52 protein-coding genes and 4 pseudogenes (1 of these 56 only partly in view) are annotated in these 55665 nt (G+C 73.4%); 27 read left to right on the plus strand and 29 right to left on the minus strand.

Going from position 1 to position 55665, the window contains the following annotated elements; all coding sequences use genetic code 11:
• The 3 genes from ACFVYK_RS02125 to ACFVYK_RS02135 form a co-directional block, all read right to left on the minus strand.
• The coding region (locus tag ACFVYK_RS02125) for a DUF4139 domain-containing protein (protein WP_389767515.1) at positions 1-1051 on the minus strand (1051 nt) is incomplete at its 3' end.
• Positions 1052-1154: 103 nt separating this feature from the next.
• Entirely contained in the window at positions 1155-1688 is a 534-nt protein-coding gene (locus tag ACFVYK_RS02130; protein ID WP_389767823.1) for a TetR/AcrR family transcriptional regulator, read from the minus strand.
• 22 nt (positions 1689-1710) lie between these two features.
• On the minus strand, positions 1711-2547 hold the full coding sequence (locus tag ACFVYK_RS02135; protein ID WP_389767517.1) for an alpha/beta hydrolase: 837 nt from the start codon (positions 2545-2547) through the stop codon (positions 1711-1713).
• 586 nt (positions 2548-3133) lie between these two features.
• Here ACFVYK_RS02135 and ACFVYK_RS02140 point away from each other — a divergent pair.
• The 5 genes from ACFVYK_RS02140 (at position 3134) to ACFVYK_RS02160 (ending at position 7406) form a co-directional block, all read left to right on the plus strand.
• Positions 3134-3496 carry a MerR family transcriptional regulator gene (locus tag ACFVYK_RS02140; protein ID WP_389767519.1) on the plus strand — a complete coding sequence of 121 codons (363 nt, stop codon included), beginning with the start codon at positions 3134-3136 and terminating at the stop codon, positions 3494-3496.
• Positions 3497-3630: 134 nt separating this feature from the next.
• A complete protein-coding gene (locus ACFVYK_RS02145; RefSeq protein WP_389767521.1) occupies positions 3631-4056 on the plus strand; it encodes an SRPBCC family protein in 426 nt (141 codons plus the stop codon).
• 196 nt (positions 4057-4252) lie between these two features.
• Complete coding sequence (locus ACFVYK_RS02150) at positions 4253-5905, plus strand: PP2C family protein-serine/threonine phosphatase (RefSeq protein ID WP_389767523.1); 1653 nt, start codon at positions 4253-4255, stop codon at positions 5903-5905.
• Positions 5905-6990, plus strand: a complete 1086-nt coding sequence (locus ACFVYK_RS02155; protein WP_389767525.1) for a B12-binding domain-containing protein — start codon at positions 5905-5907, stop codon at positions 6988-6990. The genes ACFVYK_RS02150 and ACFVYK_RS02155 overlap by 1 nt, the downstream gene beginning before the upstream one ends.
• The gene (locus tag ACFVYK_RS02160; RefSeq protein ID WP_389767527.1) at positions 6987-7406 is read left to right on the plus strand and encodes an STAS domain-containing protein; all 420 of its coding nucleotides are present in this window, start codon (positions 6987-6989) and stop codon (positions 7404-7406) included. The genes ACFVYK_RS02155 and ACFVYK_RS02160 overlap by 4 nt, the downstream gene beginning before the upstream one ends.
• Positions 7407-7733: 327 nt before the next feature.
• Here ACFVYK_RS02160 and ACFVYK_RS02165 read toward each other — a convergent pair whose 3' ends face one another.
• The 9 genes and pseudogenes from ACFVYK_RS02165 to ACFVYK_RS02205 form a co-directional block, all read right to left on the minus strand.
• Positions 7734-8123, minus strand: a complete 390-nt coding sequence (locus ACFVYK_RS02165; RefSeq protein ID WP_389767529.1) for a VOC family protein — start codon at positions 8121-8123, stop codon at positions 7734-7736.
• Positions 8120-8413 carry an ArsR/SmtB family transcription factor gene (locus ACFVYK_RS02170; protein WP_389767531.1) on the minus strand — a complete coding sequence of 98 codons (294 nt, stop codon included), beginning with the start codon at positions 8411-8413 and terminating at the stop codon, positions 8120-8122. The genes ACFVYK_RS02165 and ACFVYK_RS02170 overlap by 4 nt, the downstream gene beginning before the upstream one ends.
• 71 nt (positions 8414-8484) lie before the next feature.
• Positions 8485-8598: pseudogene (locus tag ACFVYK_RS02175) on the minus strand (SAM-dependent methyltransferase); the annotation flags it as partial.
• Positions 8599-8717: 119 nt separating this feature from the next.
• The gene (locus ACFVYK_RS02180; protein ID WP_389767533.1) at positions 8718-10136 is read right to left on the minus strand and encodes a DEAD/DEAH box helicase; all 1419 of its coding nucleotides are present in this window, start codon (positions 10134-10136) and stop codon (positions 8718-8720) included.
• Between the two features lie 155 nt (positions 10137-10291).
• Positions 10292-11206, minus strand: coding sequence for an AAA family ATPase (locus ACFVYK_RS02185; RefSeq protein ID WP_389767535.1), 915 nt, complete (start codon positions 11204-11206; stop codon positions 10292-10294).
• Positions 11197-12417, minus strand: coding sequence for an RNA ligase (locus ACFVYK_RS02190; RefSeq protein WP_389767537.1), 1221 nt, complete (start codon positions 12415-12417; stop codon positions 11197-11199). Before ACFVYK_RS02190 ends, ACFVYK_RS02185 begins: the two co-directional genes overlap by 10 nt.
• Before the next feature lie 117 nt (positions 12418-12534).
• Positions 12535-13071: a hypothetical protein gene (locus tag ACFVYK_RS02195; protein WP_389767539.1), complete on the minus strand. Its 537-nt coding sequence runs from the start codon at positions 13069-13071 to the stop codon at positions 12535-12537.
• Between the two features lie 130 nt (positions 13072-13201).
• Complete coding sequence (locus ACFVYK_RS02200; protein ID WP_389767541.1) at positions 13202-14158, minus strand: hypothetical protein; 957 nt, start codon at positions 14156-14158, stop codon at positions 13202-13204.
• A 140-nt stretch (positions 14159-14298) separates the two neighbouring features.
• Positions 14299-15480, minus strand: coding sequence for an MFS transporter (locus ACFVYK_RS02205; protein ID WP_389767543.1), 1182 nt, complete (start codon positions 15478-15480; stop codon positions 14299-14301).
• 99 nt (positions 15481-15579) lie between these two features.
• Here ACFVYK_RS02205 and ACFVYK_RS02210 point away from each other — a divergent pair, with 99 nt between their 5' ends.
• A complete protein-coding gene (locus ACFVYK_RS02210; RefSeq protein WP_389767544.1) occupies positions 15580-16665 on the plus strand; it encodes a DUF5937 family protein in 1086 nt (361 codons plus the stop codon).
• A gap of 164 nt (positions 16666-16829) precedes the next feature.
• On the opposite strand, the gene ACFVYK_RS02215 is transcribed toward ACFVYK_RS02210, so the two are convergent.
• From ACFVYK_RS02215 to ACFVYK_RS02230, 4 genes are all read right to left on the minus strand, one after another.
• Entirely contained in the window at positions 16830-17945 is a 1116-nt protein-coding gene (locus tag ACFVYK_RS02215; protein ID WP_389767546.1) for an ABC transporter permease, read from the minus strand.
• A 79-nt stretch (positions 17946-18024) separates the two neighbouring features.
• Positions 18025-18162, minus strand: coding sequence for a hypothetical protein (locus ACFVYK_RS02220; RefSeq protein ID WP_389767548.1), 138 nt, complete (start codon positions 18160-18162; stop codon positions 18025-18027).
• A 145-nt stretch (positions 18163-18307) separates the two neighbouring features.
• The gene (locus tag ACFVYK_RS02225) at positions 18308-18586 is read right to left on the minus strand and encodes a GlsB/YeaQ/YmgE family stress response membrane protein (protein WP_389767550.1); all 279 of its coding nucleotides are present in this window, start codon (positions 18584-18586) and stop codon (positions 18308-18310) included.
• 112 nt (positions 18587-18698) lie between these two features.
• The gene (locus tag ACFVYK_RS02230; protein ID WP_389767552.1) at positions 18699-19799 is read right to left on the minus strand and encodes an AI-2E family transporter; all 1101 of its coding nucleotides are present in this window, start codon (positions 19797-19799) and stop codon (positions 18699-18701) included.
• 239 nt (positions 19800-20038) lie between these two features.
• Between ACFVYK_RS02230 and ACFVYK_RS02235 the strand changes: the two genes are divergently transcribed.
• Complete coding sequence (locus ACFVYK_RS02235; protein WP_389767554.1) at positions 20039-20494, plus strand: hypothetical protein; 456 nt, start codon at positions 20039-20041, stop codon at positions 20492-20494.
• Between the two features lie 60 nt (positions 20495-20554).
• Here the strand turns inward: ACFVYK_RS02235 and ACFVYK_RS02240 are convergent, their stop codons facing one another.
• Positions 20555-21316, minus strand: a complete 762-nt coding sequence (locus tag ACFVYK_RS02240) for an alpha/beta fold hydrolase (RefSeq protein ID WP_389767556.1) — start codon at positions 21314-21316, stop codon at positions 20555-20557.
• A gap of 63 nt (positions 21317-21379) precedes the next feature.
• Between ACFVYK_RS02240 and ACFVYK_RS02245 the strand changes: the two genes are divergently transcribed.
• Positions 21380-21835: a MarR family winged helix-turn-helix transcriptional regulator gene (locus ACFVYK_RS02245; protein WP_389767558.1), complete on the plus strand. Its 456-nt coding sequence runs from the start codon at positions 21380-21382 to the stop codon at positions 21833-21835.
• A gap of 184 nt (positions 21836-22019) precedes the next feature.
• Entirely contained in the window at positions 22020-23210 is a 1191-nt protein-coding gene (locus ACFVYK_RS02250; RefSeq protein ID WP_389767560.1) for a PP2C family protein-serine/threonine phosphatase, read from the plus strand.
• Positions 23211-23249: 39 nt separating this feature from the next.
• On the opposite strand, the gene ACFVYK_RS02255 is transcribed toward ACFVYK_RS02250, so the two are convergent.
• Positions 23250-23615 carry an STAS domain-containing protein gene (locus tag ACFVYK_RS02255; protein ID WP_389767562.1) on the minus strand — a complete coding sequence of 122 codons (366 nt, stop codon included), beginning with the start codon at positions 23613-23615 and terminating at the stop codon, positions 23250-23252.
• Between the two features lie 167 nt (positions 23616-23782).
• Here ACFVYK_RS02255 and ACFVYK_RS02260 point away from each other — a divergent pair, with 167 nt between their 5' ends.
• The gene (locus tag ACFVYK_RS02260) at positions 23783-24262 is read left to right on the plus strand and encodes an ATP-binding protein (RefSeq protein ID WP_389767564.1); all 480 of its coding nucleotides are present in this window, start codon (positions 23783-23785) and stop codon (positions 24260-24262) included.
• Positions 24263-24328: 66 nt separating this feature from the next.
• Here ACFVYK_RS02260 and ACFVYK_RS02265 read toward each other — a convergent pair whose 3' ends face one another.
• Positions 24329-24871, minus strand: a complete 543-nt coding sequence (locus ACFVYK_RS02265; protein ID WP_389767566.1) for a phosphatase PAP2 family protein — start codon at positions 24869-24871, stop codon at positions 24329-24331.
• A gap of 128 nt (positions 24872-24999) precedes the next feature.
• Positions 25000-25842: pseudogene (locus ACFVYK_RS02270) on the minus strand (helix-turn-helix transcriptional regulator).
• Between the two features lie 136 nt (positions 25843-25978).
• Here ACFVYK_RS02270 and ACFVYK_RS02275 point away from each other — a divergent pair.
• The 5 genes and pseudogenes from ACFVYK_RS02275 (at position 25979) to ACFVYK_RS02295 (ending at position 28934) form a co-directional block, all read left to right on the plus strand.
• Positions 25979-26392, plus strand: coding sequence for a cupin domain-containing protein (locus ACFVYK_RS02275; protein WP_389767568.1), 414 nt, complete (start codon positions 25979-25981; stop codon positions 26390-26392).
• Positions 26393-26600: 208 nt separating this feature from the next.
• Positions 26601-26912 (plus strand): annotated as a pseudogene (locus ACFVYK_RS02280) (GNAT family N-acetyltransferase); the annotation flags it as partial.
• A 217-nt stretch (positions 26913-27129) separates the two neighbouring features.
• On the plus strand, positions 27130-27870 hold the full coding sequence (locus ACFVYK_RS02285; protein ID WP_389767570.1) for a hypothetical protein: 741 nt from the start codon (positions 27130-27132) through the stop codon (positions 27868-27870).
• A gap of 3 nt (positions 27871-27873) precedes the next feature.
• Positions 27874-28290 carry a phage holin family protein gene (locus ACFVYK_RS02290; protein WP_389767571.1) on the plus strand — a complete coding sequence of 139 codons (417 nt, stop codon included), beginning with the start codon at positions 27874-27876 and terminating at the stop codon, positions 28288-28290.
• On the plus strand, positions 28266-28934 hold the full coding sequence (locus tag ACFVYK_RS02295; RefSeq protein ID WP_389767573.1) for a DUF3618 domain-containing protein: 669 nt from the start codon (positions 28266-28268) through the stop codon (positions 28932-28934). Before ACFVYK_RS02290 ends, ACFVYK_RS02295 begins: the two co-directional genes overlap by 25 nt.
• A 568-nt stretch (positions 28935-29502) precedes the next feature.
• On the opposite strand, the gene ACFVYK_RS02300 is transcribed toward ACFVYK_RS02295, so the two are convergent.
• The 3 genes from ACFVYK_RS02300 to ACFVYK_RS02310 all read right to left on the minus strand — a co-directional run bounded on the left by ACFVYK_RS02300 (position 29503) and on the right by ACFVYK_RS02310 (position 31830).
• The gene (locus ACFVYK_RS02300; RefSeq protein WP_389767574.1) at positions 29503-29643 is read right to left on the minus strand and encodes a hypothetical protein; all 141 of its coding nucleotides are present in this window, start codon (positions 29641-29643) and stop codon (positions 29503-29505) included.
• Positions 29640-31352 (minus strand): cytochrome c oxidase subunit I, encoded by a 1713-nt coding sequence (ctaD, locus tag ACFVYK_RS02305; RefSeq protein WP_389767576.1) that lies wholly within the window; start codon positions 31350-31352, stop codon positions 29640-29642. The genes ACFVYK_RS02300 and ctaD overlap by 4 nt, the downstream gene beginning before the upstream one ends.
• A gap of 286 nt (positions 31353-31638) precedes the next feature.
• The gene (locus ACFVYK_RS02310) at positions 31639-31830 is read right to left on the minus strand and encodes a hypothetical protein (RefSeq protein WP_389767578.1); all 192 of its coding nucleotides are present in this window, start codon (positions 31828-31830) and stop codon (positions 31639-31641) included.
• Between the two features lie 1257 nt (positions 31831-33087).
• On the opposite strand from ACFVYK_RS02310, the gene ACFVYK_RS02315 reads away from it, so the two are divergent.
• The 9 genes from ACFVYK_RS02315 (at position 33088) to ACFVYK_RS02355 (ending at position 42320) form a co-directional block, all read left to right on the plus strand.
• Positions 33088-33858, plus strand: a complete 771-nt coding sequence (locus ACFVYK_RS02315; RefSeq protein WP_389767825.1) for a YcnI family protein — start codon at positions 33088-33090, stop codon at positions 33856-33858.
• Positions 33859-34565: 707 nt separating this feature from the next.
• A complete protein-coding gene (locus ACFVYK_RS02320) occupies positions 34566-34718 on the plus strand; it encodes a hypothetical protein (protein ID WP_389767580.1) in 153 nt (50 codons plus the stop codon).
• A 67-nt stretch (positions 34719-34785) separates the two neighbouring features.
• Positions 34786-36369 carry an FMN-binding glutamate synthase family protein gene (locus ACFVYK_RS02325; RefSeq protein WP_389767582.1) on the plus strand — a complete coding sequence of 528 codons (1584 nt, stop codon included), beginning with the start codon at positions 34786-34788 and terminating at the stop codon, positions 36367-36369.
• Positions 36370-36382: 13 nt separating this feature from the next.
• Positions 36383-38140 carry a thiamine pyrophosphate-dependent enzyme gene (locus ACFVYK_RS02330; RefSeq protein ID WP_389767584.1) on the plus strand — a complete coding sequence of 586 codons (1758 nt, stop codon included), beginning with the start codon at positions 36383-36385 and terminating at the stop codon, positions 38138-38140.
• A 175-nt stretch (positions 38141-38315) separates the two neighbouring features.
• Positions 38316-39161, plus strand: a complete 846-nt coding sequence (locus ACFVYK_RS02335; RefSeq protein WP_389767586.1) for an RNA polymerase sigma factor SigF — start codon at positions 38316-38318, stop codon at positions 39159-39161.
• 273 nt (positions 39162-39434) lie between these two features.
• Entirely contained in the window at positions 39435-40010 is a 576-nt protein-coding gene (locus ACFVYK_RS02340) for a TerD family protein (protein ID WP_389767588.1), read from the plus strand.
• 399 nt (positions 40011-40409) lie between these two features.
• On the plus strand, positions 40410-41036 hold the full coding sequence (locus tag ACFVYK_RS02345; RefSeq protein WP_389767590.1) for a DsbA family protein: 627 nt from the start codon (positions 40410-40412) through the stop codon (positions 41034-41036).
• Positions 41037-41100: 64 nt separating this feature from the next.
• Positions 41101-41907: an MBL fold metallo-hydrolase gene (locus ACFVYK_RS02350; protein WP_389767592.1), complete on the plus strand. Its 807-nt coding sequence runs from the start codon at positions 41101-41103 to the stop codon at positions 41905-41907.
• A 2-nt stretch (positions 41908-41909) separates the two neighbouring features.
• Entirely contained in the window at positions 41910-42320 is a 411-nt protein-coding gene (locus ACFVYK_RS02355; protein ID WP_389767593.1) for a nuclear transport factor 2 family protein, read from the plus strand.
• Between the two features lie 211 nt (positions 42321-42531).
• Here the strand turns inward: ACFVYK_RS02355 and ACFVYK_RS02360 are convergent, their stop codons facing one another.
• Both ACFVYK_RS02360 and ACFVYK_RS02365 read right to left on the minus strand, forming a co-directional pair.
• The gene (locus ACFVYK_RS02360) at positions 42532-44058 is read right to left on the minus strand and encodes a glycoside hydrolase family 43 protein (RefSeq protein ID WP_389767595.1); all 1527 of its coding nucleotides are present in this window, start codon (positions 44056-44058) and stop codon (positions 42532-42534) included.
• Between the two features lie 48 nt (positions 44059-44106).
• Entirely contained in the window at positions 44107-46245 is a 2139-nt protein-coding gene (locus tag ACFVYK_RS02365; protein WP_389767597.1) for a glycoside hydrolase family 36 protein, read from the minus strand.
• A gap of 452 nt (positions 46246-46697) precedes the next feature.
• Between ACFVYK_RS02365 and ACFVYK_RS02370 the strand changes: the two are divergent.
• Positions 46698-46904: pseudogene (locus tag ACFVYK_RS02370) on the plus strand (arabinofuranosidase catalytic domain-containing protein); the annotation flags it as partial.
• Between the two features lie 160 nt (positions 46905-47064).
• Here the strand turns inward: ACFVYK_RS02370 and ACFVYK_RS02375 are convergent.
• The 3 genes from ACFVYK_RS02375 to ACFVYK_RS02385 form a co-directional block, all read right to left on the minus strand.
• The gene (locus tag ACFVYK_RS02375) at positions 47065-47835 is read right to left on the minus strand and encodes a hypothetical protein (protein ID WP_389767599.1); all 771 of its coding nucleotides are present in this window, start codon (positions 47833-47835) and stop codon (positions 47065-47067) included.
• Positions 47836-47911: 76 nt separating this feature from the next.
• Complete coding sequence (locus ACFVYK_RS02380) at positions 47912-50665, minus strand: LuxR C-terminal-related transcriptional regulator (RefSeq protein WP_389767601.1); 2754 nt, start codon at positions 50663-50665, stop codon at positions 47912-47914.
• 285 nt (positions 50666-50950) lie between these two features.
• Positions 50951-51940 (minus strand): aldo/keto reductase, encoded by a 990-nt coding sequence (locus ACFVYK_RS02385; RefSeq protein ID WP_389767603.1) that lies wholly within the window; start codon positions 51938-51940, stop codon positions 50951-50953.
• Between the two features lie 430 nt (positions 51941-52370).
• Here ACFVYK_RS02385 and ACFVYK_RS02390 point away from each other — a divergent pair, with 430 nt between their 5' ends.
• Both ACFVYK_RS02390 and ACFVYK_RS02395 read left to right on the plus strand, forming a co-directional pair.
• A complete protein-coding gene (locus tag ACFVYK_RS02390) occupies positions 52371-54287 on the plus strand; it encodes an SMI1/KNR4 family protein (protein ID WP_389767605.1) in 1917 nt (638 codons plus the stop codon).
• A gap of 231 nt (positions 54288-54518) precedes the next feature.
• Positions 54519-55016 carry a GNAT family N-acetyltransferase gene (locus ACFVYK_RS02395; protein WP_389767607.1) on the plus strand — a complete coding sequence of 166 codons (498 nt, stop codon included), beginning with the start codon at positions 54519-54521 and terminating at the stop codon, positions 55014-55016.
• A 68-nt stretch (positions 55017-55084) separates the two neighbouring features.
• Here the strand turns inward: ACFVYK_RS02395 and ACFVYK_RS02400 are convergent, their stop codons facing one another.
• A protein-coding gene (locus tag ACFVYK_RS02400; RefSeq protein WP_389767609.1) for a TetR/AcrR family transcriptional regulator crosses the window boundary here: on the minus strand, positions 55085-55665 show its 3' portion. The gene runs 10 nt beyond the window's last position; only the last 581 of its 591 coding nucleotides appear in the window; its start codon lies beyond the right edge, outside the window — the gene reads right to left on this strand; it ends in the stop codon at positions 55085-55087.

Raw genomic sequence — 55665 nt, forward strand, 5'->3', positions numbered from 1 at the left:
GCACGGAGGGGGGAGCGCCGTAGCCGGCCGGGGCCGCCGCCGCGACCGGCCGGTCGTGACCGGCCGCCACCGCGCCGCCGGGCCCGTCGGCGCGGTGCGGACGGGGGCCCGCCGCGTCGTATCCGGCGAACAGGTCGGCCAGGCCCGCCGGCGGCTCGCGCCAGTCGGACGGAGCGGGGGAGGGCTGCCGGCGTCCGATGCGCAGGGAGCGAAGCCGGGGCAGATCGGTACGGCGTCGCAGGTCGGCGGTGGCCAGGGCTACCCGCACGCCGGTCCAGTCCTCGCCGGTGCGCTGGGCGACGGAGGCCCTGAGCACCAGGGCGCCCTCGCCGTCGCCCTGACGGTGGGTGAGGCGGTAGGCCGGCGCCCAGACAGCGCCCGGCACCGCGTACTCGACCTCCACCTCGACCTCTGCCGCTGCGTCGGCGTCCGGCTCCGGCGCGCCGACGGCGGCCGCGAAGGTCAGGACCGCCGAGACCGTCGTCCGCACCTGCGCGTGCGGTGCGTCGGAGGAGGCGTGGTCGAGCCGGTCGGAGGCGACCAGGAAGGCGTGCTCGGCGCGCTCCAGCGCCTCCTCCAGCTCGACGAGACGGGCGTGCAGCCCGGTCAGCCGCTCGTCGACGAACTCGGCGAGCGCCAGCCACGCGTCGACCGGGGTGCGGCGGTGCGGATCGTCCCGCTTACGGGCCGGCGGGACCGGGCGCAGCGCCCTGACCTCCTCGATCAGACCCAGCTGCCGGTCCCGGCGGCCCTGCGCAGCCTCCCATTCGTCCCGCAGCCGCTCCACCTCGCGTCGCAACGCGTCGGGCACGTCGGCGCCGAGCGGCTCGGCCTCGATCTCGACGCGCGCCTCGACGACGCGTACCGGGCCGGCGCCCGTGACGCGGGCCCGCAGGGATCCCGGGTCGAGCGAGCGCGGCAGTCCCGTCACCCGAACCCGGCCGTCCGGCGGCACGCCGCCACGGGCCAGACGGCGGCAGACCGCCCCCTGTGCGTACACCACGACCGCGTCGAGGGCCGATCCCCACCGCTGTTGTGTCTGCGCCGTCATGTGCTCCGTCCCCCGTCGCGCCGGTTGGAGGTGAAGCCTACTTGCGGGCCGTGGGCCGCGCGCAGGCGGAACGCGGCACAGGGCGGTCGGCGGTGAAAGCGCGTCAGCCGGAGCGCAGGCCCCGGTCGGCGAAGGCGATCAGCCACTCGAAGCTCTCGTCGACGTCGGCGCTCCACTGGAAGCCGTTGGCCGCCTGCAGGGTGGCGAAGCCGTGGCAGAGACTGCGGAGCATGCGCAGGGCGTGGTCCAGGTCGGACCGGGCGATGTCGTAGCCGCGCAGGACCGCCGTGAACGCGTCGAGCAGCCGTCGGCCCTCGGCGGCCAGCGGGTCGTCCGGTCCGGACGGCTCCACGCCGATCGTGGCCGCGTACCGGCCGGGATGCTCCAGGACGAAGGCGCGGAAGGCGCGCGCCGCGGTCCCCAGGGCGTCCCGGCCCGCGCGTCCCTGGACCGCGAGGCCGACGGTGTCGGCGGCCTCGCGCAACGCCAGGACCGCGATGCGGCGGTTGAGGTCCTCCTGGCCGCCCACGTGCTTGTACAGCGAGGGGGTGCGCACGCCGACCCGCTCGGCCAGCAGCCCCATCGTCAGCCGGTCGAGGCCCACCTCGTCGGCCAGGGCGGCTCCGGCCGCGACCACGGCGGCCGGGTCCAGTCCGGCCCTAGGCACGGACGGCGTCCGATCGCAGGAAGGCCAGGATCAGGGACGCCACCTGGTCGGGGAACTGGTGGTGCGGGTAGTGCCCCGCGCCCTCGATCATGTGGAGGCGGCCGAGGCCGGAGGGCAGGTCGTCGGCGATCGCCGAGGCTTCGGCGTGCGGGTCGGCCCAGTCGGGGTCGAGCGTGCCCATCACGACCAGGACCGGGCTGCGGACCGCGCCGAGCTGCGCGCCGGCGTCGGTCGGGGCGCTGCGGCCCATGCCCTGCAGGGCCTTCATCCGGCCCGGTTCGCGCAGCATGGATTCGATGCGGCCGAGGTGCTCGGCCCAGTCTGCCGGCTTCACGCCCGGGTAGGCCACGTCGAGATACGAGCGCCAGAGTCGCACGCTGCCGAACAGGCCTGCGCCGAGCAGGGGCAGCATGCCCCGGCGGAAGCGCTTCACCCGCAGGTCGCCGAGGCGCGGCGACTGCTTGCGGGTGAAGGGCGCCAACATGACGACCGCGGTGATCAGCGACGGCTCCTGCGCGGCGGCGATGGTGGCGGCGCCGCCGGACACGGAGTGGCCGACGAGGACGGCCGGACCGCCCAGGTGGCGCACGACGGCGAGCAGGTCGCCGGCGATGGCGGTGCGGCTCCAGCTCGGCCAGTCGGCGCTCGACTCGCCGCAGCCGCGCAGATCGACGGAGGCGACCCGGTAGCCCGCCGCGAGGAGCGGGGGGACGACCGCGCGGTAGGCCTCGCGGCTGTTGCCGATGCCGTGTGCGAGGACGATCAGCGGCCCGGCCCCCGCCACCTCGTAAGCGATCGTGCCGCCGTCGACGGCAAGGTACTCGGTCATGGCGTCCCCCAACTGTTTGGCTAATGTCGTTAGCCATAAGCTAATGCTATTAGCTGGGGCTGTCAATGGTGAAGCCCGGCAGGGTGACGGCCGGATTCGGCGGGTTCCATGGGTTCGCCGGCGGTCGTGTCCCGGCGGGGGGACGGGTGAGGAGAAAATCTGCAGTGGCCGAAGTAGACATGGCCTCGCGGCAGCGTTAGAGTTTTTGCCGTATTCGAAAAATCGAAGGAAGAGGCGCGGCCGGACGAAACCCGCCGCGCACGCACGTCCAGCAGGAAGCGGCCCCACCGCGCGGGCCGTGAGCAGTACCCGCGGTATCCAGCAGTGCAACCCAGCAGCCGAAGGTAAGGAGCAGACGCCATCAGGATCGCCCGGGCGAGGAGGCAGTCCGCCCGGGTACCGCAGGCCCCGACAGGAAGGTGGTCCCCGGTCACGCATCCGCGATCCCCGCAGCCACACCCTCCGGGGTGGAAGCTGCGGAACACAATACCGGCGCAGTCGGCCGGCAGATGGTGGTGAAAGCTCGGGGCCCGAGTGCCGGCACGGCACCCGGGCCCCCTGACGCGTCTTTTGGAAGAAGAGGTCTATGCCCCCTCGCAGTACCCGCTCCGTCGCCCCCATCGACGACGACGACTACCCCGCCTACACCATGGGCCGGGCCGCCGAGATGCTCGGCACCACCCCCGCCTTCCTCCGCGCCCTCGGCGAACACCGCTTGATCACCCCCCTGCGCTCCGAAGGCGGCCACCGCCGCTACTCCCGTTACCAGCTGCGCGTCGCGGGCCGGGCCCGCGAACTCGTCGACCAGGGCACGCCCATCGAGGCCGCCTGCCGCATCGTCATCCTCGAGGACCAGCTCGAGGAGGCCCAGCGCATCAACGACCAACTGCGCGCCCAGGACGGCCCGGCACACCCGACGACCTCGACGCCGACCACCGCCTCGCCCTGATCCGCCGGCCCACCCCGGTCGCGGCCGCGCCGCGGGCCCTCCTCCCGCCGTGTGCGCCGCGTCGGCGCGGGTAGCCGCTTCGCACACTGCGAGCTTCGGGGATCGGCCCCGAACAGACCGGGAAAAGGTGGCCCATGTCCGATTCCCTTGTGGAGACCGTCGATGTCGAAGCCCCCGTCAGCGTCGCCTGGGAGCTGTGGAGCGATGTCACCCGGTGGCCGTCGTTCCTGACCCATGTGCGTCTGGTGGAGCGCTTGGACGGCCGCCGCTTCGCCTGGCAGCTGCAACTGCCCGGCGCCGACAAGAACTTCGTGGCCGAGCTGACCGAGGTCGTCCCCGAGGACCGCATCGCCTGGCACACCGTGGAGGGCGTCGAGCACGCGGGCGTGGTCACCTTCCACCGGCTCGGCGACACCACCAGCCGCGTGACGGTGCAGATCGAGTACGACCCCAAGGGGTTCGTCGAGCACCTCGGAGCGCTCACCAACCTCGATTCGGTACTGGCCGACTACGACCTCGGCGAGTTCCAGAAACTGGCCGAGGCGACCGCGGCGTCCTGACCCGGAACCGCGCCGGGTCCCCGGGCCTCCGGCCGCCGGCTGCCGCGCGCGGAGCCGTCGGCCCGGGTCCGTGCGGGGGAGTCGTGTGGATCCCGGCCGGACGTTGCACGGGGCCGGTGGATGAGGGATGGTTGTCGGACGGCAATTTTTCCGAGCGGCAGAGAGGTGGTGGGGTGCGCCATGCGTTCCCCGGCTTGTGATTCCTTTTCCGGGAACCTCTGAGAGCCCGCGTGACGGTGGCGTCGGCACGGCATGGAGCGACGCCCCCTGGCCCGCCGTCGTCGTGGACGACGGCGGAGGCGTCGTCGAAACGAACGACGCGGCCCGAGCCCTGTTCGCCGAGCTGGCCGCGGGCGACGTCACCGAGGGCGGTCTGCCCCACTGGCTCGCACAGGCGCACGACCGCCTCGGATCGGCCGACCCGCACGTCGTCTCGGGCGCGGTGGCACACCGCACCTTCGCGGCGCACCCCTCGCCCGGAGCGGGCGGCACCGTGCTGTGGTGGCTGGTCGAGGACACCGACCTGCGTTCGGCCGAGCAGGCGCTGCGCAGCGAACGGGAACGCACGGCGCTGCTCGCCGACATCTCCAGCGCCCTGCTGTCGTCGCTGAACGTGGACCGTTGCACGGAGGTGACCGCGCGGATGGCCGCTGATCATCTGGCCGACGCGGCGGTCATCGTCGGCCCCTCCCAGGGGCGCCGTCACTCCCTGACGTACGCGCAACCCGAAGGCGCGGTCACTCAGACCGCGGCGCACGTCGACGCCGGAGCGGTCCCCGGACTCGCGGAGGCGTTGCAGGGTTTCCCGCCGGTCCCCACGCGCTGGATCCACCCCGACGACCTTCCCGACTGGGTGATCCCGCCCGGATTCGACGGTCCGATCGGGTCGGTGATGGTCACCCCGCTGCCCGGACACGGGGTCCCGGCCGGCGTGCTGATCCTGCTCCGCTCCAGCACGCACCGCGCGTTCACGGAGGGCGAGGAGGTCTTCGCCCGGCTGTTCGCGGCGCGGGCCGGCGCGGCCCTGTCGGCGGCCCGCCTGTACGCCGAGCAGGCGTCGATCACGGCCACGCTGCTGCGGGAGCTGCTCCCGCCGCGGCTGGAGCGGGTCCACGGCGTGGAGTACGCGGGGGCGTTCCGGGCGGCGCAGGACCACGAACGCGTCGGCGGCGACTTCTACGACGTCCACCCCGGCGCCGACGGCTCGCAGGAGACGTTCGTCGTCCTGGGCGACGTGGCCGGCAAGGGCCTGGAAGCCGCCGTCATGACCGGGAAGATCCGCACGGTGCTGCAGGCGCTGCTGCCGCTGTCCGACGACCATCTGCAGGTCCTCGCCCTGCTCAACGACGCCCTGCTCCACGCCCCTCACACGCGGTTCGCCACGCTCGTGCTGGCCTCCGCCCGCCGCCGGTCGGGACAGGTGGAGCTGCGGCTGACCAGCGCGGGACATCTGCCGCCGCTGATCATCCGCGGCGACGGCCGGGTGGAGGAAGCCGACACCGCCGGAACGCTGGTGGGGGCGCTGCCCCGCATCACCGCCCGCAGCACGGACGTCGTCCTCGCGCCGGGGGAGACGTGTCTGCTGTACACGGACGGGATCACCGAGGCGCGCGGCGGTCCGCTGGGCGACCAGTTCTACGGGGAGGCACGGCTGCAGGAGGCGCTGCGCGAGTGCGCGCGGATGCCGGCCAAGGCGGTCGTGGAACGCGTGCAGATGCTGGCGGCCCAGTGGCTCGGCGAGGGTCGTCACGACGACCTGGCGACCCTGGCGATCACCAACCCCGTCCGCGGCCACGGCGCGCTGCGCGTCGTCGACGGGTGCGAGGACCGGCGCCGACGGGAGCGCTGATGGCGGAGGAGCCGGCCGGCTCCGGCCTGGAGGGGCTGCCGGACCGATTGTGGGACGCCGTGATCGCCAGGGACGAGTCGGCGGCGGTGCGGACGGTGTGCGCGGCGGCCGACGCAGGAGCCGACGAGGAGGCGCTGCTGCTGGACGTCGTCGCCCGGGTGCAGCATCGCGTGGGGGCCGAGTGGGCCGCCGCCCGCATCAACGTGGCCGAGGAACACGCGGCCGGCGCCATCATCGACCGGGTCGTCGCCGCGCTCGCCCACCGCCGCGCCACGGCCTGCGCGCCCGGCGAGCGAGGGCGGATCACGGTGGCGTGCGTGGAGGGCGAGTGGCACCACCTCCCCGCCCGGCTGCTGGCCGAGGTCCTCACCCGGCGCGGCTGGCAGGTCGACTTCCTCGGCGCCCACACCCCCACCCCGCATCTGATCGCCCACGTCCACGGGACCAACCCGGCCGCCGTGCTGCTGTCCGCGTCGATCCCCACCCATCTGCCCGCCGCGCACAAGGCGGTGACCGCCGTGCAGTCCCTGGGGATCCCCGTCATGGTCGGCGGCGCCGCCTTCGGCCCGGGCGGCCGCTACGCACGCCTCATCCAGGCCGACGCCTGGGCCGCCGACGCCCGCGCCGCGGCGGACCGCCTCGCCGAGGGCCTCACCGCGCCCCCGACGAGCCGACGGCACCAGATCGACGACCTTCCCCACCTGGCCGACCAGGAGTACACCCTCGTCAAGAACAGCCGCACCACGCTGGTCCGGCAGGGACTGGCCGCACTGGACGGGCGCTCGCCGGCGACGCGCTCCTACGACGCCGCCCAGCGCGAACGCACGGCCGAAGACCTCGCCCGCATCGTGGACTTCCTGGCCACCGCCCTCTACGTCGACGACGCCGCCCTGTTCGTCACGTTCGTCACCTGGACCGCCGACCTCCTCGCCGCCCGCGGCGTCGCGGCGCTTAGTCTGGGCCTCGGGCTGAGCGTCCTCACCGAGCGGTTGCACGACTTCCCCCGCGCCCTCGCCCTGCTCGGCGCGGCGAGCGACGCCCTGCCCGTGCCGCCCGTCCGTCCCGCCCCAGGAAGCACCGCATGACCCCCTACCAGCCGACCGAGTTCGCCGTGACGGTACGCGCCGCCGACGCCCGCACGCTGCGGGTGGCCGTGTGCGGCGACCTCGACTTCGAGACCACCGACGCGTTCGCTCTCGCGATGTACGACACGCTGCACGTGCACGCCGAGGAACACGGTCCGACGCTGCGCGACCTGCACCTGGACTGGGCGGAGTTGAACGCCTTCGACTCCAGCGGACTGTCCGCCCTGCTCGGCCTGCGCCGCCGTGCGCACGCCGCCGGCATCAGCCTGCACCTGCACCACCAGCCGGACTTCCTGACCCGCATGCTCCAGGTCACCGGCATCGCCGACTACCTGACACAGCGCGCCCACCCCGACGGCCGGGCGTCGGCGCCGTCCGCGGCGACCGGCCAGCGGGAGTCCGCCCCGGTGTCCTGAAGGACGGCCGACGGAAAACGCGTGGACGACAGCGTCAGGAGGACCGGCGCACGTCAGTCCTTGCTGCCGGAGCCCGGACCGTCGGACGCGGCGACGACCGGGTCGGCGGACGCCTGGCGGTGCGACGGCCACGGGGACGGTGCAGCGGTGCGATCGGCGACGGATGCCGGCATGCCTCCCGCAGTTCCCCGATCGGCGGGTCCTGAACGGCCAACCGCGCGCCCGTCCGCCGCCGCGGCCATCCCGGCGGTCGCCACGCGCCCCGTGCGCGGCGGGCCGTCGCCCCGCGTGATCTGCTTCGAGCCGGCCCGTACCGCCCGGGTCGGGTCAGTCGCTGTGCACGAGCTGGATCAGGTTGCCGCAGGTGTCGTCCAGGACCGCGGTGGTGACCGGGCCCATCTCCACCGGCTCCTGGGTGAAGCGCACCCCGAGCCCGCGCAGCCGGTCGAACTCCGCGCGCACGTCGTCCACGGCGAAGGAGGTGGCGGGGATGCCGTCCTCGACCAGCGCCGCCTTGTACGGGCGTACCGCGGGGTGGCCGGAGGGTTCGAGCAGCAGTTCGGTGCCCTCGGGGTCCTCGGGAGACACCACGGTCAGCCAGCGGTGTTCGCCGCCGAGCGGGACGTCGTGCTTCTTCACGAAGCCGAGCACGTCCGTGTAGAAGCGCAGGGCGGTGTCCTGGTCGTCGACGAAGACGCTGGAAAGGTGGATTCTCATGGGGTGCTCTCCCGTGGAAGGGATCTGAGCCACCGGGTCGCGATGCGCTCGAGGGGCTCGGTGTTCAGGTCGTGGAACTTGTAGCGGCCCTCGCGCCGGGAGACGACCAGGCCCGCCGCTTCGAGGACGGCCAGGTGCTGGCTGATCGCCTGGCGGGACAGCCCGAGACCGTGTCGGGTGACCAGTCGCGCGCAGATCTCGAACAGCGTCTGGCCGTCCCGCTCCACCAGCTCGTCGAGGATGCGCCGGCGGGTGGGGTCGGCCAGCGCCTTGAAGACGTCCTCCGCCATGTTGCCCATGGTAGGCAAGTCGTCACTTGCCTATCAATCGTGGCGCGTGGAGAACCGCGGGACGGCCGTCCTCACGGGCCCTGCGCGGGCCGGCGTCCCCAGGCGGTCAGCATGCCGGCCGACAGCGCGGCGCATTCGTCGGAGTCCAGGTACCGGCCCGCCGCGTCGACGTCGCCGTACAGGCCGTCGCCGGACGGGCCCCGTCATCAGCTGACCCCGCGTCCGGGCACGGCCCGCCGGCTCCACGCCGGAGGACCGTGCCGCCGGGCCCGCCGGCCCCGGCGGACGGGGCGGCCGTCCGGTGTCAGCGGCCCTTGCGCACCCGGGCCGCGGCCCGGGCCTCCGCCGTCCTGCGGGCCTCGGCGGCCTTGCGGGACTCCTTGGCGGGGCGGCCCGACCGGGCGCCGAGGCCGCGGAAGGGCGCGTTGCCGCCCGCGGTCTTCGGCCCGGTCGGCGGGCGCTTCGCCCCGGTGATGGCGGTCAGCTGCTCCTCGCCGGAGCGCACCTGGGTGACCGTGGGCCGGATCCCGGCCTCGGACATCATCCGGTTCACGTCGCGGCGCTGGTCCGGCGTGACCAGGGTGACCACGCGCCCGGACTCCCCGGCGCGCGCCGTGCGTCCGCCGCGGTGCAGGTAGTCCTTGGCGTCGGCCGGCGGGTCGACGTTGACGACGAGGTCGAGCGCGTCGATGTGAATGCCCCGCGCCGCGACGTTCGTGGCGACCAGCACGGTGATCTCGCCCTCCTTGAAACGGGCGAGCGTGTGAGTGCGCTGCGGCTGCGACTTCCCGCTGTGCAGGGCGGCGGCCCGGACGCCGCTGCCCCGCAGGTGTCGGGTGAACTGGTCCACGCCGGCCTTGGTGTCCAGGAACATCAGGACCCGGCCGTCCCGCGCGGCGATCTCGGTCGCGGTGGCGTACTTGTCGGCGGCGTGCACGTTCAGGACGTGGTGGTCCATCGTGGCGACCGAGCCCGCGATCCGGTCGACCGAGACGACGACCGGGTCGTGCAGGTGCTCGCGCACCAGCTGCTCGACGCCCCGGTCCAGCGTCGCCGAGAACAGCAGCCGCTGCCCGTCCGGACGGACCTGGCCGAGGATGTCCGAGACCTGCGGCAGGAACCCCAGATCGCACATCTGGTCGGCCTCGTCCAGCACCGTGATCCGCACCTGGTTCAGATGGCAGTCGCGGCGGGACACCAGGTCGGTCAGCCGGCCCGGCGTGGCGATGACGACCTCGGCCCCGGCCCGCAACTGCGCCTGCTGCCGGTTGATGGACAGCCCGCCCACCACCGTCGCCAGCCGCACGTTCAGCGTCTGCGCGTAGGGCGCCAGCGCGTCGCCGACCTGTTGCGCGAGCTCCCGGGTCGGCACCAGCACCAGGGCTAGCGGCCGCTTCGCCTCCGCTCGCCGGCCCGCCGTGCGCACCAGCAGCGCGAGGCCGAAGGCGAGCGTCTTGCCGGAGCCGGTCCGCGCCCGCCCGAGGACGTCACGGCCGGTCAGCGCGTTGGGAAGGGTGGCCGCCTGGACGGGAAAGGGCTCCGTCACGCCCTGCCCGTTCATCGTCTCCACCAGCGCCGGGGGCAGCCCGAGCGCGTCGAAGGACGCGGCCGGCGGCAGGCCGGGGGACACCGTCTGCGGCGTCGACAGATCATCCTGCGGAGCCGTCGCCCGCGAAAGCCTGCCGGATCGCGGGAGTCCGGGCTCGGGCGACTGCGCGTTCATGGGGAACCCTCCTGGTCTGACGCCCGGAACGCGCCGGGGCCCGTACCCCTCGGTACGGGCCCCGGCGGTGTCGAAGCGTGTCCCCAGGTTACCAGCGGCCGGCGCGCGGGCGCCCGGGCGGCGGGCGTCGGAGCGCCCGGGCCGCGCCGCGCCGGTCAGAAGCTGCCGTAGTTGACCTGCCAGGTCGGCAGGCCCATCCGGCGCCACACGGCGACGACGCGGTCGCGGTCGTCGAGGGAGACCCGCACCGCGAAGCGGTGACGCACATGACGGTCGAAGAGCTCCGCCTTCACCACGTCGTCACGGCGGCCGTCCCCGGCGGCCCGCATCCACAGCTCGTCGTAGGGGACCTCGTGCGCCCGCAGCCACGCCTCCGTCCGGTCCCGGTGCTCCTCCCCCCGGCCGGAGAGCAGGACCACGACGTCGCCGTCGGCGCTGCGGAAGGAGCGCAACGCCCCGCGCACCGACTCGTTGAGCAGGTCCTCCCCGCAACGCGTGAAGTCGAAGGGGCCCCGCTCTCCCCTGAGGGCGAGCGTGCCGTCGATGTCGCACATGACCGCCGCGGGAAGCGCCGGGTCGGCGACGTACGGCTCGACGGGAGGCTCGTCGTTCAGCCACTCGGCGGTGAGCCGCCAGCCGCCCCGCCTGGCCTTGGCGTGCTTGTCGGCGAGGATCCGGACGATCTCCTCGCCGACCGCTTTCTCCCGCCCGGCGTCGCGCCGCACGCACTCCTCCACCGGGACGTCGGTGAAGTCGTGCACCACGAAGACGGCCTGTCCCGCCACCGCGGCCTTGAGCCGCTTCGGTATGTGCGGCGTCAGGTGCGTGTTGTCCACCACGACGTCGAAACCGTCGGCGACGGCCGCCCGCACCGCCGCGTCCTGGATCGCCAGCACGGTCTGCTCATGCGCGTGCGACCGGCCTCGCTCGGGGGCGGGGACGTCGAGCATCGTCCGCAGATCGTCGAGGTTGACCCGGCGCATCCGGCCCTCGGACGCCGCCTGCATCCTGCGCGCGGCGGTCGTCTTCCCCGAGGCCGGCAGCCCCGTCATGACGTGTACTACGGGCACGGTCGGTTCTCCTCGTCGGTCGTGAACGGGTCGGACGTCTCCGGCCGGACCGAACGGTAGGTCACGAGCTCGGTCGGACGTCCGTCCAGGCGCAGGAACATGGCGGGGCGCAGGGCCGAATCGGGCAGCGCCCGCACGGCGCGGGCGAAGGCCCCCCGATCGCCTGCGAGCGGCTCCAGGGACCGGAACGCCTCGTCGATCGCCCGTTCGCGGTCGGCCACCCGCTGCTCGATGCCCGCGACGACGCCGCGCACCCACGCGTCGAACTCGTCGGGCACCTGCTCCAGCAGCGCGTCCAGGGGGCGTCCGCCGGCCCCCTCGACGTCGTCGGCCGAGCAGCCGAGGGCCTGGGCCACCTGCATGGCGGGCAGGCCCGCGAAGCGCTGGACGCCGTGACCGCGCCAGATGTCCCGCTCGCTCACGCCGGTGAGGACCTTGTGCAGCCGGACGTACTCGGCGAGTTTCACCTTGGCCCGCACGCCCGAGGCGAAGCGCAGCACGAACCCCTCGGCCTCGGTGCCGGCGGCCGCCCCGCCGCCGGGCAGCCGGTTGGCCTCGGCCAGCGCCAGCAGCTCGGGCAGCGGCACGGCGGGCCACACGGTGACGACGGAACCGATGCCGCGCCAGTGCGTCGCGGCGTCGGCCAGGGCCACTTCCGCGCCGTCCCTGGCGAACGCGGCCAGCAGCACCAGGTCGCGCCGCTCGCCGTAGTCGACGACGATCCGGTTCTGCGGGTAGACGATCTCGGCGAGGTAGGTCACGCCGGGCACGAGCGCGGAGGTGTCCTTGCCGTCGAGCAGTCGCTGCGCCCAGGCGGCCTGCGCGCTGATGAACGAGCCCTTGGACGCCACGTGCCACCGGCCGGCGTAGTGGAAGACCACGGCCAGGCTGCCGTCGACCTTGTCGTACACCTCGAACGGCTCGTCGGGGAGGCCGGGGGCGTAGGGCTGACCGGCCTCGTGCTCACCGACGTTGAAGAACTTCGGCAGCGGCAGCGCGACGATCTCCCCGGTGCCGTCGTCGGCCACCAGACCGCGGCAGCGCGTGGTCACCCGGTTCCACACCCGCTCGTACTGCGACGTGCGCGTGTAGGAGTAGAGCGACAGCGGTAGCTCCGGGTGCGCTTTGCGCGTGACGTGTCCCGCGTCGAGCGCCGCCGCCAACTCCTGCGGCGGCAGCAGCTCATGAAGAGTCAGGTAGGCCTGGCTCATGGTGTTCCTCCCCTTGCCGGTCCCTGATTGTCACGTGCCGGCAGGGCGGGGCGACACCGGTTTTGTCTCGGGCGGCGGGGGAGAGGCGCAGGTCACGACGGGGTCGACGGCGGGCCGTCAGGGGCTGCTCGGGCCGGCCGCGACCACGGCCTGCGCCGCCGCCCGCCGCAGCGCGCGCTGGGTGACCCGGCGGTTCTTCCCGCCGGCCAGGCACGCCACGGCACGGCCCACCCACTCGGGGTCGCCGAGGAGATGCGGCTTCCCGTCCTCGGTGAGCTGCCGCAGCAGGAACTCCAGCCGGAGGGCGTCCACCGCCCGGTACGGGCGCTCATGCTGGTCGAAGCGCAGCTGACGGTCCTCGTACGGGTCGCGCAGCGTCATGCGCATCCAGCCGCCGTCGCGCGTGGCGACCGTTCCCTTCAGCGTGTAGACGCCCCTGCTGTTGGTGTTCCAGGAGTGTTTGCCCCAGGTGATCCAGATGCCGGTCATGATCCGGGACCACGGGACCAACGGTCCCTCGGCGTCCGGCCCACACTGGTGGAGCCCCTCCGGGCGGAACTCGACCCAGTGGGCGCCCGGTCGCGCGGCGTCCCCGATTCCCCAATGGCCGCCGGTCAGTTGCAACGGTCCCAGCGTCGTACGGTCGTCCACCATGCGGTCATTGAATCATGTGTTCGATGAACCGCGGCCCTGTCCCCACCGCCGCTCGGCCGCCGTCCGTTTCCAGGAGCAGGCCTGCGACATCGTCGACGCCCCACGTGACCGGTCCGAGGACGTCGACGTCCTAGCCGAAGTCGTTGACCTGGTCGTTCGTGACCGGTGCGGTGGCTCGCCACTGCGCGGGAGTCAGCAGGCGGGACCGCGCGGCCAGACGACGCAGGGCGGCCACGGCGCCGTCGCCGAACAGCGCTCCGCTGTAGCCGACGTACGCCACGACGCCGGGCGTCGGCTCCCAGACCAACGCGCCGTTGCCGCCGACGGCGGACGTCACGACCGCGGGCTTGCCGTGCACGGTCCCGGCCGACCGTACGCGGGCGGCGAACAACTGGTCTTCGAGGCCGCCGCAGCGGGCGACTCCGGTGAAGGTGAGGCCGCCTGACAGACCGTCGGATTCGCCGGTCGCCCTGGAGCTGTAACGGGCTTCGAGCAGGTAGGTCGGGCGTGAGGTTCCCTGGGACGCGACGGAGAGCCCCGGCGGCGGATCGACGGCGGGGCGGCCCGACACGACGGCGGTGCCCGCGGCGACAGCGATCAGTCGGGAGGGCGCCAGATCTCCGCGGACGCGTGCGTACGAACCCCCGACCGGCCAGGTGATCTCCCGCCCGCGGGCCCGTCCCGTGACGTCGCCGACCCGGACCGGGCGCCCGTCCGTCGCCGGGGCCACGGGAAAGGTGACCACGGCGCCGTGCCGTCCCAGGGACCCGTCCGCGCCGCGTACGACCACGGTCCAGGGGCCCGCCCGCGCTGTGCGGTCACGCTTGACCAGGGTGGCGTTCCGCGGCAGCGGCAACCCCGTGATCACCAGGCCGGGGGTCTGACCCGCCCCGACGGCGGCGTCGGGGCCGTCGGGAAAGGCGCTGCCGGAAGGCGACGCCGGTGACGAGTGTCCGGTTGCCGCGCGGTCCCGCTCGTCGGACCCGCTCGCGGTCAGGATGCCTGCCGCCAGCGCCGCGGACAGGGCCACGGCCGCGGCGACGACGATCAGTCGCCGTGGCGGTCGGTCCGGACCGCTGCTGAGCACGTCCCCATGCGGGCAGTCTGCCCCACGAAACGGTCCACCACGAGACCCGAACACGGCCTTTCCGCAGCGTGGTTGTTCCCGGCGGCGCGGGCGTCCCGTTGTTCCCGCACCCGTGCGGCGCATCGGGCGCCGACGGCATTTCAGCGGGCGACGGCGGAGGCGGAGAGCAGCGTCGCGGCGGCGAGGCCGCCCCAGAGCGCGGCGGACCCGTGGGGAGCGAGGGCCGTGATGACGGCCGGAGAGACGGCGAGACCGAAGCCGGTGGAGAGCTGGAACCGCGCGAGTGCGCGGCCCAGGGCGCGGGGCGGGGCGAGGGCGCTGACCAGCGCGGTGGCGCTGCCCGCGTAGACGATCTCGCCGATGGTGCAGAGCACGGACACCGCGGCCACGGCGGGGGCGGCCCAACCGCCCCCCAGCGAGGCGGCGACGAGGAACCCGAGGTACGAGGCGGCGAGGACCACGCCGGACAAGGCCAGCACGGTGCGCCGGGGGAAGCGGGAGAGCGCGACGGTGATCGGCACCTGGAGGGTGACCACCAGCACCGTGTTGGCCACGAAGATGCCCGCCGACCAGGCCGGGGACGCGTGCAACTGCGTCACCAGGACCAACGGCAGGGCGATCTCGGGGACGTTGAGGCAGAAGACGTACACGACGTTCGCTGCGAGGAGCGCGCCCATGCCGGTCGCCGGCCGGCCGTCCTCTCCGGGGGCCGGATGCGCGGCCGGGTCCGCGTGCACACGCACCGACCGGGCCAGAGCCGCCGCGAGGAGATAGCTCAGTCCCGTGACCGCGGCCAGCACCCGCAACGCCGGAGCGCCGCCCGCCAGGCAGGCGGTGGCGACGAGCGCCCCGACGCCCAGGCCGGCGTTGCGCAGGGCGCGGCTCGCCGCGAGCGCTGCGTCCCGTTCCCGGCCGTGGGAGACCGTGGCCACCAGCGCGGCGTGCGCGGCCGGCCAGGCCTGGTTGCCGATGCCGAGGAAGAGCGCCGCCGCCGTGAACAGCCGGGCGTCTCCCGCCGGGGCCGCCAGCAGGAGCCCCGTGCCCGCCACCCGCACCAGCATCGACGCCGCCACGGCCGTGCTGCGCGCGCCCCGGTCCAGCCACCGGCCGACCGCGGGCATGCACACCAGGCCCGCGGCGACGCCCACGGTCATCGCGGTCCCGGTCAGCGGCGCGGACAGGCGCAGCACGGTCACTCCGTACAGCAGCAGGAAGGGCCGCAGCAGGCCGGTGCCGAGCGCGTCCACGGCCAGGGCGACGGCGTAGCGGGGGCCTCCGAAGGCGCGGACGAGGGAGCCGGGCCGGATCTTGGTGGTGGACATGGAGACCACCGTGCGTGCGACCGCCCGGCGGGGCCCGTCGGTTGACGGACACCGTCAATCGGCACCGCGGCCCGCCACCCGGCCAGGAATGATGAGGGGATGACTCTGCGCATCGACATCACCGGCCTGCCGGCCGACCGGCTGCGGTTCGCCGCGTCCCCGTTGGCCGAACTGACCGCGATGCTGCATGTGCTGGCCGCCCCCGCACACCACCCGCAACTCGCCGGCTGGGCTGCGGACGTCCGGGGCGCGCTGCGACCGGAGCTGGCCGAGCGGCTGCGCGAGGCGGAGTTCCTCTGGCGTTCCTCGTGCGCCGACTTCCTGGTCCCGGCCCGCCCCCGGGCCACGCTCGCCCAGGAACTGGACGACGTCGACCGGCTCGACGACGAGACCTATGTGACCGCCGCCCTCGTGACCACCTGCGGTGGCAGTCGGGTCCGCCTCGCCGCCTCCTCGCCCCTCACCGACCCGGCCGCGCGCGAGCGGGCCATGGATCTGGCCCAGGCTCGCGGCGCGCTCCAGGAGGCGTTCGCCGAACGGCTGCTCGCGGACCCGCCCGCGGTGCGGGCGCGGGTGCGCGACACGCTGGAACAGTGCGCCGAGGCGTTCTTCGACACGGCGTGGGCGGGCGTCACGGCGCGCATCGCCTCGGACGCGCGTCTCAAGACCGACCTGCTGGCGCGTCAGGGCGTCGCCGCGGCGCTCGCCTCGGTCTCCGGCGCCCTGACGCTCGCGCCGGACGGGCACTGCATCGTCGTGGACAAGCTCCAGGACAAGGCGACCGCGGCCGACGGCGCCGGGGTCACCTTCATCCCCAGCGTCTACGGCCGCCCGCACCTCGTCGTGGTGCACGCCTCGGGCTGGCAGCCGGTGGTGCAGTACCCCGTGGCCGAGCCGAACCCGCCCGAGCCGGTGTCACTGGAGACGGTCGGGCTGCGGCTGGACGCGCTCGCCCATCCGGTACGGCTGCGCCTCCTGCGCACCCTCGCGCGCGGCCCGCACACCACGCGCGAGCTGGCCCACACCTGGGAGTTGACGCCCCCGGAGGTCTCCCGCCACCTCGCCGTCCTGCGGCGCGCCGAACTGCTGACGGCCCGACGGCAAGGCCGCTACGTCCGCTACGCCCTCAACCTGCCCGCGATGACGGCCCTGGGCACGGACCTGCTGTCCGCCGTGCTGCGCTGAGCACACGCCGTCCCCATGCCGTCAGCCGCCGACCGGCGTGCTGGGCAGGAAAGCCGGCGATGTCCCGGGGTTCCCTTCCCCGGTGGCAGCCGCCGGCAGCCGTCGACGACCGGTCCACCGGGGTGTCGAGGTGACGGTGCGCCCGGTCGCACGCCGGGCGTCGGTCAGCTCGTCGGGAGGGTCTGCTGCGCCGGCGCCTCGGGTTCCGTGGCGGGGGCGGCACGGCGTCGGAGTTCGTTGCGCCAGGAGGCGGCCCAGGCGAGCGCCGCGCCGCCCACGGCGTACGCGCCGAGCACCCAGAGCGCGGCCGTGACGGCGTGGCCCGAGAAGTAGACCGTGTTGCGCACCAGCGTCGTGCCGGCCCCCGGGGGCAGGATCTGTCCGATCGCGCTCCAGAACGAGGGGAGCAGCGGCGCCGGGTAGACGCCGCCGGAACTCGGGTTGCCCAGCACCACGAAGAGCAGGATGACCAGGCCGGTGCCCAGCAGACCCAGCAGGGTCTGCAGGGCGAGCGCGGTCGCCGCCGAGGCCAGGACGACCAGGGCGCCGATGCCGCTCAGGGCCCAGAAGTGACCGTCGAGCGCGTCGAACACCGGTCCCACGACGGCCGCTCCGGCGATGCCCGACACGGCCGCGTAGAGCGCGAGCACCCCCAGGCGGATCAGCGTGCGCTGCCGGTTGGCGGGGCGGGACCCGGCCGCCATGCCCATGATCGTCGCGGTCAGGTAGCCGCCGATCACCCAGCCCAGCACGAGGTAGAAGGACGTCATGCCGCGTCCGTCCCCGGGGTTGGGGGGCCGGATGTCGGTGACGGTGATCCGCCTCTTCTGTGCCGTCTCTATCTTCTGGGCGATCTGTGCGGCGGTCTGTGACACCGACGGCCCGCCGGCCGAAGCGACCAGGAGGGTGTCCTCGGCGCCGGTGGCGTCGAAGAGGAAGGCGGCGTCCGCCTTCCGCGTGAGGACCCACCTGCGGGCGGCCTCGGCACTGGGCGCCGCCGTCGCGTCGACCGGATCGCCGGAGAGGGCGTCGAGTTGGGCGACGATCTTCGCGGACGCCTGCTGCGGTGCGACGACCGCCACCGGTATCCGGTGCGGCGTGGGTGAGTGGAAGGCCCCGACGTAGGACACGACGAAGGCGAGCTGGACGAGCAGGCCACCGAGGACGAGCCCGAAGGCCCGTAGCGTGACCGCGTCCTTGAACTCGGCTGCGAAACCGGACGACTTGTCGTCGCTCCCGGATGACGGCACGCCCGTGGAAGGGCTGGAGGGTGCGTTCACGGGCGAATGATCGCACAGACAGATGAATGGCCCGCTCCGCTTCGCCTGGCGCCCGGGGGGCGCTCGGCCGAAGCGCCGTTCATCGCCTGTTCCGGCGGTGCGCGCCCCAGGCCAGTACGCCGAAGGCCACCAGGACGATCAGGACCTGGACCCAGCTGGGCACGAAATCGGGCGCCCGCCCGCCGGCCGCCGTCATCGTCGGAGCTTCGATGGCCATGTGATTCCTTCCTCCGGGGCTGCGTTTCGGGCTGTCCGCGTCGTGTGCGCGCCGGTTCGCGGGCGGGGCCGTTCACGGCGGCGGCTCCCGCCCTGCGAACAGGGGGGAGCCGTCCAGATGCCCGAAAGCGTGCGCCGACGGAGCGTCACGCGTGGCGGTGCGAGTGCCGGTTGCCGGTGACGAGGCGGTAGATGGCGAGCAGGATGAAGGATCCGATGATCGCGGCGATCCAGGTGGAGAGGTCGAAGAACCCGTCGATGGAGTCGACGCCGAAGATCACCTTGCCGAGCCAGCCGCCGAGCAGGCCGCCCGCGATGCCGATGAGCATGGTGATGATGATGCCGCCCGGGTCCTTGCCCGGCATCAGGGCCTTGGCGATGGCGCCGGCGAGCAGGCCGATGATGATCCACGCGATGATGCCCATGTTGCGTCTCCGCTTCGTCTTGTAAGAACGGTGTTAGCTCTCGTGTGCACCGTCAGCGGCCGTACAAACGTCTTTTTGTTGAGTCCGTGACCGGACGACGGAAGATCTGTGCTCATCGCGACGCGTCGCCAGGCCCGCGCAGCGCCTGGTTCACGGACCAGGCCACCGCCACCAGCGGCACGGCGACCACGGCGCCGACGACCCCGGCCGCGACCGCCCCGCCGACGACGGCGAGGGCTACCACCAGCGGGTGCAGGCGGACCGCCCAGCTCATCACGATGGGGTGCAGAAGGTGGCCCTCGATCTGACCGATGACCACGATCAGGGCCACGACCACCAGGGCGATGAACAGCCCCTTCGACGCGAGGGCGACCACGGCCGCGACCGCCAGCGCGATCGGCGAGCCGATCAGCGGGATGAAGGCGGCCAGGAACTCCAGCAACGCCAACGGCACGGCGAGCGGGACTCCGAGACCGAACAGCGCGACGCCCACGAGGACCGCGTTGGTCGCCGCCACCAGCAGGATCCCGTGCGTGTACCCGGTGAAGGTCCGCCAGGCGGCCCGGCCCGCGACCGTGAAGTGCCGGCGCGCCCCGGCGGGGAGCTGGTCGCACAGCCACTGCCACTGCCGGTCGCCGGAGTGGATGAAGAAGACCGAGCAGAACAGGGCCAGGGCGAGCACGGTCAGCACCTCGACCAGTCGGGTCGCTCCGCTGAGCGCCGTGCTGATGAGGGTGGAGCGGTGGCTCGACACGAGGTCCCCGATCCGGGACTGGAGATCGTCGAACGCGTGCGACGGGAGGCGGAAGGGAGGCCCTTCGAGCTGACGCTCGATCCGGTCGACGCCCGCCACGAACTCCTTCTCCAGCCCGCTGCGCTGACTCGCAGCGGTCTCTCCCACCAGCGTCAGCACGCCGAGGACCAGGACGATGCCGCCGATGAGCGCGGTGGCCACCGCGAGCGGACGGGGCAGGAACCGGGCGAGGAGGCCGGCCACCGGGCGGATCACCGCGGTGATGACCAGGCCGAGGAAGACGGCGACGGCGATCCGCTGGAACTGCCCGAGCACCGAGAAGACGGCGCGGACGACGACGCCGACGGCGATGATCCGCCAGGCGTACGCGGCCGCCGTCCGCAGCAGGCCCGGCACACGCGGTTCCCCGCCGCTTCGGCGTCCGGGCGGCGAGGCTGGCTGGCGCGGTGGAGTGGGCATCTCATGCCCGTACCACCGGCCGACCGCCGGATCGCGGCGCGGCCGCGGATTTCCCCCGAAGGCAGGCACCCCTCCCGGCGAGTGATCAGGTCCAGGAGTTCCGCGTGAGCGGTGTCGGACTGTCACACCCTGGTGGCGGGCCGGTCACAGGCCCCCGCCGAACCCTGGCCGGCGGGGGTCGCGTGCTGCCCGCCGTGGCACCATGCTGCCTCAAGCACCGCGTCCAGGGGGGACACACCATGCGCACCAGCGCCACCATCGTCACCGCGGCACTGCTCCTCGCCGCGCTCACCGCCTGCTCCTCGTCCGGGTCCGAGGACGACGCCCCGGCGGCCAACGACTCGGGCACCCCCGTCGCCGAGCCCACGGTCAGCGTGCCCGCCGCGCACGAGGGCGACGATCTGAAGGCCGCCGTCGCCGTCTACACCGCGGCGTACTTCGCCGGCGACGCGGACACCGCGTACAGCATGCTGTCCACGCGCTGCGCGAAGAAGGTCGGCAAGGGCTCGTACGCGGACGTCGTGAAGCAGGCGTCGGCCGACTACGGCGAGGACCATGCGGTGAGCGACGTGCAGGCGGAGGTGTCCGGCTCGATGGGACGTGCCACCTACAAGGTGACGGGACTGCCGAAGTTCGACCAGCAGGCGCAGCCGTGGGCGCTGGAGGGCGACGCCTGGAAGTACGACGCCTGCTGACGCCCCGAAAACGGTCCGCGAGCGGGCACGTGCCCTCCCGGCACTGTTCCACGCCCCGGTTCAGCGGCGGGCGGTCTCCGCGGCGAAGGCGTCCAGCAGGGCGAACGTCCGGGCGGGCTGTTCGAGATGGGGCAGGTGGCCCGCTTCCGCCACCTCGGCGAAGCGGCCGTAGGGGAACGACGCGGCGTACTCCTTGCCGTAGGACGGGGTCACGATGCCGTCGCTCTCGCCCCACACGACGAGGGTCGGGACGGTGACGGCCGCGAGTCGGGGGCGCAGAGTGGGGTCGCTCATGGCGGGGCCGCTGGAGAAGAGGCGCAGGGCCGCCATGTTGGCCTGGACGGCGGCGACGCGTTCCGCCGGGAGGGTCGCCGGGTCGACGTAGAAGCGCTCGGAGTCGTGGTAGGCGTGCTCGGCGACGCCCCGCGCGTCGAGGGTGAAGAAGTCGCGGACCGGCTCGCCGTCGACCTCGATGCCGACGGCGTTCACCAGGACGAGTCCGCTGATCAGGCCCTCCGTGTCGGCCGCGGCCAACTCGGCGCCGATCCAGCCGCCGAGGGAGGAGCCGATCACCAGGACGTCGGACAGCCGGCGCTCGCGCAGGAGGCGGAGGTAGGCGGCGGCGAGGCCGCTCACGGTCGTGAGGTCGGCGGGTCGGGGGGAGCCGTTCCAGCCCGGATGGGTGGGCAGCAGCGTGCGGGCGGTCGCGGCGAAGTGCTCGGCCACGGGGGCGACGGTGAGGGGACCGCCGCCGCCGTGCAGGACGAGGACGGGGCGGCCGGCGGCGGGGCCGGATTCGGTGAGCGTCAGGTGCGAAGTCATGGCCCCACCTTAACTAAGGATATTTATATAAACAAGTTTGGTCACGGTGGTAGTCTGGCCGACATGGCCGTTGAACTGCAGATTCTCGGAAGGGCCGTGAAGGCCGTCCAGTACCGCCAGCACCGGGCGCTCGACAGCCGCCTCGCGTCGATCGGCAGCACGCTCGCGCAGTGGGACGCCCTCAGGGCGATCGGCCGCACGCCGGGTTCCAGCGCGCGGCAACTGGCGGCGGCGACGTTCCAGAGCGAGCAGGCCTTCGGCACACTCGCGGGACGGTTGGTCGCGCAGGGTCTGGTGGACCGGCGCCCAGGCCGCGGCCGGCGCATCGAGCACCACCTCACCACCGAGGGGGAGCGGATGCTGAGCGCGGGCCACGAGATCGCCGACTCGGTGCTCCAGGAGTGCTTCCAGAGCCTGGCGGAGCCGGAGCGGGAGACGCTGCTGGGCCTGCTGCGCAGGATCGAGGAGTCACAGCCCGAGACGCGGGCCGGGGCGGCCGCGCCGCAGGAGCCGGCCTGACGGACCCGCTCGATCGCGACGGGACCCGGGCGCCCGCCGAGGCCCCGTACCGCCCTGTCGGCGCCCGCGCTCGACCTGCCGCGAGCAGAGCCCCGCGGGACGCCGCCGACCGGCCATGACGTGCGCATCAGGTGACCTTGCGGAGATCCGGGGAAGAAGGTGCGGCAGCCGATGGGAGGTTGCCGTGGAGGGTGGAGATCTGGAGCTGGGCGAACTGCTGGCCGCCGCGGAGGCGGCCCCGCCCGGGGAGTCCGTGGACGTCGTGGCGCACGACCTGCAGAAGCGGTTCGGCGCCGAACACGTGTCCTTTCTGTTCGCCGACCTCGTCGGCCGGCGGCTGGTGCGCCTCGCCGCCGCCGGCGACGACGTGCAGGACGCCACGCCGATCGACCTGCAGGGCAGCGTCTACGAGGAAGTCCTGCGCAGCCAGCGCCAGCACGTCGAGACCGACGGCCAGGGCGGGCAGCTCGTCATCACGCCGGTCACCAACCGCGGCGACTGCATCGGCGTGCTGGAGGTGACCCTGCAGGCAGCCGACGACACCGTGCTGCGGCAGGTCCGCGACGCGGCGCACGCGCTGGCCTACATCATCGTCACCGACCGGCGTTTCACCGACCTCTACCACCTGGGCCGCCGCACCACCGCGACCAGCCTGGCCGCGGAGATCCAGCACCAACTGCTGCCCTCGGCCCCCTGCTGCGAGGCGGACGAGTTCACGCTCGCCGCCGGACTGATCCCGGCCGACGACATCGGCGGCGACACCTACGACTACACCCTCGACCGCGACACCCTGCACCTGTCCATCACCGACGCCATGGGCCACGACACCAACTCGGCCCTGCTGGCCACTCTGCTGGTCGGCGCGTTGCGGCAGTCCCGGCGCAGCGGGTGCGACGCGCTCAAGCAGGCCCACCACGCCCACCAGGCCCTGCTGAGCCACAGCCGCGGCCTGGCCACCGGGCAGTTGTTCTGCGTCGACCTCGCGACGGGCCTGTGCGAACTGGTCAACGCCGGTCACCCGTGGCCGCTGCGGCTGCGCGACGGGGTCGTCGAGGAGGTCAGACTCGCCGTCAACCTGCCGTTCGGCGTCGCCGCGCCCACCGCTTTCCGCGTGCAGGAACTGCAACTGCTCCCCGGTGACCGCCTGATCCTGCTCACCGACGGCATGCAGGAGCGCGGCGCCGCGGCCGCCGACCTGACCGGGATCGTCCACGAGACCCGCGCGCTGCACCCGAGGGAAGCCGTCCAGAGCCTGACCGCCGCCGTGATCGAGGCGTGCCACGGCAGCCTCAGGGACGACGCCACCGTCGTGATACTGGACTGGCACGGCAACCGCCGCCGGCCGGCCCGGCCCGGTCCGGAACCGCGGCGCTGAGCCACGGCGCACCGGACCCGGCCGCACCGGGCGAGCCCGTCACGCGCGTAGGGCCTGCTCCACCGTGGGGAGACAGGGGATGAGGACGTCGATGCCGACCAGGTGCAGTACCCGCGAGACGGGCTCCTGCGCGCCGGCGATGCGCAGCCACCCCTGAGCGTCGCTCGCCCGCTGGTGGGCGGAGACCAGGACGTTGATGCCGCTGGAGTCCATGAAGGTCACGCCGCTGAGGTCGGCCACGGTCCGGGGCGGCGCCATGCCGTCCCGGGACGTCAGCGCCCGGCTGAGGACGTCGGTGCCGTCGTGGTCGATCTCGCCGCGCACGCGCACGACACGGACGCCGTCGACCACTTCGGGCTGTACGGAGAGCCGTTCCGGCCGGTCCAATTGCTGGTTGTCGGTCACTGTCTCCTCGACTGCGCTTAGGCTGACCCCCGGAAAACGGGCGTGCGCGGAATTCTGCCCCAATGCCACGGCGGCATGCACCCAGGCGGCTGTGTGGGACAACCCCTGGCATGAATGACGCCGTTGCGGGTACCGGCGCACGTGAACGGGGGAGTGAGGGCGAACGCGTGGAATCCCATGCCGACGATGACGGCTGCGGCGGGCCGGAGGAGTACCTGATGCGGGCGGGCTACGCCCTGGGGGCGGACGACGGCTGCATCGCCGACGCCCGTCACCACGCCGTGGCCTTTCTCGACCGGGCCGGCGCCGAGCATCGCCTGCCCCTGCCGACGCGCGTGAGGGACATCACTCAGCTGGTGGTCAGCGAGCTGGTCACCAACGCCCGCAAATACGCTCCCGGGCCCGTGCTGATGGAACTGCGCATCACCGCGGGCCGCGTGGACGTCGTGGTGTGGGACAGCGACCCCACGGTTCCCACGGCGCGGGCCGCCAACCCCGGACGCGTCGGCCAGCACGGCCTGGAGATCGTCAAGGCCGTCACCGAGGACCTCTTCGTCGAGCAGGAGGCGGTCGGCAAGCGCATCACCGCACGTATCGCCCTGGCCGAGACCCAGGGGGCAGCGGCGCCCCCGCCGCCCGCCCCCTGACCCAGGGCCCTCGGTCCGCGGACGCCGGCAGCCTGATCACGCCCGCGGGGCCTGGGGCCCCGACCGTCACGCCGGAAGAAGCCCGCACGCCAGGCGCGGCACGCTCCGTGTCACCCAGGCGACCGCCAGTCCGACGGCGGCGCCGGCCACGACGTCCGTGGGGTAGTGGGCGCCGCTCTGCACGCGTTCGACGGCGACCAGCGCGGCCGGGATCGCGCACAGCGCGCCGGCGACGGGCGCGGACGGGGCGACGGCGGCCGTGAAGGCGACGGCCGCGGCCGTGTGCCCGGAGGGGAAGGAGGAGGAGTCCGGCCGGTCTTCCACCTCGTCGTGCGGGATCCACTCCTTGGGCGGCCGCGGCCGGTCGGCCAGTTGCTTGCACAGCCCGTTGGCGACGAGCTGGGCGACGGCGAGCGCGGTCAGTCCCGCGGCGGCCGCCCGCCGTCCCCGCCGCCCGCCGTACGCCGTCATCAACACGGCCGCTCCGCACCACAGCTTGGAGCTCTCCGCGGTCTCCTCCACGACCGACAACACCGTGCCGACCCGTGGCGGAACGCGGGAGGCCGCCTGCTGGATCAGCCGCCGGTCCGCTTTCCGCACTGTCCTCATCACGTTCATGAGGTGCAGGTATCCCCGAGGACGCGATGCCACACCGCGCGGCCCGGCCAGGCCGTCCGGCGCCTGCCTCACGGAGGACGCCTCCTGGCCACGCGCGCCGCACCGGCCGCGCGCCCGGGCTAACGGGAGCGTTCCCCGTGCGCCTCGGTCCCGGCGGCGTCCTGCTGTTCGGTGGCGGCCCAGGCGGCGAGCAGACGCAGGGCGTCGTGGTCGGGCAGGCCCGCGGCGGCGCTGTAGGCGGTGAGGGTCGGGCCGGGTTGGGCGGGCAGTTCCATGGCATCGAAGTCGAGGCTGATCAGGCCGACCGCCGGGTGGCGGAAGGACTTGCGCCCGGTGTGGTGCAGACGCACGTTGTGCTTGGCCCAGCCGTGCGGAACTCCTCGCTGCGGGTGACGAGTTCGCCCACCAGTCCGGTCAGGTCGCTGTCGTGCGGGGCGCGACCGGCTTCCGTGCGCAGGAGCGCGACGGTGGTGTTCACGGACTCGTCCCAGTCGGGGAAAGAAGTCGCGGCCGCGCGGATCGAGGAACTGGAAGCGGGCGATGGTGACGGGTGGGACGACGCCGTCGGCGAACAGCGGGGAGTACAGGGCGCGGCCGAGGTCGTTGACGGCGAGGACGTCCAAGCGGCCGTTGCGGATGAAGGCCGGCGCGTCGGTCATGGAGTGCAGGACCCGCAGCACGCTGTCCGGGAGCGGCCCGCGGGCGCGCCCGCGACGACGGGCCGGACGGTCGGCCGCGGCGCGGGCCAGATCGTAGAGGTGGGCGCGCTCGGCGTCGTCCAGCTGCAGGGCGTTCGCCACGGCGTCGAGGACCTCCTCGGAGGCGCCGGCGAGGTGACCGCGTTCGAGGCGGACGTAGTAGTCGATGCTGACGCCCGCGAGCAGGGCGACCTCCTCGCGGCGCAGCCCCGGCACGCGTCGATTGCCGCCGTACGCGGGCAGCCCCGCCTGCTGAGGCGTGATCTTGGCGCGGCGGGCCCAACGCCATGACCGCGATCACCCGGCTCAAGGAGATCGCCCACGAGCGAGCCGCCTGACCTCGCTCGCCCTCCCCGCCCCACCGGCGACCCGCCCACCCCCGCGATCAAGGAAAGCAGCCGTGGAACACATCTCCGAGACTCCCACCCTCAAGGCCCCGGCCGAGCGCTTCACCGGCGACGTCTACCTCAACATGATCGCGACTCCCGCCGAGCCGGCCCGGCTGGCCGCCGCTCTGGTGCGCTTCACACCCGGCGCTCGCACCCACTGGCGTTCCCACGCCCTTGGACAGGTCCTGCACGTCGCCGACGGGGTCGGCCTGGTGGGCACCCGCGACGGCGACGTCGTCCGCGTCAGCGCCGGCGACACGGTCACGTGCCCGGCGGGGGAGGAGCACTGGCACGGCGCGACCGACACCACCCTCATGGCCCACTACGCCCTGGTGGTCGGGGACGACGCCGGCGACGGCACCACCTGGCTGGAGCCGGTCACCGACGAGCAGTACGCCGCCGCCCTGGCCGCCGTCGCCGGCTGAGGGCGGCCGTCGGCGACGGCGACCAGGGCGATGCCGGTAACGTGCGGCCATGCGCTTTCGCCGGGCCTGGATCGAGCCCGTGCTGCGGGTGCCCTACGTGCCGACGCTCGGCCCAGTGCATCCGGACGATCGGGCTGCCGGACCTCTTCGAGGCCGTCGTCGCGATCGCCGGAACCGGCCGCTTCCTTGCGTGCGACAAAGATCGCCGATGTGGGCCGGGACGGTGGGCCCGGTCCTGACCGTCGTCGACGGCGGCCGCGTCGTCGGCGTGATCGGCCCCCTGGAGACCATGACCGACGCCGCCGGGCGGAGGCGGCTGCTGCCGCAGTACGTCGGCGTACGGCCGGAGTCTCGGGGCCTGGGTCATGGGCGGGCTCTGTGGCGCGCGGCGATGCACCGGGGGCGTCGGCACGGGGCCGTGTACCAGCTGGTGCAGACCGAAGTGGGAGTAGCGTCCGACCGGTTGTGCGCGGCCGAGGGCCTGACGCCGTTGGGGTTCGTGCGTCAACGGGACCTGTGACCGCGTCCACGGTGGATCGCGCCCCCCGCCCGACGAGCGGCCCGGGCCCGAAGCTGACGCTCCTTCCGGCCGGCGGCGCGCGCTGTTCGGCCCCGGTGCCGTCGAGTTCCGGAAGCGCCGCAATTTCCGTCCCTCGACAGGTGTAGACGGGTACGAAACAGTCACTCGTGTACATATCCGGCTAATGGCCGCATGGACATGCGAGGAGGCGTGGCTGATGAGTGAGGCAGTGCAGGACGACACCACCAGGTTGCAGCAGACCGGGCAGACGGCCCGGGCCGAGGCGTCGGCCACGGCCGGTCAGGCCCAGCAGGCTGCGGGACAGGTCGCGGGGACGGCCGTGGACCAGGCGAAGGCCGTGGCGGGGGAGGCCCGGCAGCAGGCCGGCGCGGTCGCCGCCGATCTGCGTCGCCGCGCGATGGACGAGGTCGAGGGGCAGACCAAGCGGGCTGCCGGGGCGCTGCACGGTTGGGCGGACGACCTGGCGGGACTGGCCGAGAACGCCCAGAGCGAGTCGCCCGCCGGAAGCCTGGCCGCTCAGGCGGCTGACGGCGGGCACCGGGCGGCCGACTATCTGGAGAAGCAGGGAGTCGACGGCGTCCTCTCCGACGTGCAGGGCTTCGCCCGGCGCCGTCCCGGGGCGTTCCTGGGCGGCGCGCTGCTGGCGGGGCTGGTCGTGGGACGCATGGTGAAGGTGGCGGCCAAGGCCGACACGTCATCGACCGACGCGTCTTCCGGCTCCGGGTCTTCCGGGCCTTCGGGGTCTGCCGGGGCGGAGGGGCAGGGGGCCGTCGCGGCCTCGGAGCGGGCGGCGCTGAACGAGCCGGTGCCCGCCGGGCTCCCGGCCGGTTCGACGGCCGGCGCCGCACCGCCTGCGGCCCCCGAGCCGCCGCCGTTTCCGCCGGCCGTAGGCGTCCCCCCGGGCGCCGCGCCCGGCCGTCCGGCCCCGGAGGTGTGAGAGATGTCCTCCGTTCCGCCCCGCCCGGCGGGGCCGACCGCCGACGACCGCACTGTCGGCGAGCTGCTGTCCGTCGTGACGTCGGACGTGCAGACCCTGTTCCGGCAGGAGGTCGAGCTGGCCAAGGTGGAGGTCCGGCAGGAGGCGACCAAAGCGGGCAAGGCCGCCGGCATGTACGGCGGCGCCGGGTTCGCCGGCTACATGGTTGTGCTGTTCCTGTCGCTGGCCGCCGTGCTCGGCCTGGCCAACGTGATCGACGGGGGCTGGGCAGCCCTGATCGTCGCCGCCGTGTGGGCCGTCGTCGCGGCCGTGCTGTACCAGCGGGGCAGGACCCGCATGCGCACGGTGGCACCCAAGCCGGAGCAGACCGTCGAGACGATGAAGGAGAATGCGCAATGGGCACGTCACCCGACCGGATGAGGGCCGAGATCGACGCCACTCGGGGCCGGCTGTCCGCGGACGTGGACCGGCTCGCGGACAGGGCGAGTCCGCGCAGGGTGGTCCGCCGCCGCACGCAGCGGGTGCGCGGCGCCGTCTCGGGGATGCGTGAGCGGGTCATGGGAACGGCGTGGGACACCGCCCACGGCGTCGCGAGCGGCGCGCAGTCGGCGACCGGGTCGCTGCAGGACGGCACCCAGCAGGTGGCCGGGACCGCGCGCGACGCGGCCGATCAGGCGGGAGAGGCGATACGGCAGGCGCCCGACCAGGCGATGCGCCATACCCAGGGCAACCCGCTGGCCGCCGGAGTGATCGCGTTCGGCGTCGGCATGCTGGCGTCCTCGCTGCTGCCGGCCTCCGAGGTGGAGCAGCGCACGGCCGGCGACCTGATGGCCCACGGCGGCGAGGCGCTGGAGCCCGTGAAGGAGGCCGCCCTCGAATCGGCGCAGCACCTCAAGGAAGGCGCCAGGGAAGCCGCCGAGGGCGCGGCGCAGGAGGTCAAGGACACCGCGGCGGAAGCGGCCCGCACCACCCAGGAGGAGGCCCGTGACCAGGCCGCCCAGGTGACGGACCAAGCGCGCGAATCCGGCAGGCAGGTCGCCGGCGAGGCGCGCAACCAGCCCTGACCCGGCCGAACGTTCCGTGCTCGGCGCGGGGCCCTGAGCGAGTTCCCTCGCTCAGGGCCCCGCCGCGTGCGGGCGTCGAGCCGGCCGTCCTCACCCGTCCCGGCGGCCGGGACCGGGTCGGGGTCGGGGTCGGAGTCGGAGTCGGGGGCGGGGTCGGATGTGGCGGGCCGGGGCGGTCCGGCCAGCCGGACGGCCTCCTCGTAGCGGCCGGGGTCGGCGGGCGGGCCGAGCCATTCGCACAGCAGCACGGTCGCGTCGTCCGCCGCCGTCCTGAACCGCCGCCCCCCGCGCACAGGGACGCGGACGACGGTCCAGGACGACCGGACGGCGTCCTACCGCGTGAGCAGACAGGAGGTGGAGCCGACCCCGTGCCGGTGGCGGTGAGGAGGCGAACGGCGCACGCGGCGTGCCACTTCAGCAGGGTCCTGCGCAGCGCCGCGTAGCGCGCCTCGTACTCCGCCCGCAGCCGCAGGGCCCGGTCGGCGGTGACCTGCAGGGCCTGCCGGGTCAGGCCGAGGCGCTGCTGCGTGCAGTGGCGCGTCACGTCCTCGGCCTGGGCCGTGGTGAGTCAGGGCAGGCGCGAGCAGAGCGTCTCGGCCTCGCGCTCGGCCCGGTCCCGTTCGGCCCGCAGGAGGAGGCAGCCCTCGACCTCGTTGGCCAGCCGCGCCGCGTGCCGGTCCCGCGGACCGGGCGGCTGCCCGGAGATCACCGGGGTTCGCCCTTGTGGCTGTCGGCGTCCACGGCGTCGCGTGTGCCGGCGTTCTCGTGGTGCTCGATCTCGGCGAGTTCGGGGTGGTGCAGGTCGAAGGCCGGCGACTCGGAGCGGATGCGGGGCAGGGTGGCGAAGTTGTGGCGGGGCGGCGGGCACGAGGTCGCCCACTCCAGGGAACGGCCGTAGCCCCAGGGGTCGTCGACGTCCACGCGCTTGCCGTACTTGGCGGTCTTCCACACGTTGTAGAGGAAGGGGAACGTGGACAGGCCGAGGAGGAAGGCGCCGATCGAGGACACCGTGTTGAGGGCGGTGAAGCCGTCGGCGGCGAGGTAGTCGGCGTAGCGGCGGGGCATGCCTTCGGCGCCGAGCCAGTGCTGGACGAGGAAGGTGGTGTGGAAGCCGACGAAGAGGGTCCAGAAGTGGATCTTCTCCAGCCGGTGGTCCAGCATGGTGCCGGTCATCTTCGGCCACCAGAAGCTGAAGCCGCCGAACATGGCGAAGACGATCGTGCCGAAGAGCACGTAGTGGAAGTGGGCGACGACGAAGTAGCTGTCGGTGACGTGGAAGTCCATCGGCGGCGAGGCGAGGATGATGCCGGTCAGGCCGCCGAAGAGGAACGTGACCAGGAAGCCGGCCGCCCACAGCATCGGGGGCTCGAACGAGATCGAGCCTTTCCACATCGTGCCGATCCAGTTGAAGAACTTCACTCCGGTCGGCACGGCGATCAGGAAGGTCATGAAGGAGAAGAACGGCAGCAGCACCGCCTGCGTGGCGAACATGTGATGGGCCCACACGGTCACCGACAGCCCGGCGATGGAGATGGTGGCGCCGACCAGGCCCATGTAGCCGAAGATCGGCTTGCGCGAGAAGACCGGGATGATCTCGGTGATCACGCCGAAGAAGGGCAGCGCGAGGATGTAGACCTCGGGATGGCCGAAGAACCAGAACAGGTGCTGCCACAGGACCGCCCCGCCGTTCTCCGGGTCGAAGATGTGCGCGCCGAACTTGCGGTCCGCCTCCAGCGCGAACAGGGCGGCCGCCAGGACGGGGAAGGCGAAGAGCACCAGCACCGAGGTCAGCAGCACGTTCCAGGTGAAGATCGGCATCCGGAACATGGTCATGCCGGGTGCGCGCATGCAGATGATCGTGGTGATGAAGTTGACCGCGCCCAGGATCGTGCCGAAGCCGGCCAGGGCCAGCCCCATGATCCACAGGTCGCCGCCGAGGTAGGTGGTGCGCTCGCCGCCGCTGAGCGGTGTGTAGGCGGTCCAGCCGAAGTCGGCGGCGCCCTGCGGGGTGAGGAAGCCGGACATCGCGATCACCCCGCCGAACAGGAACAGCCAGTACGAGAACATGTTCAGCCGGGGGAAGGCGACGTCGGGGGAGCCGATCTGCAGGGGCATGATCGCGTTGGCGAATCCGGCGAAGGTCGGCGTCGCGAACAGCAGCAGCATGATCGTGCCGTGCATGGTGAACGACTGGTTGTACTGCTCCTGGGACAGGAACTGCAGTCCCGGCCGCGCCAGTTCCGCCCGGATCGCCATGGCCAGCGCCCCTCCGATCAGGAAGAACGCGAACGACGTCATCAGATAGAGGTGACCGATCTTCTTGTGATCGGTCGTCGTCAGCCAGGAGACGACCATGCGGCCCCGGCTGCGCCGTCCCTCGACCGGCACCGATGTGACCGGTTCAGTCTCAGCAGTCATCGGTTCCCTCAGTGGGTGAAAGTGCACATTCAGGTATCAAGGTCCCGTAACCGCTCGGGCGTCGCACGCCGACGCGCCTGGCAGCGACGGGGCGGATGCCGTGTAACCACTTGGCCGTGGCGCACACCTCCCCTGCGCCGAGGCCCGGTGCGAAAGGCCGGCGGCGGGTCAGCGCGCGGCGTGGCGCCGCGGACGGGGTGTACCGCCGAGATGGTGACGGGTTGGCCCACATGGGCGTCGGGTCGCCTCGCCGCGAGGGTCGGCGGGGCCGGCGCACCCGGTCCGGTTAGCGCCGCTCGGGTCGCTCAGAGGCGGTCGTCGACGGCCGGCGGACTGCGGTCGGGATGGTCGCCGTCCGCTTCAGCAGGACGAGCGAGACCACGGCCCGCAGGATGTAGGGGCCGCCGATCGCCGTGTCGGCGATCTCGGCGCCGTCGAACACGGCGGTCTTGTGCAGACCCGGCAGCCAGGGCGACACGGCCGGCCACCCGCCGGCCACCAGGACGACGAGGTCGGAGCGGGCGCCGGGACAGTGGCTGAGGCGGGCGGACGCCGACGCGACAGGACGCCGCCCTGCTCCCCGAAAGAGGCGACGTCCCGTCGCTGGTCCACCGTCACCGCGGCTCGTCCTCCACGGCCGCGTCGCTCGTCCTCCACGGCCGCGTCGCTCGTCCTCCACGGCCGCGTCCGGGGTGCCGGACGTCGCGTCCTGCCTTCCCTCCTGGGCGTCCGCCTCGTGCTGTCGAGGCGCGGCCCCTCCTCCTCCCCCTCCTCCTCCGGGTGCACGTCCTTCTCGCCGGTCACCTGCTCCAGCGGACGGGTCGGCTTCTCGTCGTTGCCGGACATGTCGGCTCCTTGCGTGGGTTGCCCGCCGAGTCCTCCGTGCGCCGGTGTCCCACGCTCCCGCCGCGCCCCGATCCGGCCCCTGTCTCCGCCCTGGCGGGCGGTCCGTTCGGGCAACTGAACGGCTCCCGCCCGTGGCCCGTAAGGAGGAGGCAGGAGGCGGGTCGGACCAGGCGACAAGAGAGCGGCGACGATCGTGCGCAGGCGCGGGGAGGGATCCCCCCACGGCGTGACACCATCTGCGGACATGAGTGCGTCCCCGGCGGTGCGGAGCCTGCGCGCGGCGGTGTTCGCCGTACTCTGCGTGCTGCTCGCGGCCGGAGGCCACGCGCTGGCCACGGGGGCGGCGCCCGCGGCGTGGACGCAGATCGCCGGGGCGGCGCCCGTCTTCGCGGGCGCGTTCCTGCTGGGCGGTCGGGAGCGGTCCCTCCTCGCCATCGGCGCGGGGACGCTGGCGTCCCAGGGCGCGCTGCACCTCGCGTTCCACGCCGCCCGGCCGCACTCCGCGACGGTCATGCACGGGATGCGGATGGCCCCTTCCTCCGCGCACGCGGCGACCCCGCACGCGTTGACCTCGCACGCCACCGTCGCCCACCTCGCCGCCGCCCTGGCGCTGACCTGGTGGCTGCGGCGCGGCGAGGCCGCGCTGTGGTCGCTGCTGCGGTGGGCGGTCGCCCTCGTGCCGGGGCTCGCCGCCTGGTGGCGTCTGGTGAGGGGCTTCCGGGGCGCCTCGAGGACGCCCGGCTGCGTACGTTCGGCGGCCGGCGGGAGGCACCGGCCGCGGCAGGCCCGGTTGCGGTACGCCGTGCACCGGAGAGGACCGCCCGCGGAGACGTCGTACGCGATCCGACGTCAGACGTCCCTCCTCCCCAGTACGGAGATCCACTCAGCCATGTCCACGACTCGCATCACCGCCCTGCGCCGCGCCGGCGTCGTCGCCCTCGCCGCCGCCGGAGTCCTCGCCGCCGCCGGCGTCGCCTGCGCGCATGTCACCGTGCATCCCGAGAGCTACGCCAAGGGCGCCACGGACGGCGTCCTGACCTTCCGCGTCCCCAACGAGGAGGGCACGGCGAGCACCACCAAGGTGCAGGTTTTCCTGCCGACCGACCACCCGGTGCTCGGCGTGCTCGTCTCGCCGCGGGACGGCTGGACCGCCAAGGTCACGAACACGAGGCTCAAGACGCCGGTCAAGACCGACGACGGCACCATCACCGACGCCGTCTCCGAGATCACCTGGACCGGCGGGAAGATCGGCGCCGGCCAGTTCGAGGACTTCGACGTGGCCTTCGGGCAGCTGCCCGACGACGCCGACCGCCTCGCCTTCAAGACCCTGCAGACGTACTCCGACGGCAAGACGGTCCGCTGGATCGAGGACGCGGAGCCCGGCGGCGAGGAGCCGGAGAACCCGGCCCCGGTCCTGCGGTTCACCGCGAGGGCCGCGGAGGCCGCGGAGGGGACGGCGGAGGGATCGGCGCAGGACGGCGCCTCCACGGCGCCTTCGGCGACCGCCAAGAGCACCGAGCGCTCGGCGGCCACCGCGTCCGACAGCGACTCGACCGCCCGCGGGCTCGGTGTCGCCGGGCTGGTCGTCGGCGTGCTGGGGCTCGCGGCCGCGGCCTTCGCCCTCCTGCGGGGCCGCTCCGCCGGATCCCGGCCGGAGTAGGCCGGTCGTCGGCCCTGCCGTCGGATCTGCCGACGGCAGGGCCTGGCGGCAGGGCCGTTCGCCCCTTCCTCCCGCACTCGCTTCGTGGTCGCCGCGGGCGGCGGCGGTGTCCTCCGCGGTCCGCGGCACTGCGGTCGAGCCGAAGGGGCACCGCCGCGTCATCCAGGGCGTCGGGGGCGTCGGGGGCGTCGGGGGCGTCGGGGCGTCAGGGGCTGCGTCATGATGCCGCTCACCGTCACGCTGATCATGCAGGCCGCCAAGGGCCCCACCACCGGCAAGGTCATGGCCATCATCACCATCATCACCGTCCCCACCGTCCCCGCCGTCCCCGCCGCACTCGCCCCGATCCTGGGCCCCGTCCCGGGCGGCCTCGTCCTGCGTCTGGCCGACTGGCACTGGCTGTCCTGGTCAACGTCCCCTTCGGCGTCGCCGGCATCTGGCTCGCCCGCCGCAACCTGCCCGACGACCGCCCCGCCCCCGGCGCCCCGCCCGCCCGGACGTCGTCGGACTGCTCCTGCTCTCCCCGGGCGTCGCCGCGCTCGTCTACGGCCTGTCCCGGGTCGGCGGCAGCGCGGGCTTCGCCGACGTGGCGGTGCTCGCCCCGCTGACCGGCGGACTCGCCCTGATCGCCGGCTTCACGGTCCACGGTCCGGGCGCTGTCGCGCGACGGCTCACTGGTCAACGTCCGCCTGTTCCCCCAGCGGGCGGTGGCCTCCTCCTGCGCCCTGATCTTCCCGGCCGGCTGCTCGCTGTACGGCGCGATGACGCTGCTGCCCCTGTACTTCCAGCAGGTGCGCGGCGAGGACGCGCTCGGCGTCGGCCTCCTGCTCATCCCGCAGGGCTTCGGGCGAGTTCTTTGACCATTTCATGAGCCTTTTGGGCCACGCCGAGGCGCATGGGAAACGGCTGGCGGGCAAGGTGCGAGAGGTGACACGCGTCGGAATTGTTCTCGCGACCCTGCTCGCCGCTCTCGTGGCGGTGGCGGCGGCGGTCGGCATCTCGCTCTTCTGGTTGTTCGCGGCGGTCCCCCTGCTGCTGCTGGGGCTCCTGGGAGCCTGGGACCTGCTGCAGCCCCGCCACTCGGTGCTGCGCAACTACCCGGTCCTGGGCCACGCCCGCTACCTCATGGAGCGGATCCGTCCGGAACTCCAGCAGTACTTCATCGAGCGCAACTACGACGGACGCCCCTTCGACCGCGACGTGCGCAGCATCGTCTACGAGCGGGCGAAGGGCACCGCCGCCGAGGAGCCGTACGGCACCGAACGCGACGTGTACCTGCCCGGCTACGAGTTCCTGGTGCCGTCGATGGCGCCCCGCGAGGTGCCCAGGACGCCGCCGCGCGTGCACATCGGGGGCCCCGACTGCACCCGCCCCTACGACATGGCGCTGCTCAACGTGTCGGCCATGAGCTTCGGCTCGCTGTCGGCCAACGCGATCCTCGCGCTGAACGGGGGCGCGGCGGCCGGAGGCTTCGCCCATGACACCGGCGAGGGCGGCCTGTCCGAGTACCACCTGCGTCCCGGCGGCGACCTCGTCTGGGAGATCGGCACCGGATACTTCGGCTGCCGCACCGAGGACGGCGACTTCGACCCTGCCGAGTTCGCCGACAAGGCCGCGCACGACCACGTCAAGTGCGTGTCCCTCAAACTCTCCCAGGGCGCCAAGCCGGGGATCGGGGGCGTCCTGCCGGGGCCCAAGGTCAACGCCGAGATCGCCGGGGTCCGGGACGTGCCCCAAGGGCGGACGGTCGTCTCGCCGCCCTACCACAGGGTCTTCTCCACGCCGCGCGAACTGGTCCGCTTCATCGGCCGCATGAGGCAGCTGGCCGACGGCAAGCCGACCGGGTTCAAGCTCTGCGTGGGGTCGCGCCGGCAGTTCCTCGCCGTGTGCAAGGCCATGCTGGAGGAGGGCGTCACCCCGGACTTCATCATCGTGGACGGCGCGGAGGGCGGCACCGGCGCGGCACCCCTGGAGTTCGCCGACCACGTGGGCACCCCGCTCACCGAAGGGCTCCTCACGGTGCACAACGCCCTGGTCGGAACGGGCCTGCGGGACCTGATCAAGATCGGCGCGAGCGGCAAGATCGCCACCGGCACCGACCTGGTCAAACGCATGATCCAGGGCGCCGACTACGGCAACGCCGCACGGGCGATGATGTTCGCCGTCGGCTGCATCCAGGCCCAGCGATGCCACACGAACACCTGCCCCACCGGGGTCACCACGCAGGACCCCCGGCGCGCCCGCGCCCTCGACGTCGGAGACAAGACGCCGCGCGTCCGGCGCTTCCAGGAAGCGACCGTGGCCAGCGCCCTGCAGATCATGGCGTCCATGGGCGTCACCGACCCGGCCCAGCTGCGCCCGCACATGCTCCGACGGCGCATCGACCCCTATACCGAGCGCTCCTACGCGGAGCTGTACGAGTGGCTGGAGCCGGGGCAGCTGCTCGCCGAGCCCCCTCTGGCCTGGGCGGCCGACTGGAAGGCCGCCGACCCTGACCGATTCACCGTCTGAACTGGAGCATCAAGTGGCCCGTACCGTTGCCCGTGTCATCGTGGACGCGCTGAGCGAACTCGGCGTGCGCCAGGTCTTCGGCGTCGTGGGAGACGCGCTCAACCCGGTGACCGACGCGATCCGCACCACCGAGGGGCTGGAGTGGGTGAGCTGTCGGCACGAAGAGGCGGCGGCGTTCGCCGCGAGCGCCCAGTCGCAGCTCAGCGGCACCCTCGGCGTCTGCATGGGCACCGTCGGACCTGGTTCCGTCCACCTGCTCAACGGGCTGTACGACGCGGCCAAGAGCCGGACCCCGGTGCTGGCGATCGCCGGCCAGGTGCCGCTCGCGGAACTGGGCAGCGACTACTTCCAGGAGGTCGACAACGACGCCCTCTTCAGCGACGTGGCCGTCTTCCGCGCGACCATCACCTCGCCCGACCAACTGCCGCAGATGCTGGAGACGGCGGTGCGCAACGCCCTGGGCCGCAAGGGCGTCGCCGTCCTGACCGTGCCCGGCGACCTGGGGGAGCAGGAGCTGACCGCCGACCGTCCGGCGCGGTTCTCCCTGAACCCGCCCCTGAGCCGGCCGGACGAGTCCGCCGTGGGCCGGGCCGTCGAACTCCTCGACGCCGCCGAACGGGTCACGCTGCTCGTCGGCCAGGGCGCGCGCGACGCACGCGAGGACGTGCTCGCGCTGGCCGACCGCCTGGCCGCGCCCATGGTGCTCACCCTGAAGGCCAAGGCGGGCTTCGAGGGCGACGCCAACCCCTTCCAGGTCGGTCAGACGGGACTGATCGGCAACCCGGCGGCCGCCTCGGCACTCCAGGACGCCGACACGCTCCTGCTGCTCGGCACCGACTTCCCCTACCGCGACTGGTATCCCGAGGGCCGCACCGTCATCCAGGTCGACACCGAGGCCGCCCACATCGGCCGCCGGGTGCCCGTCGACGTCGGGCTCGTCGCCGACACCGGCGCCACCGTGCGCGACCTCCTGGGCCGGCTCGGCGCCCCGCCCGCCGGCACCGAGGGCGCACGCGACCGCTCGCACCTGGACAAGGCCCGTGAACGCTTCGACAAGTGGCGCGCCGGACAGGCCCGGCTGGCCGACCCGGCGCACGACAAGGGCCTCGTGGGCCGCGTCCGCTCCGCCCTGGACAACCGCACCCACGACATCCGTCCCGAGGCGCTGGCCGCCCTCGTGGACCGGATCGCCGCCGACGACGCCGTCTTCACCTCCGACACGGGCATGGCCACGGTGTGGCTCTCCCGCTTCGTCGAGATGCGCGGGCAGCGCCGGCTGATCGGCTCCTACAACCTCGGCTCCATGGCCAACGCCATGCCCCAGGCCCTCGGCGCCCAGTGCCTGGACCGCGAACGCCAGGTCGTGGCCTTCTGCGGCGACGGCGGGCTCAGCATGCTCCTCGGCGACCTCATGACCCTCAAGACGCACCGCCTTCCCGTCAAGCTCGTCGTCTTCGACAACCGCCGGCTCGGCATGGTGAAGCTGGAGCAGGAGCAGGCCGGCCTCCCCGAGTTCGGCACCGTGCTGGACAACCCCGACTTCGCGGCCGTCGCCGAAGCCATGGGCATCACCGGCATCCGCGTGACCGACCCGGCCGACCTGGAGGGCGCCGTGCGCCGCGCCTTCGACACCCCCGGGCCCGTCCTGCTGGACGTCCTCACCAACCCCGACGAGATCGCCGTCCCGGCCAAGCCGACCGTGGAACAGGGCTGGGGTTTCGCGCTGGCCAAGGTGAAGGAGGTCGTCCGCAGCCACGGGGACGACGGCTGAGCGGCGGCGGCGCGCCCCCGTCCGGCGCGGAGACGCCGGTCCGTGGGCCGCCCGACACCGGGCCGGGGAATCGGATGAAAAAACTTAGGCATGCATGCCGAGACCCGGGGTAGCCGCGTCCTTGCCGGAGCAGGGAGCGGCAAGGACGAGCCTGATCGACTGGGAGGGGCACATCATGTTGACGACGACGACCGCGCCGGCGGCTGGGCGGACCGTGGAGGTTCCGGAGATCGCGGACCCGTCCAAGGTGGCGCCGAAGGACGCGCGGGAGTTGTCGAAGGTGTTCTTCGACCAGCTCACGCTGGTGGAGGAGGGGACGCCCGAATACCAGTACGCCCGCAACACGCTCATCGAGATGAACATGTCCCTCGTCCGCTACGCCGCCGGCCGCTTCCGCAGCCGCGGACCGGAGGAGATGGAGGACATCGTCCAGGTCGGCATGATCGGTCTGATCAAGGCCATCGACCGGTTCGAGCTCACCCGCGAGGTCGAGTTCACCTCCTTCGCGGTGCCGTACATCGTCGGCGAGATCAAGCGCTTCTTCCGCGACACCTCCTGGGCGGTGCATGTGCCGCGCCGACTCCAGGAAGCCCGCGTCCAGCTGGCCCGCGCCAACGAGGAACTGCGCAGCCGGCTGGGCCGGACGCCGACCACCAAGGAGCTCTCCGAGCTGATGAGCCTGCCGGAGGAGGAGGTCGTCGACGCGCAGCTGGCCTCCAACGGCTACAAGTCGGCCTCTCTGGACGCGGCGATCAGCGGCAGCGAGGACGGCGAGGCCGCGCTCGCGGACTTCATCGGCGACGAGGACGCGGCCCTCGGCCTGGTCGAGGACTTCCACGCCCTCGCCCCCATGATCGCCGAACTCGACGAGCGGGACCGCAGGATCATCCACTGGCGCTTCGTCGAGGAGCTGACCCAGAAGGAGATCGGCGAGCGTCTGGGCGTCTCCCAGATGCACGTCTCCCGGCTGATCACCCGCCTGCTGACCCGCCTGCGGGAAGGCATGCTCACCACGCAGTGACCGACTTCGGCGCCGCCGTCACGGCGCGCCGCGCCGCCGGTCGCCGTCCACAGCGCCGCGACCGCACCCGCCAGGGAGCACCGAGCCCCGCCCGCGCCGGATCCATCCGGCTGCCGGCGGGGCTCGCCGTGTTCCTCGTCATGTCTCACGTCGGGCGCCCGCCGCGGGCAACTCACGTGAACGCCGGGGCCCTTCACCGTTTTCTACAGTGATGTAGATTTCAGGTCCGGGCCGTGACGGCCCGGACCTGTCGCATCGACGAAGGAGTTCACCGTGGGAGTTTCCCTGTCCAAGGGCGGCAACGTCTCACTCGACAAGGAGGCGCCGGGTCTGACCGCAGTGCTCGTCGGCCTGGGGTGGGACGTGCGCACCACGACGGGCACCGACTACGACCTCGACGCCTCGGCCCTGCTCCTGGACGCGTCCGGGAAGGTCCTGTCCGACCGCCACTTCGTCTTCTACAACAACCTGACCAGCCCCGACGGCTCGGTCGAGCACACCGGCGACAACCTCACCGGCGAGGGCGAGGGCGACGACGAGTCCGTCAAGGTGAACCTCGCCGCCGTGCCCGCCGAGGTCACCCGGATCGTCTTCCCGGTGTCCATCCACGACGCCGAGAGCCGTGGCCAGAGCTTCGGGCAGGTCCGCAACGCCTTCATCCGGGTCGTCAACCAGGCCGGCGGTGTCGAGATCGCCCGCTACGACCTGTCCGAGGACGCCTCGACGGAGACGGCCATGGTGTTCGGCGAGCTGTACCGCAACGGCGGCGAGTGGAAGTTCCGCGCGGTCGGACAGGGCTATGCCTCCGGACTGGCCGGCATCGCCGCGGACTTCGGCGTCAACGTCTGACCCGGCCGGCCGCCCCGCCGGCTCCGCTCCCCACGGCGGACCCGGCGCCCGTCGGATAGGGGGCGGCGACGAGCGGATCTCGTGCGGGAGTTCACCACGCACGGCGACGGCCCTGAGGCCGCCGCCGCGTGTCCGGTGCGGGGGGCGAGGTCAGCGCTTGGTGCAGAGCGGGCCGATCTTGTAGGGGAAGCTTCCGAGGCATGGGCGGGTCACCAGTGAGAACTCACCGCTGGTAGCCCGCCCGCTCCTGTCGCCGGCCAAGGCGAACGGCCGATGGCGGCGGCTTCGGCGGCGCGCCGCCTCCGCTCACACAGCGGAATATCTGACTAGTCAGGTATTGTTGGACCGGCGAGCCGCCCGCATCCGGCGGGCGCCACACCTGCTCTGCCGAGGTGCTCGATGAAGCTGATCTACGTTTTCGACGCCTACTGCGGCTGGTCGCACGGTTTCTCCCCGACACTGCGCGAAATGGCCGCTCGGCATCCGGGGCTCGACGTGGAAGTGGTCTCCGGAGGCCTGTTCACGGGCTCCCGCCGCGTCCCGATCCGCGAGTTCGGGTACGTCCGGGGCGCCAACGCCCAGATCGCGCAGCTCACCGGCGCCGAGTTCGGCGAGGCCTACGAGCGGCTCACGGCCGACGGCTCGTTCGTCATGGACTCCCAGGCCGCCGCGCGCGGCTTCGCCGCTCTGCGCAGGGCCGCCCCCGCACGGGCGGTCGAACTGGCCACGGCGCTGCAGCACGCCTTCTACGTCGACGGCCTCAGCCTCTCCGACCCGGCGACCTACCGCAAGATCGCCGAGCGGGCCGGCCTGGACGCCGACCTCGTCGTCGCCGCGTACGAAGGGGCCGAGGCGGGGTCCGCGGCCGAAGCCGACTTCGCGCGTGCCGCCGCGCTGGGCGTCGACGCCTTCCCCACCCTCCTCGCCGCCGACGGAGAGGGGGCGACCGTGCTGGCGCGCGGCCGAGCCGGCGCCCAAGACGTGGAGCGGCGCCTCGCGGCCTTCGCCTCCACCCGCTCCTTCTGATCCCCCGACCGACCTCCCCCGAACTTCCGCCCGACCGCCCCCGAACCTCCCCCAAGGAACAGCCATGAGCACGCTCGACTTCAAGGTCCTCGACCTGGACTTCCCGGCCGGCAGCAAGAACAAGACCGCCACCCTCGTCACCGGCGAGAGCGAGGCCCTGCTGGTCGACGCCGCCTTCACCCGCGCCGACGGTCACCGCCTGGCCGCCGAGATCCTCGACTCCGGGAAGACGCTCACCACCGTCTTCGTCAGCCACGCCGACCCCGACTTCTACTTCGGCGCGGAGGTCGTCGCCGACGCCTTCCCGCAGGCGAGGTTCGTCGCGACCCCGCTGGTCATCGAGCACATCCAGCAGTCCTACGAGGGCAAGCTCAAGGCCTGGGCGGCTCTCGGCGCCAACCTGCCGACCCGGCTGGTGGACCTCGAACCCCTCACCGGCGACCTCACCCTGGAGGGGCACACCTTCGAGCTGAAGGGCGGCCCGGCCGAGCTCCCCGACCGCCACTACCTGTGGCAGGCCGAGCACCGCGCCCTGCTCGGCGGCGTCCTGCTCTTCCAGCAGGAGCACGTCTGGGTCGCCGACACGCCGACCGCCGGAGACCGCGCCGCCTGGATCGCCCTGCTGGACGAGATGGCCGCGCTGGACCCGCAGCTGGTCGTGCCCGGCCACCGCCTGCCCGGGACGGCGGCGGACGCGTCCGCCGTCTCCGCCACCCGCGACTATCTGGTCGCCTTCGAGGAGGAGCTCGGGCAGGCCGCCGACGGCGCGTCCCTGACCGAGGCGCTGATCAAGCGCTACCCGGACAACGGCATGCTGATCGCCGCGCAGATCGGCGCGAAGGTCGCCAAGGGTGAGATGAAGTGGGGCTGAACGTGAGCGAGTTCGCGACCTCCACCGCCCCCGCCGACGTCGTACGCCGCCAGTACCTGGCCTCCGCGGCCGGTGACCTGGAAGCCCTTCGGTCCACCCTCGCCCCGGATGTCGAGTGGACCGAGATGGCCGGCTTCCCCCTGGCGGGCACCTACCGCACCCCGGACGGCGTCACCGCCCACGTGATGGAACGGCTCGGCGCGGACTGGACCGACTGGACCGCCCACGACGACACCTATGTCGTCGACGGCGAGAACGTGGTGGTCCTGGCCCGCTACACCGCCGTCAACAACGGCACCGGCAAACCGATCGACGTCAGGGTGGCGCACCACTTCGTCGTGCGCGGCGGTCTCATCGTCCGCTTCGAGCAGTTCGTCGACACCGCGCTCGTCCGGGACGCGATGACCGGCTGACCCGAGCGCAAACCGCCTTCCTCCGGCCGCGACGCGCCCGCGCCGCGGCCGCAGCGCCCGCGGCTGCGGCGGCCGGTGCGGTGGCGTGTTCCCTTCATCCTCGGACCTTTCCGTTGTCCGAGCGGGAGTTCCGCCCGCGCGGGGATGGAGGCGACCGGTGGTCCAGGGGGCGTCCTGCGGCGACGACGCGGTGTCCGTGCGCGGCTCCGGATCAGGGGCGCAGCGGCTCGTAGTCGAACCAGTCGAAGTGGACGGCCCCGGCCGAGGCGTACATGCCGATGACGCGGCCGGTGAAGCCGCCGGCCACCTCGGTCGACAGATAGCGGCCGTCGAGGGAGCCGAGCGCGGTGAACGTGCCGTCCGCCTCCTCGACGCCGAGCGTGAGGATGTCGGGTCCGCTGCGCGCGTCCCGCTGCGGGGCGTCGGTGATGTGTGCGACGAGGGTGACGGGGCCGGCGGGCACGGAGCGGGACGCCTCGACGGTGCGCAGCGTTCCGACGCGGCTGAGCACGCGTACCTCTCCCTCGCGGGCCTCGATCTCGTAGTGGTGTCGCTCGTCGAGGCGGACGGCGAGACCGCCGCGTCCTTCGCCGGGGTCGACCCGGGTGCGCGCCCGGCAGGTCAGGTGCTGCTGGCGGCGGCCGACGAACACGACGTCCGGGTCGTCCAGCGAGGCGCCCCGCGCGCGCAGGGTCAGCCAGCCGGGCCGCTGCTCGGTGGTGCAGTGCTCTGCCGGACGGTCGCGCACCGAGATCCACCGCGGTCGCAGCTCGCTCAGATCGAAGTCGTCCCGGACCGGCTCGACGGGCGTGGGGACCAACGGCCAGGAGGGCGCGGGCAGTTCCGCCTTCACCGTGGCGACGACGGGCCAGCCGTCCACCCACTCGACCGGCGTCAGGAAGGTCTCGCGGCCCAGCACGTGCCAGCCCGGGGTGCCGCCGCGCGGCCGGACGCCGAGCACCACCATCCACCACGAGCCGTCGGGGCCCTGGACCAGGTCGGCGTGACCGGTGTTCTGAACGGGGTGGTCGGTGCCGCGATGGGTGAGGACCGGGTTGTGCGGGCACGGCTCGAACGGGCCGTCCGGCGTGCGTCCGCGGGCGATCGAGACGCCGTGGCAGCGCTCGGTGCCGCCCTCGGCGATGAGCAGGTACCAGTAGTCGCCGATCCGGTACAGGTGCGGCGCCTCGGGGGCCTTGGCGTCGGGCGCGCCGGACCAGAGCCTGCGCGGCGGTCCGGACGTCTCGCCGGTGCGCGGGTCTATGCGCACCTGGGAGACCCCGGCGACGGTGCACCGGCAGACGCCGTCCTCGTCCCAGGCGAGGTCCGGGTCGATGCCCGGGACGCCGGGCAGACGGACCGGTTCGGACCAGGGCCCGGCGGGATCGGCGGCGCTGAACAGCATGTTGCCGCCGTCGCCGGTCACGTTGGTGACGATCAGCCAGAATCGGCCGTCGTGGTGGCGCAGCGTGGGGGCGTAGATGCCGCCGGACGACGGTGTGCCGGCACTCAGGCGCAGCTGGCTGGGCCGGTCGAGGGCGTTGCCGATCTGCGTCCAGTGGATCAGGTCGCGGCTGTGGAAGACGGGGATGCCGGGGAAGTACTCGAAGCTGGAGCAGACGACGTAGTAGTCGTCGTCCACGCGGCAGATGCTGGGATCGGGGTGGAAGCCGGGGATCACGGGGTTGGGGAACGTGGCGCGGGACGGGGCGGCGGCCGTCTGCTGCTCGTCTGACACTCGGTCGGGTCCTTCGTCTCGTACGGGTCGGGAGGTGGCGAGGACGGTTCAGTGCGTGTCCGGTACCGGGTGGGTGAGCCGGATCAGCACGGCGGACGGCGCCGTGGGCAGCGTCAGCGTGAGGTCGGCGGCATCCGGGTCCCAGGAGGACGCGGCCCGGTTCACCGAGGGGTAGAGCACCTCGGCCCGGGCCGCGACGCCGCGCAGGTGAGGCACGGGGATCGCGGCGGTGGCTTCGGGGCCGGGGCGGCGCCAGACGGTGAGGTAGGTGGTGGCCGGGGTGCGCAGGGCCAGGGCGAGCCAGGGGTCGTCCCAGGCGGGCAGGCCGAGCGGCCAGGCGGGCGTCGCCCGGGCCAGGTCGGCGCGGAGGGCCTTGTGGACGGCGACGCCCTCGTGGACCAGGGCGCGGGCGCCGGGGCCCAGCTCGGACAGCGGGCCGGACAGATGGATGCGGCCCAGGAGGGCGTTGGCCATGGTGAAGGCGACCTCGTCCGGGGAGTCCTGCGGCAGCGGGTAGGCCCAGACGGCGCCCTGCTCGGGAGTGACGGCGGTCGGCGCGGAGGCCGCGATGGGGGCGTAGCGCTGGAGGTTCTGCTGGTCGCTGGTGGACTGCAGTTGCAGCCGGGACAGCAGCGCGTAGTCCATGCGCATGCCGCCGGAGGAGCAGTTCTCCAGCACGAGGTGCGGATGCCGGTCGAGAACGCCGTCGAGCCAGTCGAGATGGGCGCGGTTGTGGCCGAGCAGACCGGCCGCCGGGGTCTCACCGGGGTGGGCGCTGGTGCCGGAGCCGGGGTCGATGTTGTGGTCGAGCTTGAGGTAGCCGACCCCCCAGGCGCCCACCAGGCGGTCCACGACCTCGTCCAGATGGGCACGGGCGGCAGGGTGGCGCAGGTCGAGGTGATGGCGGCCGGTCTCGGTGACGCGGACGCCGTCGCGGCGGAAGAACGCCTCGGCGGGCAGGGACTCGGCGACGGGGCTGCGCACGCCGATCACCTCCGGTTCCAGCCACAGGCCGGGCACCATGCCGCGGTCGCGGATGCGGTCGAGCACCTCGTGGATCCCGCGCTCGCCCGGGAAGCGGGAGGCGGCCGGTTCCCAGGCGCCGACGCTGTCCCACCAGCCGCCGTCCTCGTCGTCGTACCAGCCGGCGTCGATGACGAAGTACTCCGCACCCGCCTCGGCCGCCGCGTCGATCAGGGGCAGCAGCTTCCCGGTCGTCGGGTCGCCCATCAGGCAGTTCATGTAGTCGTTGAAGATGACGGGGAGCCACCGGTGGTCGGGGTGCGGGCGGCGGACGACGCGGCGGTAGCGGGTGAGCGCGGCGAACGCCTCGTCGGGGCCGCCGTCGTCGCTGAGAGCGAGCGCGACCGGGACCGTGCGGAACTCCGCGCCCGGGCGCAGAGGCTGCCGCCAGCCGTGGTGCGTGTCGTTGGGCCCGAAGAGGGCCAGGTAGGCCAGTTGGTCGCGTTCTCCGCACTCCCAGTGCCAGCCGCCGCCGTTGTGCTCGATCTGCCACAGCCAGGTGCGTCCGGAGCGACGGTCGGTCAGGCCTCCCATGGGCAGCCGGCCGCAGCTGGACCACACGCCCCGCCCGGTGCGGGTGAACTCCCCCTTGCCGTTGTCGTAGACCACGCGGTCGTCGAGGACCGGCGAGGTCACCCGCATCGGCATGCGCTGCCAGCGGCATTCGGCGAGCCAGTCGTTCTCGGCCCACAGGAGGTCCGCGTCCCCGATGGCCCCTGATCCGTCCGCGAGGCAGCCCACGACGAGGGACGAGACCGACTCCAGGTGCAGGGCGGCCTCCCCGTCGTTGCGCAGGACCACTTCGCCGCGCAGCGCCGGCACCCCGTCCGGCGAGCCGTAGCGCACCTCCGCGACGAGGCCGGTCTGCGGGTCGCACAGTTCGACGGTCAGGGTGTGCAGCTCGCCGTCGCGGCCTGCCCGGTGGCCGCGGTACCGCAGCCGCCCGCCGAGGGTCGTGTCGATGAGGCGACCGCTCGACCAGGATCGGCCGTGGCCCGCGGCCGTCACCTCCACCAGCGGCAGGGGAGGCCATGAGCGTGGCTCGGCGGACGTCCCGCCGGGGACGCCGAGGCCGGTGAGACGGGCCGCGCCGTCGTCGCCGACGCCGATCTCGACCCGCAGGGCCCGGTGGCCCCAGCGGATGATCTGCGGTGGGCTGCTCATGGCTGCCCTGCTTTCTTGATCGTGGTTCGAACTGGTCACTCGTAAGATCAGCGGGACGCAGGGGCTCTGGGTACGGCTGTCATGGCTGCGCCGTGAGAGGGCTGGAAAGGCTTGGCCGCCCGGAGCCTTTCCGGTGGGGCGTCGCCGGGGGCGACCTGGTGGCCTTCTCCTTGGTGTCGAAGCGCTTCACTTGGCCGTGAACGCTAGTGACATGTTTCTCGCGATACAAGAGGGCGCTTGCCCGGCATCTTCCTCCACGACCAGCCGTTGGCAGACCTCACCGCCAGAAGACGGTGTCGAAGCGCTTCGACACATCAGCACGGGCTCGTCGTCCGGTGCGGGCGCTTGAGGGGGCGGGTCACGGCTCGTCGGCTCCGACTCCGTCGCGGCTCTTGACGATCGGTGCGGGATTCCTGTCATCCGCAGTGTCCGTCCGCAGAACCGATCGATGTGGTCTGTCGACCTTCTACAACGGACCACGCCCCAACGCCTCGGGGTACAACCCGATGAAGAAGGAGGGAGCCATCATCCTCGGCATCGGGGGCGACAACAGCCACGGCGCCGCCGGGACCTTCTACGAGGGCGTCATGACGTCCGGCTATCCCTCGGACGCCACCGAGAACGCCGTCCAGGCCAATGTGGCCGCGGCAGGCTACGGCAGGTCCTGAACGACGCGCCGGGGGCCCGACGGCCGTGCGGTTCCCCGGCGTGGACCGGCTCCGTCCGTGACGGACGACGGGCGGCCCGGCGCGACCGAGGAGGCGATCGCGGCAGCCCCGGGGAGGCGCGGGCCCGCGCGTGCTCAACCGTCGACGGGCGTCAGACGGCCGCCCGTCGACGGGGCGGCCCGCAGTGCCGTCGACGTCGCAGTGCCACCTGGGCCAGGGAGTCCGCTCGGCGGCCGCCGCTGAAGACGCAGCCCGCGGCGGAGGCCAGGAAGAGGAGCCAGAGCAGCGCTCCGAACGCGTAGTCCCCCGTGCTCAACCGGTAGCTCTGCACGACATGGACCGCGAGGCCGGACACGACTCCGGACCCGAGCCATCCGACGGGGCGAAGGCCGAGGTTCCCGAAGAGATGGCGAAGGGTGCCGTCGCCCAGCAGGAACCAGACGAGCAGCCCCAGCCCTGCCCAGGCCAGCAGAGCCGAACGGCCCAGGGCGCCCGCGGAAGGCGGGTCGAACCCGTCGGCACGGCCGGAGACGGTGATCCGGACCACCGCGCCCCGCCAGGTGTCCAGCTCCGCGCGCGGGTGCGAAGCGGCGGCGTCGTAGACGGCCGGGACGACCTCCCGGGTCTCCCGCACGCCGGACGCCCGGCGGTACGTCACCTCGTAGTGGGTCCACTTGGTGGTCGTCCCTCCCGCATCGGAGGTCGCGTCCTCGTACGTACGGCGCCCCGTCACCCGCCCGATCTCGCGCGCCACGCACCCGTGCGCGGCCGGGGCCGGGGTCGGCACGTCCCCGGGGCACAGCCGCGCATGCCGCAACGCGACGGCGTCCCGGTAGGGGGCCACCGACCACACGGCCCCGCAGACGACCGCGGCCACGCCGAACAGCAGCGCGCCCGTCCGGACGATCACGTTCCACCGCATGCGGCCGTCCGCCTCCCGTCGCTCCCGCCGGTCGAGCCGCTCTCTACGACGCGGCGGGGAACACGCCCGGTTGCGCTCACCGACCGTCCGGCGCTCGATGCTCCGGGACCGGCCTGTCGCCGGGGGCGGCGTTGTTCAGCATCATGCGGGTGAGGCTGGTGCGGTTCGAGACGCCGAGCTTGCGATACACCTGCCCGAGATGGGTCTCCACCGTCCGCACGCTCAGGGAGAGGGCCCCGGCCGTCTCGTTGTTGGTCATGCCGGTGCTGACCAGGCGCGCGATCTCGCGCTCGCGCGCCGTCAGGGCGGGCAGCGCGTCATCGGCCCCGGCGGCCGCGGCCAGCCGGGCGCGCAGGCGGGCGACGTCGCCGCCCAGGCGCGCGGAGCGGCAACTGTCGGCGAGGACCGCGGCTCCGTCCAGCCGGCCCGCGACACCGTCCGTCCGTCCCGCGTCCAGGGACAGTTCGGCCGCCGCGAGCAGGGTGACGCAGGCCTCGAGGCGCTCACCGCTGAGCGAGAAGTCGGAGACCGCCTCCTGTGCCTGACGCAGCGCCGCTTCCGTTTCCCCGCCTGCGGCGTGGGCGCGCATGCGGGCGCGCAGAGCGAACCCCTTGCGGCCGGGGGAGGGAAGCTGTTCGAGGCACTGTCCGGCGAGGTCGGCCCAGTGCTCGGCCGACGCGCGGTCGCCCAGGGCGAGCGAGGCCTGGGCGAGGGTGTCGCACCAGCGGGGCTTGCGCCAGGCGGTCAGCCGGGGCAGCCCGGCGCCGCCCGCCGCGTCCAGCAGCAGCCAGCGGGACCGCGCCGGATCGCCGGTGCGCTGCACCCACTCGGCGTGGAAGCAGCGGACGGTGACCGCCCACGCGGTCGGCGAGGCGCTGGCGGTGGCCAGGGCGCGTGCGGCCGACGCCTCCGCCTGGGCCAGGTCGCCCGGACCGTCCCGCCAGAAGAGGACCTCGGCCCGCACCATCGAACTGACGGCTCCCTCCGCCGGGGTGCCCGCTCCCGAGGCGCGGCGGTCGATCTCGTCGAGGGCCGCCAGCGCGCTGTCCAGATTCCCGCGCCGCAGGTGGGTGTTGGCCAGCACCGTGAGGATCTGCGGCTGGACGTACGTCTGACCGGTGCGCCGCGACAGGTCCGCGGCACGCGTGAGGTGCCGTTCGGCGTCGACCAGCCGTCCCAGCATCCCCTCGGTCATGCCCAACTGCAGTGAGGCGTTCAGGTTGGTGAGCAGCGAGGTGTCCGATGCGGCGTCGACGAGCCCGGCCGCGGCCGTCGCCCGCTCCTGCGCCGTGGTCAGGTCGCCGGTGAACAGGTGGCCGAGCGCGCCCTGGGCCAGCGCCTGGGCCTCGCCGATCCGGTCCTGGTGCTGCCGGGCGATGGCCGCGGCCGTGTCGGCGTGCCGCCGGGAGGTCGCGTACTCCTGGACGTCGTAGGCGTGGTCGGCCAGTTCGATGTGCAGGGCGGCCGCGATCGCGGCGTCCTGGTCGGCCAGCGTCGCGAGCCCGGAACGTGCCAGGGCGCCGGCTTCGGCGTACCGTCCCAGGCTCCGCTCGATCCGGCTGGAGTCGACGAGCGCGCCGGCCTCGCCGCGCTGGTCGGGCACGGCCGACCGCAGGGCGTCCAGCAGTTCGCGGCTCTCGGCGGCGTCACCGGTCAGCAGGCGGGCGCGGGCCAGCAGGACCTGCGCCTCGTGCCAGTGCCCCTGACCCGGGCGGAGCGAAGGCAGCGCGGCCTGCAGATGACCGGCCGCGACGGCGGGGGAGCCGTACAGCATGTCGCGGGCGGCGGCGATCAGGATGGTCGCGTCCTCCGGACGGCCGGGATCGGCGGCGCGCGCGGCGTGATGGGCGCGCCTGGCGATGGCAACGCCCTGCCGGGCCAGCGCGGATTCGGCTCGCCGGTGCAGGGTGACGCGACGACTGGGTTCCAGTCGCTCGTAGACGACGTCGCCGACCACCCGGTGGCGCAGCGCGAGCTGCGGCGCGGGTGTGGCGGGCCGGACGAGGTCGAGGCGGGTGAGCGTGTCCAGCACGCGGACCGTGGCGGCGACGTCCTGTCCGGCGACGGCGGCCAGCAGAGCGGGGTGGAACGGCTCGGCGAGGACCGCCGCCGCCTGGAGGACCGCGAGGGACTCGTCGTCGAGGCCCGCCAGTTCGCCGAGGACGGCCGTCGACGCCGCGGCGGCGTCCGGGCCGCGTCCGCCGAGGGCCTTGAGGTAGAGCGGGTTGCCCTCGGCCTCACGGTGGATCTCGTCGGCGTCGGGACGGTCCCCGAGGAGTTCCCCGGCCTGCGCGCGGGACAACGGCCCGAGGTTCCACACCTCCAGCAGCCCCGCGGACGCCGCCCGGGAGACCAGCTCCGCGTACCGGGGCGACAACTGGCGCTGCCGGCAGGCGATGAGGCACAGCACCTGCCCGGCAGCGGCCCGCTGCAGCAACCGCTCCACGTGGGGCTGCTGGTCCTCCGCGAGGAGGTGGAAGTCCTCCACGACCACCAGCAGGGGTCCGCCCTCGGCCGCGCGCGCGGCGACGTCACGGACATCCTGTCGCCGCGGGTCCCCGACGGCCGGGGACGCGGTCGCGGTCCGCCCGCGAGCGGTGCACACGGGGATGCCGGCGGTTCGGGCCTCGGCCGCGAGCGCCCACATCAGGGCGCTCTTGCCGATGCCGGGTTCCCCGACGAGCGCGACGGCCTTCCCCGGCCCGCTGCCGAGGCCGGTCAGCGCGCGCACCAGCTCCTGCGTTTCCGTCGCCCGCCCGGTCAACGGACGCGTGTCGCCGAGCACTCGGCGGGCTGGGGAGGAGGTTTCGCCCCGCGGATCATCGGCCATGGCACGGCACGATAGTGGCTGGCGATGACAACAGGGCAAAGGGGACTGACCGGCGGCAGCAGCACCCCACCGCCGAACCCGGCGATCGCGGACAGGACCGGTGCCGATGGCGGCGACGACGAGGGCGGCGACCTGCGGAGCCAGTTCCATGCGGGGCATCGTCTTGCCCGCGAGGGCGCCGGGGACAGCAGGCCCGGCCCACCGGACGGGGAGCACGACGGAGCCCTGCCGGCGGGGCTTCGCATCAGCCGCCGGCAGGGCTCCCCGGTGTCCCGTGAGTCCCGGTCACTGGTCGACGGAGCGCATCCCCGCCTCGTCGTACCGCTCGCCCGAGGCCGCGGGCAGCTCCGCCTCGATGCGGGCGAGATCGTCCTTGCTCAGCACGATGTCGGCGGCGCCGGCGTTCTGCTCCAGATAGGTGCGGCGCTTGGTGCCCGGGATCGGCACCAGGTCCTCGCCCTGGGCCAGGACCCAGGCGATGGCCAGCTGGGCCGGAAGCACGTCCTTCTCGGCGGCGATCTCCTTGACCTTCGCGGCCAGCCGCAGGTTCGCCTCCAGGTTGGCGTCCTGGAAGCGCGGGTTCTGGCGGCGCCAGTCGTTCGCGTCCAGCTCGTCCGGCGAGCTGAACCGCCCGGCGAGGAAGCCGCGGCCGAGCGGCGAGTACGGCACGAAGCCGATGCCCAGCTCACGACAGGCGGGCAGCACCTCGGCCTCCACGTCCCGTGACCACAGCGAGTACTCGCTCTGCACCGCGGTGATCGGGTGCACGGCGTGGGCGCGCCGGATGGTCTGCGCGCTCGCCTCGCTCAGGCCGATGCCGCGCACCTTGCCCTCGGCGACCAGCTCGCCCAGCGCGCCGACCGTCTCCTCGATGGGCACGTCGGGGTCGACCCGGTGCTGGTAGTAGAGGTCGATGTAGTCGGTGCCCAGACGCTCCAGCGAGCCGTGGACGGAGCTGCGGACATGCTCCGCCGAGCCGTCCTGCGGACCGACCGTGCTGATGTCGCCGGGTACGGCGTCGTCCATCCGGTAGTTGAACTTCGTCGCGATCACGTACTCCTCGCGACGCCCCCGGACCGCCTCGCCCACGAGCGACTCGTTGGTGAGGGGCCCGTACATCTGTGCGGTGTCGAGGAAGGTGACCCCGACGTCGAGGGCGTGCCGGATGGTCGCGATGCCCTCTTCCTGATCGGCGGATCCGTAGAAGGCGGACATGCCCATGCATCCCAGGCCGATGGCCGATACCTGGAGGTCCCGCAGACTGCGCTTCTGCATGCCGTGTTCCAGCCTTTCGCTGCCACTCGTGCGTTGTGCGGACGCCACGAAGCCCGTTCTCCATTGAGCGACGAATTCCCCCGTCCGGCATCCTGGCGGAGCCGCCGGGCGATACGGGCCTCGTGTGCCGCGGTGTCCGCAACGCTACGACCTGGAGCGCACTCCAGCGCAAGTCGGCCGGCCGGGCGGAACGGCGGCCCCGGCGGGCCGCTCCGCCCGCCCGCCGGGGCCGCCTGCCGACGGTCTGACGTCGCCGGGGCAGGGTGCTCGCCGAGCAGGGCGCGCACGGCCTGGTGACCGCCGGCGACTGCGTCGCGCAGTCCCCGGTCCCGGGGCGACCGCGCGGCGCACCGTGTGCCGCCGGAGCGGTGGCCGGCGGGCCTGGTCCACGCCCCTCTCGGCTGTCAGTGCCGGGTGACAGGATCCGGTTATGAGCGGTGACTCTTTTGACTGGCGGGACTTCCTCGGGCGTTGGCAGCGGGAGTACGTCCCGCCCGCGGACCGGGAAGAGGACGAGGCGGACGGTCAGGCCGTCCTCCCCCTGGGCAGGCCCGGTGCGCACGAGTCGGTGATCGTCGCGGCCGAGGAGCGGCTGGGCCGGCGGCTGCCGCCCTCGTACCGGGAGTTCTTGGCCGTGAGCGACGGCTGGCGTGTGGAACAGACGGCCGCGATCTACCAGCTCGGCGGCGCCGCGGACATCGACTGGTTCCGGGACCCCTACGACCTGACCTCGGTGTACGAGGACGGCCTGGGCGACGACCCGCGGGACGAGGACGTCCTGCTGGCCGGAATGTGGCGACGGGCGCTCCGGCTGGAGACGGACTCCGACGTGTCGTACGCCCTGCTCGACCCGGGCGACAGCGACGAGGACGGCGAATGGGCGCTCTACGTCTACAAGGGCTGGAGCGGTGAATTACCCGACCGCTACCCGTCGTTCCGCGCCTACATGGAGGCCGCCTACCGCGGCTTCCACGGCTCCCGGGCGGGGAGAGCCGACTTCGTGAACGCGACCACACGCGCCCAGGACGCCTGCGTGGCGCGGGCCCGGCTGCTCGCCCTGCGCGGTCGGTACGAGGAGGCCCTGCCCCTGTTGGAGGAGGCGCGGTCGTTCGGGCGGCCGCACAGCGCCGACCTGCTCAACCAGCTCCGGCAGGTGCTGAGCCCGCGCGACATCCTGGACTTCGGCTTCCTGGTGGCCGACCCGCGCCACCTGCCCGAGATCCTGCCCCTGCAGGCCATCGCGCCGGCGCGCGGCGAATGGCGGCTCGGCGGCGACGATCACTGGCTCGGGATGATGAGCGCCCGCGGGGTGGACCGCGAGGCCGCCGAGGCCGTGCTGAGCGCGCTGCGGGACGGCGCCCATCACTACGCGCCGCCTGGTGCGTGGGGCCGGGCCGTCGCCGAGGCACGGGAGTCGGCCCGCTGGGGGGCGACCGACGCGGCGTGGCGGGTGCGGCGGGACGCGCTGACGCTGTGGGAGGCGCCCGGACCCTGGCTGATCGCCCCGGTCGGTCTGCTCGCGGATCCGGTCCTGGGCCCCGTGATCACCCCGGAACGCGGCCGGGAGATCCTCGCGACACCGCGGGCGGGGGAGACGGGACCCCTTCCCGAGCCCGTGCCCGACCTCGACCCGCCGGGCCTCGCCTGGCTGACGGAGCCGGCGGAGAACCGGCGGCCGAGCGACGGCTACCGCTGCGTCTGGGCGGAGGGCCTCGACCCGGCCCGTCTCCCCGCCCTCATCGGCGAGGAGGGCGCCGGGCTGAGTGCGCCCGTGGAGCTGCTCCACGCGTCCTGGCGGGCACCGCAGCCACACGAGCGCGAGGGTGTGGAACTCTGGGAGGACCGGACTCTGGTCGCCGCCGGCCGTACCGCCGAAGGCTGGGCCTTCGCCTTCGACGGCCACTCCGACCGCTTCATGAACGACCGGTTCGTGTCTCCCGCCGCAGCCGCCTCCTCGTCGGGCCGCGCGGTGGTGGTGTGGCGCACGCCGAGACGCCCGTCCTTCGGCGACCGCGCGGTCGCGTTCCACCTGTCGGTCGCCGAACGGGGCGAGGAGCTCTACGCGTTCACCGTGCGGGGCACGGAGATCCGGCGCTCCGGCGCGATACCGCGGGCCTTGGACCCCGCAGGGCTGTTCCGCCCGACGGACGGCGAACCGGACGGGGAACCAGACGGGGAACGCCGTGTGTTGGAGGCCCTGCACGCCGAACTCGGCCTGTCGCTGCCCCGTTTCGCGCTGACCCGGGGCAGGCTGCCCACCTTCACCACCCGTTCCTGGACCCGAGCGCCGCGCGAGGGCGAGGTCTTCGGCTACGCGCACATCGGCATCGGCCGGCCCCGAGCCTGAACCCGGGCGGGCCCGGGTCCCGTTGAGCGGATCCGGGCCCGCCGACGCCCGATCGGCGGCGCCGGGTGCGTGGTAGGTTCACGACGTCAGCCTTTCGGGCCCGGATGCACATCCGGCCGGGAGGCTTTTTTCATGCGCCGGCCGACCTCTCCCCTCGGGCCGACGCACCACCCGTGTGGGTGTTCCGTCCTCCCCCGCCCGTCATTCGGGCCGTGACAGGAAAGAGATCCCATGTCAGGCATCTTTGTACGCCTCGCGACCGAAGCCGACCGTCCGGTGCTGGAACGTCTCTGGCTGCTGTTCCGCCATGACCTGTCCGAGTTCGACGGCGTGCTGCCCCACCCGGACGGGACGTTCCGCACGGAACGGCTCCGGGCGGCGTTCGACGACGCCGACTGGGCGCCGTATCTGCTCACCAGCGGCGAACACCCCGTCGGTCTCGCCTTCGTACGGGGTCTCACCGGGAACACGCGCGTGCTCAACAGCTTCTTCGTGGTACGCGGGGCGCGCGGGGCCGGGATCGGACTGCGTGCCGTGCGCGAGGTGGTCGCCCGGCACCCGGGCCCGTGGGACATCGCCTTTCAGGACGCCAACGCGGGCGCCGTGCGCTTCTGGCGCCGTGTCGCGGCCGCGATCGCCGGCGACGCCTGGACGCAGGAGCACAGGCCGGTTCCGGGCCGACCCGATCTGCCGCCCGACGTGTGGATCTCCTTCGAGGCGCACGCGTGAGGCGCACGGGTGAGGCGCACGCGTGAGGCGCACGGGTGAGGCGCACACGTGAGGCGCGCGCACCACGGTCAGGCCGGCCGGCGCAGGCCCGCGACGAGGAGCGCGACCAGTCGGCGCGCGTCGTAGCGCGGGTCGCTGTCGGCGCCGATGCAGAGGTTTCCGATACCGCGCATGAACGGGTAGGCGTCGAGGCCGGAGCGGATCTCGCCGGAGGCGGTGGCCGCGTCCAGCAGCCGGGCGCACACCGGCAGGAGGCGGTCCAGGAAGTAGGCGTGCAGCGTCTCGAAGCCCGAGTTGTCGGTCTGCAGGGCCGCGGCGAGGCCGTGCTTGGTGACCAGGAAGTCGACGAACAGGTCGACCCAGCGTTCGAGGGCGACGTAGGCGGACGGGCTGCTCGTCAGCAGGGCCGGTCCGGCCTCGGCGCAGGCGTCGACCTGGTGGCGGTAGACGGCGATGACGAGGTCCGCCCGGGTGGGGAAATGGCGGTATATCGTGCCGACCCCCACGCCGGCCCTGGCCGCGATGTCGCGGACCGGCGCCTCCACGCCCGAGGTGACGAAGATCGCCGCGGCCGCGTCCAGCAGCGTCTGCTGGTTGCGCCGGGCGTCCTTGCGCTTGGACGCGGCGGCCCCTGCCGTGCTCTGCCCTG

The sequence above is a fragment of the Streptomyces sp. NPDC058291 genome (assembly GCF_042880855.1).
In the GTDB taxonomy this organism is placed as follows: domain Bacteria; phylum Actinomycetota; class Actinomycetes; order Streptomycetales; family Streptomycetaceae; genus Streptomyces.

What these genes read in the sequence shown, in the direction of transcription:
- ACFVYK_RS02135 (WP_389767517.1), bottom strand. Translation starts at nt 2,547, where the DNA reads ATGACCGAGTACCTTGCCGTCGACGGCGGCACGATCGCTTACGAGGTG.
- ACFVYK_RS02140 (WP_389767519.1), top strand. Translation starts at nt 3,134, where the DNA reads ATGCCCCCTCGCAGTACCCGCTCCGTCGCCCCCATCGACGACGACGAC.
- ACFVYK_RS02145 (WP_389767521.1), top strand. Translation starts at nt 3,631, where the DNA reads ATGTCCGATTCCCTTGTGGAGACCGTCGATGTCGAAGCCCCCGTCAGC.
- ACFVYK_RS02155 (WP_389767525.1), top strand. Translation starts at nt 5,905, where the DNA reads ATGGCGGAGGAGCCGGCCGGCTCCGGCCTGGAGGGGCTGCCGGACCGA.
- ACFVYK_RS02160 (WP_389767527.1), top strand. Translation starts at nt 6,987, where the DNA reads ATGACCCCCTACCAGCCGACCGAGTTCGCCGTGACGGTACGCGCCGCC.
- ACFVYK_RS02165 (WP_389767529.1), bottom strand. Translation starts at nt 8,123, where the DNA reads ATGAGAATCCACCTTTCCAGCGTCTTCGTCGACGACCAGGACACCGCC.
- ACFVYK_RS02170 (WP_389767531.1), bottom strand. Translation starts at nt 8,413, where the DNA reads ATGGCGGAGGACGTCTTCAAGGCGCTGGCCGACCCCACCCGCCGGCGC.
- ACFVYK_RS02180 (WP_389767533.1), bottom strand. Translation starts at nt 10,136, where the DNA reads ATGAACGCGCAGTCGCCCGAGCCCGGACTCCCGCGATCCGGCAGGCTT.
- ACFVYK_RS02190 (WP_389767537.1), bottom strand. Translation starts at nt 12,417, where the DNA reads ATGAGCCAGGCCTACCTGACTCTTCATGAGCTGCTGCCGCCGCAGGAG.
- ACFVYK_RS02195 (WP_389767539.1), bottom strand. Translation starts at nt 13,071, where the DNA reads ATGGTGGACGACCGTACGACGCTGGGACCGTTGCAACTGACCGGCGGC.
- ACFVYK_RS02205 (WP_389767543.1), bottom strand. Translation starts at nt 15,480, where the DNA reads ATGTCCACCACCAAGATCCGGCCCGGCTCCCTCGTCCGCGCCTTCGGA.
- ACFVYK_RS02210 (WP_389767544.1), top strand. Translation starts at nt 15,580, where the DNA reads ATGACTCTGCGCATCGACATCACCGGCCTGCCGGCCGACCGGCTGCGG.
- ACFVYK_RS02220 (WP_389767548.1), bottom strand. Translation starts at nt 18,162, where the DNA reads ATGGCCATCGAAGCTCCGACGATGACGGCGGCCGGCGGGCGGGCGCCC.
- ACFVYK_RS02225 (WP_389767550.1), bottom strand. Translation starts at nt 18,586, where the DNA reads ATGGGCATCATCGCGTGGATCATCATCGGCCTGCTCGCCGGCGCCATC.
- ACFVYK_RS02230 (WP_389767552.1), bottom strand. Translation starts at nt 19,799, where the DNA reads ATGCCCACTCCACCGCGCCAGCCAGCCTCGCCGCCCGGACGCCGAAGC.
- ACFVYK_RS02235 (WP_389767554.1), top strand. Translation starts at nt 20,039, where the DNA reads ATGCGCACCAGCGCCACCATCGTCACCGCGGCACTGCTCCTCGCCGCG.
- ACFVYK_RS02240 (WP_389767556.1), bottom strand. Translation starts at nt 21,316, where the DNA reads ATGACTTCGCACCTGACGCTCACCGAATCCGGCCCCGCCGCCGGCCGC.
- ACFVYK_RS02245 (WP_389767558.1), top strand. Translation starts at nt 21,380, where the DNA reads ATGGCCGTTGAACTGCAGATTCTCGGAAGGGCCGTGAAGGCCGTCCAG.
- ACFVYK_RS02265 (WP_389767566.1), bottom strand. Translation starts at nt 24,871, where the DNA reads ATGAGGACAGTGCGGAAAGCGGACCGGCGGCTGATCCAGCAGGCGGCC.
- ACFVYK_RS02285 (WP_389767570.1), top strand. Translation starts at nt 27,130, where the DNA reads ATGAGTGAGGCAGTGCAGGACGACACCACCAGGTTGCAGCAGACCGGG.
- ACFVYK_RS02290 (WP_389767571.1), top strand. Translation starts at nt 27,874, where the DNA reads ATGTCCTCCGTTCCGCCCCGCCCGGCGGGGCCGACCGCCGACGACCGC.
- ACFVYK_RS02295 (WP_389767573.1), top strand. Translation starts at nt 28,266, where the DNA reads ATGGGCACGTCACCCGACCGGATGAGGGCCGAGATCGACGCCACTCGG.
- ctaD (WP_389767576.1), bottom strand. Translation starts at nt 31,352, where the DNA reads ATGACTGCTGAGACTGAACCGGTCACATCGGTGCCGGTCGAGGGACGG.
- ACFVYK_RS02315 (WP_389767825.1), top strand. Translation starts at nt 33,088, where the DNA reads ATGTCCACGACTCGCATCACCGCCCTGCGCCGCGCCGGCGTCGTCGCC.
- ACFVYK_RS02335 (WP_389767586.1), top strand. Translation starts at nt 38,316, where the DNA reads ATGTTGACGACGACGACCGCGCCGGCGGCTGGGCGGACCGTGGAGGTT.
- ACFVYK_RS02345 (WP_389767590.1), top strand. Translation starts at nt 40,410, where the DNA reads ATGAAGCTGATCTACGTTTTCGACGCCTACTGCGGCTGGTCGCACGGT.
- ACFVYK_RS02350 (WP_389767592.1), top strand. Translation starts at nt 41,101, where the DNA reads ATGAGCACGCTCGACTTCAAGGTCCTCGACCTGGACTTCCCGGCCGGC.
- ACFVYK_RS02365 (WP_389767597.1), bottom strand. Translation starts at nt 46,245, where the DNA reads ATGAGCAGCCCACCGCAGATCATCCGCTGGGGCCACCGGGCCCTGCGG.
- ACFVYK_RS02375 (WP_389767599.1), bottom strand. Translation starts at nt 47,835, where the DNA reads ATGCGGTGGAACGTGATCGTCCGGACGGGCGCGCTGCTGTTCGGCGTG.
- ACFVYK_RS02380 (WP_389767601.1), bottom strand. Translation starts at nt 50,665, where the DNA reads ATGGCCGATGATCCGCGGGGCGAAACCTCCTCCCCAGCCCGCCGAGTG.
- ACFVYK_RS02385 (WP_389767603.1), bottom strand. Translation starts at nt 51,940, where the DNA reads ATGCAGAAGCGCAGTCTGCGGGACCTCCAGGTATCGGCCATCGGCCTG.
- ACFVYK_RS02390 (WP_389767605.1), top strand. Translation starts at nt 52,371, where the DNA reads ATGAGCGGTGACTCTTTTGACTGGCGGGACTTCCTCGGGCGTTGGCAG.
- ACFVYK_RS02395 (WP_389767607.1), top strand. Translation starts at nt 54,519, where the DNA reads ATGTCAGGCATCTTTGTACGCCTCGCGACCGAAGCCGACCGTCCGGTG.